At 33.8% G+C, this 57671-nt stretch carries 51 protein-coding genes and 1 tRNA gene (1 of these 52 running past the window's edge); 27 read left to right on the top strand and 25 right to left on the bottom strand.

The genetic code is table 11. From position 1 onward, the window contains the following. A protein-coding gene (locus BM239_RS00265; protein ID WP_092205660.1) for a hydroxymethylglutaryl-CoA reductase, degradative crosses the window boundary here: on the bottom strand, positions 1 to 234 show its start. The gene continues 1083 nt to the left of window position 1, outside the view; only the first 234 of its 1317 coding nucleotides appear in the window; its start codon is at positions 232 to 234; the stop codon falls past the left edge of the window. Positions 235 to 371: 137 nt separating this feature from the next. Between BM239_RS00265 and BM239_RS00260 the strand changes: the two genes are divergently transcribed. From BM239_RS00260 to BM239_RS00245, 4 genes are all read left to right on the top strand, one after another. Beyond that, positions 372 to 2558 carry a S9 family peptidase gene (locus BM239_RS00260; protein ID WP_092205659.1) on the top strand — a complete coding sequence of 729 codons (2187 nt, stop codon included), beginning with the start codon at positions 372 to 374 and terminating at the stop codon, positions 2556 to 2558. Between the two features lie 49 nt (positions 2559 to 2607). Next, positions 2608 to 4146, top strand: coding sequence for a peptide MFS transporter (locus tag BM239_RS00255; protein WP_092205658.1), 1539 nt, complete (start codon positions 2608 to 2610; stop codon positions 4144 to 4146). Between the two features lie 27 nt (positions 4147 to 4173). Beyond that, a complete protein-coding gene (locus BM239_RS00250) occupies positions 4174 to 5958 on the top strand; it encodes a peptide MFS transporter (RefSeq protein WP_092205657.1) in 1785 nt (594 codons plus the stop codon). Positions 5959 to 6046: 88 nt separating this feature from the next. Then, the gene (locus tag BM239_RS00245; protein WP_092205656.1) at positions 6047 to 6595 is read left to right on the top strand and encodes a thioredoxin family protein; all 549 of its coding nucleotides are present in this window, start codon (positions 6047 to 6049) and stop codon (positions 6593 to 6595) included. A 1-nt stretch (position 6596) separates the two neighbouring features. On the opposite strand, the gene BM239_RS00240 is transcribed toward BM239_RS00245, so the two are convergent. After that, positions 6597 to 8597: a ComEC/Rec2 family competence protein gene (locus BM239_RS00240; RefSeq protein WP_092205655.1), complete on the bottom strand. Its 2001-nt coding sequence runs from the start codon at positions 8595 to 8597 to the stop codon at positions 6597 to 6599. A 67-nt stretch (positions 8598 to 8664) separates the two neighbouring features. Then, entirely contained in the window at positions 8665 to 9186 is a 522-nt protein-coding gene (locus BM239_RS00235; RefSeq protein WP_092206724.1) for a C40 family peptidase, read from the bottom strand. On the opposite strand from BM239_RS00235, the gene BM239_RS00230 reads away from it, so the two are divergent. Next, a complete protein-coding gene (locus tag BM239_RS00230) occupies positions 9167 to 10444 on the top strand; it encodes a DNA cytosine methyltransferase (protein ID WP_245758156.1) in 1278 nt (425 codons plus the stop codon). The two genes, BM239_RS00235 and BM239_RS00230, sit on opposite strands and share 20 nt — an antisense overlap. A gap of 4 nt (positions 10445 to 10448) precedes the next feature. Here the strand turns inward: BM239_RS00230 and lpxB are convergent, their stop codons facing one another. Genes lpxB through surE form a run of 3 tightly spaced genes read right to left on the bottom strand, consistent with a single transcriptional unit; the run spans position 10449 to position 12619 of the window. Continuing rightward, positions 10449 to 11564, bottom strand: a complete 1116-nt coding sequence (lpxB, locus tag BM239_RS00225; protein ID WP_092205654.1) for a lipid-A-disaccharide synthase — start codon at positions 11562 to 11564, stop codon at positions 10449 to 10451. 1 nt (position 11565) lies between these two features. Then, complete coding sequence (locus BM239_RS00220) at positions 11566 to 11850, bottom strand: hypothetical protein (protein ID WP_092205653.1); 285 nt, start codon at positions 11848 to 11850, stop codon at positions 11566 to 11568. Next, positions 11843 to 12619 carry a 5'/3'-nucleotidase SurE gene (surE, locus tag BM239_RS00215; protein ID WP_092205652.1) on the bottom strand — a complete coding sequence of 259 codons (777 nt, stop codon included), beginning with the start codon at positions 12617 to 12619 and terminating at the stop codon, positions 11843 to 11845. The genes BM239_RS00220 and surE overlap by 8 nt, the downstream gene beginning before the upstream one ends. A gap of 153 nt (positions 12620 to 12772) precedes the next feature. Between surE and BM239_RS00210 the strand changes: the two genes are divergently transcribed. Together BM239_RS00210 and BM239_RS00205 are read left to right on the top strand one after the other, a co-directional pair. Continuing rightward, positions 12773 to 14929: a carboxy terminal-processing peptidase gene (locus BM239_RS00210; RefSeq protein WP_092205651.1), complete on the top strand. Its 2157-nt coding sequence runs from the start codon at positions 12773 to 12775 to the stop codon at positions 14927 to 14929. Positions 14930 to 14936: 7 nt separating this feature from the next. Then, positions 14937 to 16025 carry an ABC transporter permease gene (locus tag BM239_RS00205; protein ID WP_092205650.1) on the top strand — a complete coding sequence of 363 codons (1089 nt, stop codon included), beginning with the start codon at positions 14937 to 14939 and terminating at the stop codon, positions 16023 to 16025. 13 nt (positions 16026 to 16038) lie between these two features. Here the strand turns inward: BM239_RS00205 and yihA are convergent, their stop codons facing one another. Continuing rightward, positions 16039 to 16641 (bottom strand): ribosome biogenesis GTP-binding protein YihA/YsxC, encoded by a 603-nt coding sequence (yihA, locus tag BM239_RS00200; RefSeq protein ID WP_092205649.1) that lies wholly within the window; start codon positions 16639 to 16641, stop codon positions 16039 to 16041. Between the two features lie 40 nt (positions 16642 to 16681). Next, the gene (locus BM239_RS00195; protein ID WP_092205648.1) at positions 16682 to 17446 is read right to left on the bottom strand and encodes an alpha/beta fold hydrolase; all 765 of its coding nucleotides are present in this window, start codon (positions 17444 to 17446) and stop codon (positions 16682 to 16684) included. Between the two features lie 295 nt (positions 17447 to 17741). On the opposite strand from BM239_RS00195, the gene mraZ reads away from it, so the two are divergent. From mraZ to BM239_RS00095, 20 genes are all read left to right on the top strand, one after another. Beyond that, complete coding sequence (gene mraZ / locus BM239_RS00190) at positions 17742 to 18212, top strand: division/cell wall cluster transcriptional repressor MraZ (protein WP_092205647.1); 471 nt, start codon at positions 17742 to 17744, stop codon at positions 18210 to 18212. Continuing rightward, complete coding sequence (rsmH, locus tag BM239_RS00185) at positions 18199 to 19095, top strand: 16S rRNA (cytosine(1402)-N(4))-methyltransferase RsmH (RefSeq protein ID WP_092205646.1); 897 nt, start codon at positions 18199 to 18201, stop codon at positions 19093 to 19095. Before mraZ ends, rsmH begins: the two co-directional genes overlap by 14 nt. A 16-nt stretch (positions 19096 to 19111) precedes the next feature. Then, entirely contained in the window at positions 19112 to 19429 is a 318-nt protein-coding gene (locus BM239_RS00180) for an FtsL-like putative cell division protein (RefSeq protein ID WP_092205645.1), read from the top strand. A gap of 60 nt (positions 19430 to 19489) precedes the next feature. After that, the gene (locus BM239_RS00175) at positions 19490 to 21442 is read left to right on the top strand and encodes a penicillin-binding protein (protein ID WP_092205644.1); all 1953 of its coding nucleotides are present in this window, start codon (positions 19490 to 19492) and stop codon (positions 21440 to 21442) included. Further along, positions 21439 to 22902, top strand: a complete 1464-nt coding sequence (locus tag BM239_RS00170; protein WP_092205643.1) for a UDP-N-acetylmuramoyl-L-alanyl-D-glutamate--2,6-diaminopimelate ligase — start codon at positions 21439 to 21441, stop codon at positions 22900 to 22902. Before BM239_RS00175 ends, BM239_RS00170 begins: the two co-directional genes overlap by 4 nt. A 1-nt stretch (position 22903) precedes the next feature. After that, a complete protein-coding gene (gene mraY, locus BM239_RS00165) occupies positions 22904 to 24145 on the top strand; it encodes a phospho-N-acetylmuramoyl-pentapeptide-transferase (RefSeq protein WP_092205642.1) in 1242 nt (413 codons plus the stop codon). A 21-nt stretch (positions 24146 to 24166) separates the two neighbouring features. Then, positions 24167 to 25498: a UDP-N-acetylmuramoyl-L-alanine--D-glutamate ligase gene (gene murD / locus BM239_RS00160; RefSeq protein ID WP_092205641.1), complete on the top strand. Its 1332-nt coding sequence runs from the start codon at positions 24167 to 24169 to the stop codon at positions 25496 to 25498. 56 nt (positions 25499 to 25554) lie between these two features. Further along, the gene (locus tag BM239_RS00155; RefSeq protein WP_092205640.1) at positions 25555 to 26748 is read left to right on the top strand and encodes an FtsW/RodA/SpoVE family cell cycle protein; all 1194 of its coding nucleotides are present in this window, start codon (positions 25555 to 25557) and stop codon (positions 26746 to 26748) included. 22 nt (positions 26749 to 26770) lie between these two features. Next, positions 26771 to 27886 carry an undecaprenyldiphospho-muramoylpentapeptide beta-N-acetylglucosaminyltransferase gene (murG, locus tag BM239_RS00150; RefSeq protein ID WP_092205639.1) on the top strand — a complete coding sequence of 372 codons (1116 nt, stop codon included), beginning with the start codon at positions 26771 to 26773 and terminating at the stop codon, positions 27884 to 27886. Further along, complete coding sequence (murC, locus tag BM239_RS00145) at positions 27883 to 29235, top strand: UDP-N-acetylmuramate--L-alanine ligase (protein WP_092205638.1); 1353 nt, start codon at positions 27883 to 27885, stop codon at positions 29233 to 29235. The genes murG and murC overlap by 4 nt, the downstream gene beginning before the upstream one ends. Beyond that, positions 29225 to 29944, top strand: coding sequence for a cell division protein FtsQ/DivIB (locus BM239_RS00140; protein ID WP_092205637.1), 720 nt, complete (start codon positions 29225 to 29227; stop codon positions 29942 to 29944). Before murC ends, BM239_RS00140 begins: the two co-directional genes overlap by 11 nt. A 3-nt stretch (positions 29945 to 29947) precedes the next feature. Beyond that, complete coding sequence (gene ftsA / locus BM239_RS00135) at positions 29948 to 31270, top strand: cell division protein FtsA (RefSeq protein WP_092205636.1); 1323 nt, start codon at positions 29948 to 29950, stop codon at positions 31268 to 31270. Between the two features lie 57 nt (positions 31271 to 31327). Beyond that, positions 31328 to 33295 (top strand): cell division protein FtsZ, encoded by a 1968-nt coding sequence (gene ftsZ / locus BM239_RS00130; protein ID WP_092205635.1) that lies wholly within the window; start codon positions 31328 to 31330, stop codon positions 33293 to 33295. 137 nt (positions 33296 to 33432) lie between these two features. After that, positions 33433 to 33882: a GatB/YqeY domain-containing protein gene (locus BM239_RS00125; RefSeq protein ID WP_092205634.1), complete on the top strand. Its 450-nt coding sequence runs from the start codon at positions 33433 to 33435 to the stop codon at positions 33880 to 33882. A gap of 10 nt (positions 33883 to 33892) precedes the next feature. Further along, positions 33893 to 33966, top strand: a tRNA-Arg gene (locus BM239_RS00120). A 280-nt stretch (positions 33967 to 34246) separates the two neighbouring features. Next, positions 34247 to 35371: a PepSY-associated TM helix domain-containing protein gene (locus tag BM239_RS00115; protein WP_092205633.1), complete on the top strand. Its 1125-nt coding sequence runs from the start codon at positions 34247 to 34249 to the stop codon at positions 35369 to 35371. 118 nt (positions 35372 to 35489) lie between these two features. Continuing rightward, positions 35490 to 37910 carry a TonB-dependent receptor gene (locus tag BM239_RS00110; protein WP_143094861.1) on the top strand — a complete coding sequence of 807 codons (2421 nt, stop codon included), beginning with the start codon at positions 35490 to 35492 and terminating at the stop codon, positions 37908 to 37910. Positions 37911 to 37927: 17 nt separating this feature from the next. After that, positions 37928 to 39175 (top strand): DUF4374 domain-containing protein, encoded by a 1248-nt coding sequence (locus tag BM239_RS00105; RefSeq protein WP_092205631.1) that lies wholly within the window; start codon positions 37928 to 37930, stop codon positions 39173 to 39175. 170 nt (positions 39176 to 39345) lie between these two features. Continuing rightward, the gene (locus tag BM239_RS00100) at positions 39346 to 40188 is read left to right on the top strand and encodes a zinc-dependent peptidase (RefSeq protein ID WP_092205630.1); all 843 of its coding nucleotides are present in this window, start codon (positions 39346 to 39348) and stop codon (positions 40186 to 40188) included. An 80-nt stretch (positions 40189 to 40268) separates the two neighbouring features. Beyond that, a complete protein-coding gene (locus BM239_RS00095) occupies positions 40269 to 40688 on the top strand; it encodes a CBS domain-containing protein (protein ID WP_092205629.1) in 420 nt (139 codons plus the stop codon). 168 nt (positions 40689 to 40856) lie between these two features. On the opposite strand, the gene rpe is transcribed toward BM239_RS00095, so the two are convergent. From rpe to BM239_RS00005, 17 genes are all read right to left on the bottom strand, one after another. Next, a complete protein-coding gene (gene rpe, locus BM239_RS00090) occupies positions 40857 to 41519 on the bottom strand; it encodes a ribulose-phosphate 3-epimerase (protein ID WP_092205628.1) in 663 nt (220 codons plus the stop codon). A 298-nt stretch (positions 41520 to 41817) separates the two neighbouring features. Beyond that, positions 41818 to 42681 (bottom strand): sigma-70 family RNA polymerase sigma factor, encoded by an 864-nt coding sequence (locus tag BM239_RS00085; protein ID WP_092205627.1) that lies wholly within the window; start codon positions 42679 to 42681, stop codon positions 41818 to 41820. A gap of 356 nt (positions 42682 to 43037) precedes the next feature. Continuing rightward, complete coding sequence (locus BM239_RS00080) at positions 43038 to 43493, bottom strand: hypothetical protein (protein ID WP_092205626.1); 456 nt, start codon at positions 43491 to 43493, stop codon at positions 43038 to 43040. A 248-nt stretch (positions 43494 to 43741) separates the two neighbouring features. After that, positions 43742 to 44941, bottom strand: coding sequence for a glutamate-5-semialdehyde dehydrogenase (locus BM239_RS00075; RefSeq protein WP_092205625.1), 1200 nt, complete (start codon positions 44939 to 44941; stop codon positions 43742 to 43744). An 11-nt stretch (positions 44942 to 44952) separates the two neighbouring features. Further along, the gene (gene proB, locus BM239_RS00070) at positions 44953 to 45729 is read right to left on the bottom strand and encodes a glutamate 5-kinase (RefSeq protein ID WP_092205624.1); all 777 of its coding nucleotides are present in this window, start codon (positions 45727 to 45729) and stop codon (positions 44953 to 44955) included. Positions 45730 to 45733: 4 nt separating this feature from the next. Continuing rightward, on the bottom strand, positions 45734 to 46540 hold the full coding sequence (proC, locus tag BM239_RS00065; protein WP_092205623.1) for a pyrroline-5-carboxylate reductase: 807 nt from the start codon (positions 46538 to 46540) through the stop codon (positions 45734 to 45736). Between the two features lie 307 nt (positions 46541 to 46847). Continuing rightward, positions 46848 to 48284, bottom strand: coding sequence for a glycosyltransferase family 2 protein (locus BM239_RS00055; RefSeq protein ID WP_394333908.1), 1437 nt, complete (start codon positions 48282 to 48284; stop codon positions 46848 to 46850). A gap of 316 nt (positions 48285 to 48600) precedes the next feature. After that, on the bottom strand, positions 48601 to 48792 hold the full coding sequence (locus BM239_RS15345) for a hypothetical protein (RefSeq protein ID WP_177208953.1): 192 nt from the start codon (positions 48790 to 48792) through the stop codon (positions 48601 to 48603). 5 nt (positions 48793 to 48797) lie between these two features. Next, positions 48798 to 49889 carry a DUF6920 family protein gene (locus BM239_RS00045; protein WP_092205620.1) on the bottom strand — a complete coding sequence of 364 codons (1092 nt, stop codon included), beginning with the start codon at positions 49887 to 49889 and terminating at the stop codon, positions 48798 to 48800. 154 nt (positions 49890 to 50043) lie between these two features. Continuing rightward, the gene (locus BM239_RS00040) at positions 50044 to 50844 is read right to left on the bottom strand and encodes a hypothetical protein (protein ID WP_092205619.1); all 801 of its coding nucleotides are present in this window, start codon (positions 50842 to 50844) and stop codon (positions 50044 to 50046) included. A gap of 40 nt (positions 50845 to 50884) precedes the next feature. After that, positions 50885 to 51733 carry an IS3 family transposase gene (locus BM239_RS15270; protein WP_262484324.1) on the bottom strand — a complete coding sequence of 283 codons (849 nt, stop codon included), beginning with the start codon at positions 51731 to 51733 and terminating at the stop codon, positions 50885 to 50887. Positions 51734 to 51735: 2 nt separating this feature from the next. Then, the gene (locus BM239_RS00030) at positions 51736 to 52107 is read right to left on the bottom strand and encodes a transposase (protein ID WP_092205617.1); all 372 of its coding nucleotides are present in this window, start codon (positions 52105 to 52107) and stop codon (positions 51736 to 51738) included. A gap of 292 nt (positions 52108 to 52399) precedes the next feature. Then, on the bottom strand, positions 52400 to 53785 hold the full coding sequence (locus BM239_RS00025; RefSeq protein ID WP_092205616.1) for a Sau3AI family type II restriction endonuclease: 1386 nt from the start codon (positions 53783 to 53785) through the stop codon (positions 52400 to 52402). After that, positions 53778 to 55025 (bottom strand): DNA cytosine methyltransferase, encoded by a 1248-nt coding sequence (locus BM239_RS00020; protein WP_092205615.1) that lies wholly within the window; start codon positions 55023 to 55025, stop codon positions 53778 to 53780. The genes BM239_RS00025 and BM239_RS00020 overlap by 8 nt, the downstream gene beginning before the upstream one ends. Next, positions 55015 to 55323 carry a helix-turn-helix domain-containing protein gene (locus BM239_RS00015; protein WP_092205614.1) on the bottom strand — a complete coding sequence of 103 codons (309 nt, stop codon included), beginning with the start codon at positions 55321 to 55323 and terminating at the stop codon, positions 55015 to 55017. Before BM239_RS00015 ends, BM239_RS00020 begins: the two co-directional genes overlap by 11 nt. Positions 55324 to 55650: 327 nt before the next feature. Then, complete coding sequence (locus BM239_RS00010; RefSeq protein ID WP_092205613.1) at positions 55651 to 56445, bottom strand: cation efflux transmembrane domain-containing protein; 795 nt, start codon at positions 56443 to 56445, stop codon at positions 55651 to 55653. Positions 56446 to 56609: 164 nt separating this feature from the next. Next, complete coding sequence (locus BM239_RS00005; protein ID WP_092205612.1) at positions 56610 to 57344, bottom strand: hypothetical protein; 735 nt, start codon at positions 57342 to 57344, stop codon at positions 56610 to 56612. Positions 57345 to 57671 lie beyond the last annotated feature (327 nt).

Genomic DNA, 57671 nt, shown 5'->3' with positions numbered 1-57671 from the left:
GGTGTGTAATTTCCCATTAATAAGGAAATTTGGTGCCACACCTAAAGGTAAATAGTAATTGGTAATGGTGTTTTCTATAAATTCATCATGAAGCTGTTGAAGCTTGTTGTCTGAATTCCAATATTGTGTTAATATTTTTTTAGCCTGTTCTTTGTTGCTAAAATAAGTGTCAACAATCCAGTTGATTTTTTCAGATTTGGATAATTTTGAAAAGCCTGATATAGATGTATTCATTCGGGTTTTATTGAAAATGTAAAGATACTATTATTGTGTGAGTTCTGTAACGAAAGCCTATTTAACTGTTAATAAATACGGTTTTTCGCTTATTTTTTAGTAAACTTGGCATTATTTTATTCATAATATTATTTTTAATGAGATACACAAAACAACTCCTCTTAATCTGCTTCATAACAAGCTTATTTACAACAGCTCAAAGTAATAAAATTTCGCTTGAAGACATCTGGTCAGGTGCTTTTAGAACCGAACGTATGGACGCGTTACATTCCATGAATAATGGTCAGCAATACTCTGTGTTGAATTTTGATCGTTCATCTGGATCTACAACTATTGATGTATACGATTACAAAACTTTGAATAAGGAACGTACCTTGGTAAACTCGGCTAATTTAGATCCTATTAAATACTTTACAGATTATACATTTAGTGATGATGAAAGTCAGATACTTTTAGCAACTGAAGTGGAGTCTATTTTTAGACGATCAACACTTGGTAAATATTATGTTTACAATACAAAAACTAAACAATTAGAATTGGTTGCTGAAGAAAAAATTCAAGAGCCTACTTTTTCTCCCGATGGAACTAAATTAGCCTATGGTTACAATAATAATTTGTTTGTTAAAGATTTAGAAACAGGAAATACGCAACAAATTACATTTGATGGTGAGAAAAATAAGATTATAAATGGTATTACTGATTGGGTTTATGAGGAAGAATTTGGTTTTGTACGTGCTTTTGAGTGGAATTCAGGTAGCAATAAAATAGCCTTTGTTCGTTTTGATGAAACCGATGTTCCAGAATTTTCTATGGACGTCTACGGTCAGGATTTATATCAAACACAACACGTATTTAAATACCCAAAGGCTGGTGAAGCAAATGCCATAGTATCCCTACATATTTTTGATATGAAGGCAGCAACAACGGCAGAAGTGAAAGTAAATAAATCGTATACCGATTTTTATATTCCACGGATAGAATGGACAAATAACCCAGATGTTTTAAGCGCACAATATATGAATAGACATCAGGACGAGTTAGATTTGTGGTTTGTAAATGCAGAATCAAATACGGCAAGTTTGGTGCTTGAAGATCGTGATAAGGCGTATGTGGATGTTACAGATAACCTAACATTTTTAGAAGATGATAGTTTTATTTGGACAAGCGAGAAAGATGGTTTCAATCACATTTATCATTATGATAAAACAGGAAAACTAATTAGCCAAATAACCAAAGGGAATTGGGAAGTAACTAATTACTATGGTTTTGATGCTAAGAATAAAACAATTTTTTATCAATCAACAGAAAATGGTTCAATCAATCGTGATGTGTATTCTATTAAATTAAACGGTCGCGATAAAACACGATTATCCATGAACACTGGAACAAATAGTGCTGCCTTTAGTGCTGATTTTTCGTATTTCATAAACACCTTTTCAAGTGCTACAACAGCACCAGTTTACACGTTGAATAATGCCAAAACAGGTAAGCAAATTAAATTAATAAAAGTTAATACCGAGCTTCAGAATAAGTTGAAAGGATATCTAATGTCTGAAAAGGAATTTTCAACCATTGCTATAAATGGTAACGAATTAAATATGTGGATGATTAAACCAGCCAATTTTGATGCTTCCAAATCCTATCCATTATTCATGTTTCAATATTCAGGTCCAGGTTCACAGAGTGTTTCTAACACTTGGAATAGTGCTAATGATTATTGGTATCAATATTTGGCACAAAAAGGATATATTATTGCCTGTGTAGATGGACGTGGAACAGGTTTTAAAGGTGCCGAATTTAAAAAAGTAACCCAAAAGGAACTGGGTAAATATGAAGTCGAAGATCAAATAGCAGCTGCTAAAAAACTAGGAACCGAACCATATATTGATGCATCACGTATTGGAATTTGGGGCTGGAGTTACGGTGGTTTTATGAGTAGTAATGCGCTATTTAAAGGAAATGATGTCTTTAAAATGGCCATAGCCGTTGCACCTGTAACAAGTTGGCGTTTTTACGATTCTATCTACACCGAACGCTACATGACAACTCCACAGGAAAACCCAAGTGGTTATGATGAAAACTCGCCAATAAATCACGTTGATAAGTTAAAAGGTGATTTCTTATTAATTCACGGAACCGGTGATGATAACGTGCATGTACAGAATACCATGCGTATGGTAGAAGCGTTAATCCAAGCTGATAAACAGTTCGAGTGGATGATTTACCCAGATAAAAATCACGGAATATACGGTGGAAATACACGTTTACATTTATATAAGAAAATGACAAATTTTATTGATAAAACCTTGGGTGATAAGCTCTAAAATAAGTCTATTTATTATTAATAATCTAACTAACTAATAAACTATAAATATGTCAAAATCAATTTTAACAGAATCAGGAGAGCCAGAGATGTTTGGGCACCCTAAAGGATTGTTTTATTTATTCTTTGCTGAACTCTGGGAGCGTTTTAGTTTTTATGGAATGCGTGCGCTTTTAATGCTCTACATGGTTAATGAAATATTTGTAGCATTAGTAGAAAAAGATGTTGCAGCAGCAGCCGTTTATGCATCTTATGGTTCATTAGTTTACGCTTCAACGGTAGTTGGTGGGCGTATTTCTGATAAAATTCTTGGAATGCGAAGCTCTATTTTCCTTGGAGGTATTTTAATGTCTCTTGGGCATTTTGTGCTAGCTATAGAAAATGATATTGCTTTCTTTTTAGCGCTAGCTTTTATCGTTGTTGGTAATGGGTTTTTTAAACCTAATATTTCAACTTTTGTAGGTTCGCTATATAAAGATGGAGATCGTAGAAAAGATTCGGGTTTTACCATTTTTTATATGGGAATAAATATAGGTGGTTTTATTGCACCATTACTTTGTGGCTGGTTAGCAGCAGAATATGGCTGGCATTATGGGTTTGGTCTTGCAGGTGTTGGTATGTTAACCGGTTTGATTTTCTTTTGGAGCGGCATTAAAAATAATGTTTTTGGAGACCGTGGTTTACCACCAAATCCAGAAATTTATGAAAAGAAAATTTTAGGTATTCCACAAAAAACATTTATACCAATAATATCCTTTTTATGTGCGCCTTTAATTGCTTACATTTTAGCGTCTTATAAAGCCATTGCTGGTGGTGATTCTTTTTTAGGGGATCAGAATTATGTAAACCTTCTCTTTAAGTTTATTGGTGTTGCTATTTTAGTCTATATGGCGGTTATTTTATACAACGCAACATCTGATGAGCGAAAAAAATTAATAATGGCTCTTTTAATAACGTTCTTTATGACTTTATTCTGGGGTTTTCATGAATTATCGGGAAGTGTTATTACCTTATTTGCAGATAGAAATGTAGATTTAGATGGTATAATGAATGCAAGTCAAACAAATTCTCTAAACTCGTTAGTTATTATTGTACTGTCAATACCTGTGTCATTGTTATGGGCATATTTATCGAAACGAAATTTGAACCCACGAACGCCTTATAAATTTGGATTAGGTTTAATTTTAGCAGGAGCCAGTTTTTATATTCTATCTTTAAGTGGTGCTAGTGCTGATGAGAATGGAATGGTTCCTTTTGCATATTTATTTATCATGTATTTTGTTATTTCAGTTGGTGAATTATTTATGTCGCCAGTAGGTTTATCTAAAATTACTGATTTATCGCCAAAGCGAATTGTAGCATTTATGATGGGTATTTGGTTTTTATCATCTGCGTATGCTTTCCAAATTGTAGGCTTTATTTCTAAACAATTGGCTGTTGAAAGTACTGATGTTAATGTAGGTGGTTTACAAACATTAGAAATATATACCAATGGATTCGATTTAATTTCAAAATATGCTTTGGGTGCTGGATTAATAGTATTACTCTTTTCGCCTTTGATGAAGAAATTAATGGGTAACGTACACTAAAGATTCTTATTTTAAACTAACTATATTATGAATACTGATATTGAAAATTTATTTAAAGACAAAGTAATTGGTCATCCAGCAGGATTGTTTGTAATCTTTTTTACCGAAATGTGGGAGCGATTTTCATTTTATGGAATGCGAATTCTTTTGGTTTTATTTTTAACAGCTCCAATAATTAGTGATAATCCAGGTTGGGAATGGCCTAGAGAACATGCCTTATCCTTAATTGGAACTTATGGTTCGCTTTTGTACTTAACACCAATTCTAGGAGGTTGGCTTGCAGATAAATATACAGGTTATAAATGGGCTGTTATTATTGGTTGCTTTCTTATGATGCTAGGCCATGCGTCAATGGTTTTTGAAACACCTTTTTCTCTGTATTTAGGTTTAGGATTTTTAATTGTTGGAACGGGTTTTTTTAAGCCTAATATGACTTCTATGATTTCTGAAATGTATAAAGGTAAAGAGTCTAAAAAAGATGGCGCCTACACCATTTACTATATGGGAGTTAATGCTGGTGCCTTTTTTGGTATGATGCTATGTGGTTATTTAGCCGAGAATATAGGTTGGAGTTACGGATTTGGTTTAGCCGGAATTTTTATGCTTTTAGGATTAATTCAATTTTGGTTAGCAAAAGATTTATTTGGCCAAATTGGAGAACGCCCTTCAAGAGTTCATGAAGTAGAATTACCTCAAAATATTAATGAAGAAAGTCCGAAAGAACACGATACGAGTGAGGCTTCAGAAAAGTTAAATCCTTTTACTACACTCGATAAAGTTCTAATTTTGTTATCTTCTTTAGGTGGAATTCTTTATTTGTTTAACGACCCAATGTCTAAAATTGGTGATGTTAATATTTTAGATTTTAATATCGGTGGATTGGATGGTTCAAATGTTACTGTTTTAACAGCTTTAGTTCTGTTCTTATATTTGATAATTACTAGGATTTCACGTTATTCTAGAGTTATTAGAGACCGCATTATTGCCGTTTCTGTTTTCGGGATATTTACGGTATTCTTTTTTGCGGCTTTCGAGCAATCATTAGGTTCTATGACCCTGTTTGCTAGAGATTATACTGAAAGAGCTTTAACAGGAAGTTCGGCAATGGTCTTCAAAATTATAGATTTAATATTAACAGTTGGTCCATTAGCTATTATTACTTGGGTTTTATACTTATTGTTTAAGAAAACATACTCTAAAATACCCTATTCTAATGTGATATTGGCTATCTCATTTGCATTCCTATGGTATATAGTATTTTATAAAATTAATAATGAATTTAGTAAAGACGCTACTGAAGTTCCAGCTACATGGTTTGGTATCTTAAATTCATTCTTTATTATTACTCTAGCTCCTTTGTTTTCTAAATGGTGGGAAAGTAAATATAACCCAAGTGCTGCCATGAAATATGGAATCGGATTGGTACTTTTAGGTTTAGGATTTGGTATTCTAGTTCTTGGAACCATGGGAGTGGCACAAGGTGCACAAACAGCATCTGTAAGTATGATATTTTTAATATTAGCCTATTTACTTCATACCATGGGCGAATTATGTATTTCGCCAGTAGGCTTATCTTATTTAAGTAAATTAGTGCCAGGCCGAATGATTGGATTTATGTTTGGTATTTGGTATTTAGCTATCGCCATCGGGCAAAAAGCAGCTGGAACAATGGGTGGTATGATTGATAAAATAACAGCCGAATATTCTTTAAGTACCTTCTTTTTAATTTTTACAATTGTACCAGCCGCTATTGGTCTGGTGTCAATGGTATTAAATCCAATACTTAAAAAGTTAATGCATGGCGTTCGTTAATCGAAAAAAAATTGTTAAAATTAATTCAAAACACGCCTTTTTGGCGTGTTTTTTGTAAGTTCGAAAGGTATATCACAACAAATACAACATGAGAAATTTATTTTACACTTTATTAGTAGTCATCGGTTTTACAACTGTAGGCGTGGCGCAAGAAATTAACTGGATTACCTTGGAAGAAGCCGTGAAGCTTCAAAAGAAAAATCCTAAAAAAATTATGATGGATATGTACACCAATTGGTGTGGTCCTTGTAAAATGTTAGATAAAAATACCTTTCAAAATAAAGACGTGGCAGATTATGTTAATAAACATTTTTATGCCGTAAAATTTAATGCCGAGGGAAACGAAACCGTCACCTTTAAAGGAAAGACTTACACCAATCCAGGTTATGATCCTGCAAAGGCTAATAAACGTAATTCCGGCCATGAACTAGCGCGTTATTTTAGTATCCGATCGTATCCAACTATTGTATATTTGGATGAAGACGCTAATTTATTAGCACCTATTATTGGTTATCAAACACCACAGCAATTGGAGTTGTATTTAAAAGTGTTTAAAAATAATGAGCACACCAATTTTAAAACACAGCAAGATTTTCAAGCGTTTGCTCAAGCTTTTAAACCAGAGTTTACAAACTAATTTAGTCTTCTTTCAATATAAAAGCGCCTTTTTCACCTGTATAGTGAAAAAGGCGTTTTCGCTTTCTACAGGTTTCTGTCCATCGCTTTACATAGGATTTGAAGTTGCTACCATCAGCAATAATAACCTTGGGATTTAATGAGTCTATAAGTCGATTTAAATTAATTTTTGGCGATTGACTCAAAATAATATATTCCGGATGAAATGATATATTTTGATAAATGCCCAAACTGTCGATTATTAAAAATTGTTTTTGGTTGAACCGATATACATTTTGAATAGCTTGGTAGTCTATTTGCTTAATAAAACTCCCAACACGGTAATTTGGTATGTTATAATCTAAATTCAATTTTAGGCTATCCAAATCGTGAAATACCTGCAAGTTTAATCCAGATTTTTTACTCATCATGCTGTGTCTGCTTTTATGGAATACAACTAATTCATTCCTGCTACTATACCAATACTGATTAAAAAACAGACCTATTTGAAACATACAGGTTACTACCAAAGCACATACAAGTCTGCTGAATGATTTGGATATAAAATACCTCGTGAAAAGCAGAATTATTAGATATAATCCAATAACGAGAAACCAATTCATGGGAATATCTTTAAAAATAAAAGCTTCCTGATGCGCAATCCATTTAAAAAAGTGATTCATTAGGCTAATAATATCGCCAAAAATATCTGTGAGCAAACTTTTAGGTACACCGATTAAAGCCATCCCGAAAATTAACAATCCGTAGCCTAAAATAAATCCTAAAAATGGAATCACAACCACATTCGTTAATAAAAATAATCCTGGAAATTGATGAAAATAAAAAAGACTTAAAGGGAAAATTCCTAATTGTGCGGCCAATGAAACCGTTATTAATGTGATTATTTTATTTGGAAACCAAAATGGTGTTTTTAATTGTTTAAATAGCAAAGGATGGATAGCAACAATGCCAATAACAGCTAAATAGCTTAATTGAAACCCAATTTCAAATAGTATCATTGGGTTAAATATGAGTAATATAAAAGCTGAAATGGCCAGTGTGTTATAAATGTTATAAGGTCGTTTTAAATACATGCCTATTGTAATTACACTAAACATGGTTACGGCTCGTAAAATGGAAGGTGATAATCCAGCAATAACAGCATAACTCCATAGTATAAAAAGTATAATGATGGCTGTTAAGTAGCGACCATATTTAATGCGTATAAACGGTTTAAACAACCACTTTAAAATAAACAGGATAATGCCTATGTGTAACCCAGAAATCGCTAAAATATGAATAGCGCCAGCATTTACATAATCAGAGTATAATTCCTTGTCAATATCTTGACGCTGCCCTAAAAGTAGTGCATTTATGACCGCCAATTCAGATGTGCTATAATTGTATTTCTGGAGACTTTTATTAATGCGTTGCCTTACAAAATCAGCCAAACCATAAATGCTGTGTTTTTTAGTTGATAGAACAGAAATAAATTTAGCTTGGCTATAAATTTGAGCATAAATTTGATGGTTTTCTAAATACCTTTTGTAATCAAATTGATGCGGATTTAAAGGTTTGTAAAGTTCTTGTAAACTGCCGTTGATTTCAATTTTATCATCTACTTGAAAATTCAATAAACTGCTGTCCTTACTAATATTTAGTAAAATATTTCCAAAAACAGGACTCCCATTTATGGTTTTTATTTCAGCAACGTAGCGTTGGTTGAATGAATTAGGTTTTAAAACTTCTAAAATCTGTAATTGGAATTGTGAAAATTTGCTTTCAGAAATTTTATATTCATAGGTGTAATGATGCTTGTAGTTTAAATGATTATGGACCTTCATACTTAAATTTCCCAAGCTTAAAATCATGGTATAGCAGGTTAATCCAAACCAAATGGATTGTTTAAATTGGTTTCGGTTTATAAAATAAGTGATGGTAAGTGTAAATAGAAGTAGGAGTGTTATAATCACAGACAGTTTCAGCGATAATGCCAACTGCAAACTCACTAAAATGCCTAACATAAAAAAACATGTTAGTTTAACTATTGGAAAATCAAGAAGTTTCACAATAGTAAGTTACGAAAATAACTTACAAGATTCGTCTGGCTTGAACGAAAGCAAAGTACCAATACTTTTCAGAAAGCTCTGAAATCATAACACCACGACTTGTGGACGCATGAATAAATTCAACAAAACCAGTGCGAGACTCTGTTACAATTCCAACATGATTAACGTTTCGGCTATTTTTATTGGTAGCAAAAAATAACAAATCGCCTTTTTTTACTTCTTTTACATCAACCCAATCACCTGTTACAGCTAATTGAGACGTGGTTCGTGGCAATTGAATGGCTTCTTTTTTAAATGATGTAACAACAAGACCAGAACAGTCCATTCCCTTTTTAGTGGTTCCACCATACTTATACTTTACACCATCAAAAGTTTTAGCATAATCAATAATCGATTCTGCAGTAGTTTCATAAGTGCTGCTGGTATTCGTGCTTCGAGTAGGTGCTGATTTATAGGTGCGTTTGGATGGTTTAGACGCATTTTTTGTCGACTTACAAGCCGAAAAACAGAATAAACATAGTAAAATGAGTAAGCTTTTTTGCATGTTTCCAAAAATACACATTTTTGTTATAAAAAATAATAACAACTTAAAAAGTTGGTTGGTCAACACGTATAAAACGGTTACTTTTAAACTTTCAAAGGAATTTTACAATATGAATGTAGTGGATTTGTTTTCGGGTTGTGGAGGGTTAGCACTTGGTTTTAAATGGGCTGGATTTCAAACGTTATTAGCTAGTGATGTTGACGAAAATTGTGAAAAAACTTATACTTACAACTTTCCAGATGTGCCGTTTATTAAAAACGATCTACGAGACATTTCAACAAATGAATTAAAAAAACACCTTTTAAAAACGGTAGATGTGGTTGTTGGTGGTCCGCCTTGTCAAGGGTTTTCATTAGCCAATAAAAATAGAAATAAAGCAAAGTCAGACCCTAGAAACGAATTGTTTTATGAGTTTGTACGCGTGGTTACCGATTTACAACCCAAAGCTTTTGTAATGGAAAATGTGCGTGGCTTGTTATCCATGCAAAAAGGGCAGGTTATTAAACTTATGCAAAAAGAGTTTGAAAATGCTGGAATAGGATATCAGGTAGACTATCAAGTGCTTACAGCGTCAGACTACGGTGTGCCACAAAATAGACAACGGGTTATTATGATTGGCATCCGAAAGGATTTAAATAAACAGCCTGTTTTTCCAAAGAAAACTTACAAAAAACCAGTTACCGTTTGGGACGCTATTTCCGATTTGCCACAAATAAACGCATCGGAAGGAACCGAAAAAATGACGTATAAAACGAAAGCATCAAATGCCTACCAAGAATTTATTAGGAAACAAAGCACGTTGGTTTATAATCACATAGCTATGCGTCATACCCAACGATTAATTAGTCGGTTTCAGGTAATTAAGGCAGGCGAATCATTGGCTCATGTATCGCAAGAGCATGCGGCTGTAAAGCGCGGAAACCCGAAAGAGAAGTCGAAAATAGTTTTTTCGCAAAATAATCAACGCTTACATGCCGATAAGCCTGCGCCAACTATTGCAGCTTCATTTCAAAGTAATTTTATTCATCCGTTTTTACATCGAAATTTTACGGCTCGTGAAGGTGCGCGATTGCAATCTTTTCCTGATACCTTTATTTTTCAAGGTATGCGTACCAAAATGAGTTGGGAAAAGGGTTTGAGTCAATATCAGCAAATTGGGAATGCGGTTCCTCCATTATTGGGGTATGCCATTGCTAAATCCTTGCAAGAAACGCTTACAGGTATTGATATTTCAAACAAAAAATTATTTGAAAATTAACCTACTATGTAATAAGCGACTTGTATATGAGTTGAGCCGTTTTAGCGCTTGCACCTTTACCACCTAATTTTTTTTCAAGTTCGTAATAATCCAAAAAGAGTTTGTTTCTAGTTGATTGATCAAGAATTTTATCGAGTTCGATTTTGAGATTTTTTCGGGTAAAATCATCTTGAATTAATTCAGTTACAACTTCTTTGTCCATAATTAAGTTTACTAACGATATGTACTTAATATGTTTTACCAAACGTTTGCCAATTTGGTAGGACAGCCAACTGCCCTTATAGCAAACCACTTCTGGAACTTTAAATAAAGCAGCTTCTAGTGTTGCTGTTCCTGATGTTACCAATGCTGCAGAGGCAACACTTAATAAGTCGTAGGTTTTATTTGAAATAAAATGGACATTAGAGTTTTTAATAAACTGCTTATAGAAATCATAATCCTGACTTGGAGCACCTGCAATTACAAATTGATGGTTTGGATAATCAGGTGTCAAACTTAACATTACTGACAACATTTTAGAAATCTCTTGTTTTCTACTGCCAGGTAATAGTGCAATTATTGGTTTTTCGCTTAATTCGTTCTCGGCTCTAAATGCCGTTTCGCTTATTTGTTCACGACCAGATATAGCATCAATAAGTGGGTGGCCAACAAATGTTACAGGATAATTATGGGTTTTATAAAATGTTTCAACAAACGGTAAAATGACATACATGGCATCAATATCCCGTTTAATATCTTTTACACGACCTGCTCTAGAAGCCCAAACCTGTGGTGAAATATAATAATTGGTTTTAAAGCCTTGTTTTTTAGCCCATTTAGCAATTCGCAGGTTAAAACCAGAATTGTCTATGAAAACAATAGCATCTGGTTGGTATTCGGAAATATCGGTTTTACATAAATCGAAATCTTTAAAAATTGCCGATATGTTCATAATTACTTCAGCAAAACCCATAAAAGAACGTTCTTTATAATGTTTTACTAAAGTGCCACCAACAGCTTCCATTAAGTCGCCTCCCCAAAAACGGAATTCAGCTTTTGGGTCCTCTTTTTTTAGGGCTTTCATCAAGTTGGAACCATGTAAATCCCCTGATGCTTCGCCAGCAATTATATAATATTTCATACTATATAAATTTAAACAAAAACGTTGAAACTGCAATGATAACGGTTGCTAAAAGGACACCCCTTGCTCGATAATCTTGTTTTTTCTTAATAAAAATAAAAAAGGTTATCAAATTTAAAATAGCACCTAAACTAACTAGTTTTCCTAAAAAACCTTCCGCCGAAGCATTTTTTAGTGCTAATATAATATCTTGGTGATTCCCTAAAGCCATGGCAGCTAAATAAACACCTATAGCATTGGCAATTAAACCAACTAGTAGACCTATAAAAACTTCTTTTTTAATCATTAAAATTCCATGTATTTAATTGCTGCACGTAATGGTGAGCGGTTAAATCAAATTGAACAGGAACAACAGAAACATAACCGTTTTCTAATGCCCATTCATCAGTGTCTTCTCCTTTATCTAAATTAACAAATTTTCCTGTTAACCAATAGTAATCTTTGCCTTGTGGAGTTTGTCGCTTATCAAACTCTTCTTGCCAATTAGCTTTTGCCTGTCGGCAAACTTTAATGCCTTTAATAGCGTCATTCTTAATGTTAGGAATGTTTACATTTAGAACAACATCCTTGGGTAAGCCATTTTTTAAAACCTCTTGGGTAACTTTTTTAGCAACTATTTTAGCAGCTGAAAAATCAGCGTTATAATTGTAATCCAAAAGTGAAAAACCAATAGCGGGAATACCTTCAATTCCAGCCTCTAAAGCGGCACTCATGGTTCCTGAATAAATTACATTAATTGATGAGTTTGAACCATGGTTTATGCCTGAAACACAAAGGTCTGGACGTCTGTCAAGAATTTCATTAACCGCTAACTTTACACAGTCAGCTGGTGTGCCAGAGCAACTAAATTCAGTGCGCCCAGATTCATCAATTTTTACACGCTCTAAATGGAGTGTAGAATTTATGGTAATAGCATGTCCCATAGCGCTTTGCGGACTGTCTGGTGCTACTACAACAATATCGCCCAAATCTTGAACAGCTTCTATTAATGCGCGAACGCCAGGTGCAGTTATTCCATCGTCATTTGTGACTAGAATCAGTGGTCTTTTTGTCATTTTTTTACCGTATATTAAGGGTGCTAAAATACATAAAATCGTGCGTAATGCCTGAATTTATATGGTTTAACAAAAAATTAATAGCAATTGGTTAAATTGGCATGGTTTTTTCGTTAATTTAGTGAAAAATAATCTATGCTTTTTTTGAGACTTATGAAAAGGAATTATAACATATTAGTGCTCTTGCTCCTTCTAGCATTTGCATCCTGTAGTTTTACTACCAAAACATTTGATGATCCAGATAAGGATAAACTGCTTATTCAAGTAATAACTTACGTTTTAGAGCGTGGTCATTTTGATCCTAAAGCTATGGACGATACATTTTCGGAAGCAGTTTACACTGACTATTTGGATCAAATTGATCCGTTGAAACAATACTTTTATAAATCGGATATTGAAGAATTTTCGAAGTATAAAAAAGAATTAGACAACCAGTTAAAAGCTTACGACATTTCATTCTTTAACTTAACTCATGAGCGTTTAATTAAGCGTATCGAGGAAGCTAAAGTAATTTATAAGGATATTTTAGCAAAGCCTTTCGACTATTCTAAAAACGAAACCTATGATGCAGATTATGATAATATAGGTTACGTAAAAAATAAGAAAGAGTTAATTGACCGTTGGAGACAACGTTTAAAGTACAGTAATTTATCAAATTATGATGAGTTAATGTACGAACAAAAAAATTTAGAGAAAACGAATGCGCAAGCAGATTCTTTAAAGATTGATCGTGTTGCTAAAAAATCAGTAGCAGAAATTGAAAAAGAATCGCGCGAAGCTACTTTGAAAACAATAGACGTTTACTACAACGATTATATTGATGATATGGATCGTGATGACTGGTTTGTTATGTATATCAATGCTATTGCTCAAGAATTTGATCCTCATACAACCTATTTTGCGCCACAAGATAAAGAAGCTTTTAACCAAGACATGGCTGGAAAGTTAGAAGGTATTGGTGCTCGCTTACAAAAGCGAAATGATAATACTAAAATTGTTGAATTAATTTCTGGAGGACCTGCTTGGAGAGGTAAAGAATTAGAAGTTGGCGATATAATAGTGAAAGTGCGTCAAGAATACGAAAAAGAGCCTGTTACAATAACAGGAATGCGTATTGATGATGCTATTAAACTCATAAAAGGCCCTAAAGGAACAAACGTGTTTTTAACTGTTAAAAAGGTGGATGGTACATCTAAAGTTATTAAAATTACACGTGATATTGTTGAAATAGAAGAAACTCATGCAAAATCAGCTTTTGTTGAAAAAGATGGTAAGAAGTTTGGCGTTATTAATTTACCAAAATTTTATGCTGATTTTGAAGATTATCAAAAGTTAAATGCCGCTACAGATGTTAAGAACGAAATTATTCGACTTAAAAAGCAAGGCATGGAAGGTCTAGTATTGGATTTACGGAATAATGGTGGAGGCTCACTACAAGCTGTTGTTGAAATGGCAGGTTTGTTTATTGAAGATGGTCCAATAGTTCAAGTACGTTCAACACAAAATCCTAAAGAAGTATTAAATGATACCGATAAATCTATTGTTTGGGATGGTCCATTAGTCATCCTAGTCAATGAGTTTTCAGCATCAGCATCCGAAATTATGGCAGCTGCTATGCAAGATTATAAACGCGCTATTATAATTGGAAGCAAACAAACCTACGGAAAAGGAACTGTTCAATCATTTTACGATTTAAATGATATGGTTAGGAATAATAAAGAAGGCGATTTGGGTGCTTTAAAAGTAACTAGACAAAAATACTATAGAATAAATGGAGGATCGGTACAATTGGAAGGTGTAAAAAGTGATGTAATAGTTCCAGACCGTTTCAGTTTTATTGATATTGGTGAAAAGGATCAGAAAAATCCGCTTTCTTGGGATGAAATAGATGCTGCCGATTATAAATTATGGGAAGGATATTTTGATTACGATACAACCATTAAAATGAGTAATGAGCGTATGAAGAATAATGAACAATTAAAGTTAATTGCTGATAATGCACAATGGGTTCGTGCTAGAATGGATGAAAAAACCTATCCATTAAATTATGAAGAATACAAAGCACAATTGGACGCTAATGAAACAGAGTCCAAAACATTTGATAAAATCGGCGAGTATAAAACGAATTTAACTTATGAATCTTTACCCTATGAACAGCAGCTATTTGAACAGGATACGGTTTTAAGGGATAAGCGTCAGCGCTGGCATGAAAGTTTAAGTAAGGACGTTTATGTGGAAGAGGCATTGCATGTTTTAGAAGATTTAAAAACATCATATAATATTAAAAAAATAGCGACAGTTAAGGATTAAAGAATTCATGAGTCAACAATCAAACTCATTAAGTCAATTAGCGCTCCAGAAATTTAAGAAAGATTTCTGGGGCGTTTTTAGTTTGGGATTTATTGTTTTTATTGGGCTCATTTCCATATTTGCATATGTAATAGCGCCTGATAATTCGCAGTATGCGAATCAGATGCATTTATCTATTCATTCAAAAAAACCCGGGTTTGCGGTTCAAATGCTGACCATTCCGCAACAATCAGAAATTGAACAATCGTTCCTGTCAAATGTGTTTTTTGGAAAAAAAATTCAAGATACTGAAATCCCAATAACGGCTTATTCTATCCAAAATAATACATTATCCTATACAGAATATGCGTCTGATGGTTTAGAGGGTTTGACTAAATCAATAGGAATGAACGGCCTTTCTGAACATGAATTAATTTCAAATAAAACCTTTCTTTTTGGTACTGATAAATATGGTCGAGATCTATTAAGTAGGATACTTGTTGGTGCTAGAATATCTTTTTTTATAGGTTTTATAGCTGTTTTTATCTCTTTGGTAATTGGCATTTTTATGGGTAGTGTGGCTGGCTATTTTGGTGGTCGCGTGGATGCTATTATTATGTGGTTTATAAATGTGTCTTGGTCTATACCAACCTTGCTTTTAGTAATTGCCATTACGTTAGCTTTAGGAAAAGGTTTTTGGCAAGTATTTATCGCTGTAGGATTAACCATGTGGGTAGAAGTGGCTCGTGTTGTGCGTGGTCAAGTAATGGGTGTAAAAGAAATGCAGTATGTTACTGCGGCTCGTGCGCTAGGATTTAATGATTTTAGAATAATTACCAAGCATATTTTACCAAACATTATGGCACCAGTTATTGTTATTTCGGCAGCTAATTTTGCAGCCGCTATTCTAATTGAAAGTGGTTTGAGCTTTTTGGGTATTGGAGCACAACCACCTATGGCAAGTTGGGGAGCTATGATAAAAGATCATTATAACTATATCATACTTGGCAAGCCGTATTTGGCATTAATTCCAGGGTTTTGTATTATGAGCTTGGTTATGGCATTTATGCTCATGGGTAATGCGCTTCGGGATGCTTTAGATGTGAAGTCGTCATAATAATTAACAGCACTCACTCCATCATGTTTTCATTCAGCTCATGAATGTAATTCAAGACATCCTCTTTACCAATACTTTTTGAGGAAGATGTAATAAAGTAATTGGGCATATCGACCCATGTTTCTAGCATAATAGCACTGTAATCGGCTACATGGTTTAAAATGGCTTGCGGTTTGAGCTTATCAGCTTTGGTGAAAATTATGGAAAAAGGAATGCCGTTTTCACCCATCCATGCCATAAACTCTAAATCTATTGGCTGCGGTTTGTGTCTAATATCCACTAAAACAAAAGCGGATACCAATTGCTCGCGTTGTGTAAAGTAATCAGTTATAAATTTCTGAAACGTTTTCTTTGAGCTTTTAGAAACACGTGCATACCCATATCCTGGTAAATCTACCAAATACCAATTTTTATTAATTAAAAAATGGTTTATGAGTTGTGTTTTTCCTGGTCTTCCTGATGTTTTAGCTAAACTCTTTCTGCTGGTAAGCATGTTGATTAATGAGGATTTCCCAACATTACTTCGGCCAATAAAGGCATATTCAGGAACCAAGTTTTTGGGACATTTTGCAACATCAGAATTGCTCATTACAAATTCTGCCGATTTAATTTCCATAGCTTTTTCCCAGAATTTTGGGTTTTTAAGAGTTACTGTTTTATAGTCCGCGTTTTGTTAACCAACCATCTAGAATGGTGTTAAATTCATCGGGATGTTCCATCATGGCTGCGTGGCCACATTTATCAATCCAAAATAATTCTGAATCTGGTAATAGTTCATCAAATTCAACTGCCACTTCTGGAGGTGTAACCGTATCGTTTTTTCCCCAAATAATACAAGTTGGTGTCTTCATATTTGGCAAATCTTTTGCCATGTTATGACGGATAGCGCTTTTAGCAATAGCCAAGGTTTTTATTAGTTTGTGTCTGTCGTTTACAGTTTCATAAACTTCATCAACAATGGCTTTTGTAGCTACTTCAGGATCGTAAAAAACATCTTGAGCTTTTTTCTTAATTACCTCATAATCACTACGCTTTGTATAACCGCCTCCCATAGCGCTTTCGTAAAGTCCAGAGCTTCCTGTTATAATTAAGCCTTTTACTTTTTCAGGATATAATTTAGTGTGGTACAATCCAATATGACCACCCAAGGAGTTTCCCAATAAGATTACATCTTCAAGCTCTTTAAATTCTATAAAGTCATGTAGGTATTTGGCAAAACTTTTAACGTTTGTCTTTAAAAGCGACATGGAGTAAATTGGTAATTCGGGAATAATTACCCGATATCCTTTTTGACTGAAATAGTTGGTTACAGAGTCAAAATTACTCAATCCACCCATTAAACCATGTAAAACAATTATGGGTTTACCTTCACCTACCTCTATGTAACTATAGCTTTTTTCTTTTTTTAATCTGTGCGCCATTAATTGGTTAGTCTTTTCTTTAAAACAAATATAGGTAAATCATTGATAATATATCCATATTTCTTGAAACCTCCAAGGTTGAAATCTATTCAAGATATTAACAATTGAATTATGTTAAAATTTAGTATGGTTTAAATACTTGATAGGTAATAGATAAGGTGCTTGTTTGGGTGTTTATGAGCCCATTTAACAACAGATAATCGAAAAATTATCAACAAAGTGGTAGAAAGTGGTAAAAGGTGGTAAAATTTTCAATATATTTGAAACTTAAACCCGAGAATCGACAAAAACCGCTTTGAGCTCATTAATAGGAACATACGAATGTAAAGTAGACGCAAAAGGACGTTTGATGTTGCCTGCTGCGCTGAAAAAACAATTAGCGCCAGCTCTTCAAAATGGTTTTGTTCTGAAGCGAGCAGTTTTTCAACCGTGTTTGGAATTGTATCCAATGGCAGAATGGGAGGCGCTTATGCAGAAAGTTAATAAGCTTAATCGGTTCAAGAAAAAGAACAATGATTTTATCCGTCGTTTTACGGCTGGTGTAAAGATTGTTGAAGTTGATGCTACAGGGCGTTTGCTTATTCCAAAGGATTTGGTGGTTTTTGCAGATATTTCAAAAGAAATTGTGATGTCTAGTGCAATAAACATAGTTGAGATTTGGGATAAAGATAAATACGAACAGGTTATTGATGATGCCACAGGCGATTTTGCCGATTTGGCTGAAGAGGTAATGGGACAAGACGATGACGACTATGGAATATCATAATCCAGTTTTACTCAAAGAAACCGTTGATGGTTTAAATATCAAAGAAGACGGTGTTTATGTGGATGTTACCTTTGGAGGTGGTGGGCATAGCAGGGAAATATTAAAGCGTTTAGGGGTGAATGGGAAGCTTTATGCTTTTGATCAAGATCCAGATGCACTTGAGAACACAATTGATGACGAGCGCTTTACGCTAATTCATGAAAATTTTCAGTTTATGAAGCGTTTTTTGCGATTCTACGGTGTGAAAGCGGTAGATGGTATTTTAGCTGATTTTGGCGTGTCGTCTCATCAGTTTGATGTGGCAGAACGTGGTTTTTCTACCCGATTTGAGGCAAATTTAGATATGCGAATGAATCAGAAAAGTGAGTTGTCTGCATATCATGTTGTCAATGATTATGAAGAAGCGCAAATAAGTCAAGTGCTTTGGCAATACGGTGAATTACGGCAGGCAAATGCTATGGCTCGCGCCATTTTAGAATATCGAAAAACAGAACCAATAAAAACTAGCGATCAATTGAAATTGGCTTTAAAGCCATTTCTTCAACATAAAAAGGAGAATAAAGTATTAGCACAAATATATCAAGCTATTCGTATTGAAGTAAATCAGGAGATAGAAGTGTTAAAAGCGTTCTTGTTACAAGCGCCAGAAATTTTGGTTCCAGGTGGGCGTTTAAGTGTTATCTCTTATCACTCTTTGGAAGATAGGCTGGTAAAACGATTTATACGAAATGGGCTTTTTGAAGGTGAACCAGAGCGTGATGTCTATGGTAATTTTGAAGTGCCATTAAAAAAAGTTGGTAGTTTAATTGTACCGTCGAAAGAGGAGGTTAAGGCAAATAATCGAGCAAGAAGTGCTAAACTTAGAATAGCTAAAAAAATATAATTCTATTAAATATACAATGAAAAAAGGGTTTAATAACATACTAAAAGGAACGTTTTTAATAAACGAAGATGCGCCTAAAAGCTGGCGGATGATTTTGTTTGTTTCTGTTTTAGCAATTGTTATGATAGCCAGCTCACACAGTGCAGACAAAAAAGTGCATCACATTGCCCGATTAAATAATGAAGCTAAAGAGTTGCGGTCGGCTTTTGTTGATGGTAGGACGCGCTTAATGGAGCTGAAAAAAGAAACCGTTGTAGAATTGAAAATGGAAAAAAAAGGATTGGCAATTTCTGAAATTCCACCAACCAAGATTAAAGTTAAATCTCAAAAGTAGTTCAGCTTGGCAACAAACGAGAAGAACATATTAAACCGATTGTATTTTGTAGCAGGATGTATGTTCATCTTCGCTCTAGCAGTTGTGTTTAAACTTTTAAGCATCCAAATGCTACATGGTGAAAAATACCGAAGCATGGCCGAAGAGCGCATTATAGATAATGTAGTAATTCCTGCCAACCGAGGTAATGTTTACTCGGCTAATGGTAATTTATTGGCTACCTCTATTCCAAAATACGATATTCGTATAGATGCATTAACGCCAACCTCTACTCGGTTTGAATCACTGTTAAAACCATTATGCGATTCACTATCTAAATTTTCAGGAAAGCCATCGTCTTACTATCAAAAAGAAATTAGAAAAGCACGTGCTAATAAAAACAGATATTATTTGCTAGCTCGCGATATTGGGTATTCAGATTATGTGCGTATTCGTAATTTTCCATTATTGAGTTTGGGTGCTTTTAAAGGTGGTTTAATTGTTGAGCAAACAACGAAACGGGAGCATCCTTTAGGTGGAATTGCACAAAGATCCATTGGGTATGAGCGTTTTGATGAAAATGGCAACGCAACTCGAGCTGGAATTGATGGTGCATTTGGGGTTAAATATTTACGTGGTACAGATGGTAGGCGTTTAAAACAAAAAATTGGAAAAGGGCAATGGAAACCTATTGCAGATTTTAATCAAATAGAACCACAAGATGGTTATGATGTTTACACGACCTTAAGTGTTAATATTCAAGATATAGCACATCATGCTTTATTGCAGCAGTTGGAGTTTTATCAAGCAGAGCACGGTTGTGTTGTTGTAATGGAGGTGGCTACAGGCGAAATTCGTGCAATTTCTAATCTAGGAAAAACGAAAAGCGGTGGATATTATGAAAAATTAAATTATGCTGTAGGTGAATCTCATGAGCCTGGCTCTACGTTTAAAGTAATGGCTTTAATGGCAGCTTTGGAAGATAAGGTTATTGATACATCAACAATTGTCGATACCAAAAAAGGTCGGAAAATGTTTTATGGTCGTGCAATTACAGATTCCAAGCATGGTGGTTACGGGAAAATTTCGGCAGCTCGTGCATTAGAGGTTTCTTCCAATATTGGGTTGGCTTCTATAATAGACGAGCATTACTCTAAAAGCCCTGAAAAATTTATCAATCGTATAAAGAGTTGGTCGTTACACAAGCCTTTAGGACTGCCTATTCTGGGTGAAGGTAAACCGGTAATACCTAGTCCAGGTGATGATATTTGGAGTAAGAATGCTTTGCCTTCCATGGCCTACGGTTACAATATGGAATTAACACCGTTGCAAACTCTTACATTTTATAATGCTATTGCTAATAATGGTGTTATGGTGAAACCGCGTTTTATTAAATCAGTAAAAGAGCTCGATAAAAATATAGAAACGTTCGAAAAGTATATCATCAATAAGAAAATAGCATCGGATAAAACCATCAAGGAAATGCAGGAAATTTTGAAGAATGTGGTTGTTCGTGGCACAGGAAATTCGTTGTACTCACCTTATTTTTCTATGGCTGGCAAAACTGGAACTGCTAAAGCAGAGTATTGGAAAGAAGACTGGAATGAAAATAAACGGTATGTATCTTCATTTGCAGGTTATTTTCCAGCTGAAAACCCTAAATATTCATGTATTGTGGTTATTCATAAACCAAGTGTCAAGAAAGGCTTTTATGGAGCTGATGTTTCAGGTCCAGTTTTTAAACGGATTGCTCAAAAAATCTTCACCGATACACCAATAATAGATGAGGTTGAGACTTTGGAAGTAAATGATATTGCGGTGAACGCTGAATATAACGCCTATTTTAAAACAGCACAAACCTATAGAACTATCATGCCAAATGTTATTGGCTTGCCAGCTATGGATGCCATAGCTCTATTGGAAAACATGGGGTTAAAGGTGAAAGTGGAAGGTGTTGGTCCAGTAAAAGGTCAGTCTATTTCTAAAGGCCAAAAAATAAAGAAAAACCAAATAGTAACTATTCAAGCGTCATGATGATATTAAAAGACATACTCTATAAAGTACCCTTACTTGCTGTTGCAGGAAGTACAACTGTGTCTGTTAATAATCTAGTTTTCGATTCTAGAAAGGTAACTACAAAGGATGTGTTTATTGCTATAAAAGGCACGGTTTCAGATGGTCATGATTATATTCAAACAGCCATTAAACAAGGCTGTGTGGCTGTTATTTGTGAGCACATGCCAGATACTTTAGCTGATAATGTAGTTTATGTTGAAGTAAGAAATACATCGAGTGCTTTGGCTATTATGGCTTCAAATTTTTATGGTATGCCTTCGGCTAATTTAAAGCTAGTTGGTGTTACAGGTACTAATGGTAAAACAACAATTGCCACCTTGTTGTACCAATTGTTTAAAAGTGCTGGTTACAAAGTTGGATTATTGTCTACCGTTAAAATTATGGTAAACGATATGGAATTCAAGGCCACACATACTACACCAGATTCTATAACTATTAATAGCTATTTAAAGCAAATGAATGATGCTGGAGTCGAGTTTTGTTTTATGGAAGTTAGCTCGCATGGTATTCACCAGAAACGGACTGAAGGTTTGCACTTTAAAGGTGGGATTTTCACCAATTTAACACACGACCATTTAGATTATCATAGCAGTTTTGCAGAATATCGCGATGTTAAAAAGGCATTTTTCGATGGGCTTTCTAAAGATGCATTTGCACTTGTAAATGTAGATGATAAAAATGGTTTAGTGATGTTGCAGAATTCCGCAGCTAAAAAATATACCTACGCCTTAAAAAGTTATGCAGATTATAAAGCGCAAATTTTAGAAAATCAGTTTACAGGATTATTGTTAAAAATTAATGATAACGAAGTTTGGACACGTTTAATTGGGAGTTTCAATGCTTATAACGTGTTGGCTATTTACGCAACCGCTGAATTATTAGGGTTAGAAAAAGTTGAAATTTTACGGTTGGTAAGCGATTTAAAAAGTGTTTCAGGTCGTTTTCAGTATCTAATTTCAGAATCAAAAATCACTGCTATTGTAGATTATGCACACACACCTGATGCTTTGAAAAATGTATTGGAAACCATTAATAGCATCCGAACAAAAAACGAAGAACTTATAACGGTTGTTGGTTGTGGTGGTGATCGCGATAAAACCAAGCGACCAAAAATGGGGCATATTGCTTCCGCTTTGAGTACTCAAGTTGTTTTTACCAGTGATAATCCACGAACAGAAAATCCAGAAACGATTTTAAATGAGGTAGAAGCAGGTGTTGAGCCTCAAAATTTTAAAAAGACCGTTTCAATAATTAATAGAAAACAAGCCATTAAAACAGCTTGTCAAATGGCAAAACCCAATGATATTATTCTTATTGCTGGGAAAGGGCATGAAACCTATCAAGAAATACATGGTGAACGTTTTGATTTCGATGATTTTAAAATTGTTCAAGAATTATTAAAACAATTAGAAAAATAATATGCTGTATTACCTATTTGAATATTTAGACAAGTATTATGATTTTCCAGGCTCTGCTTTATTTGGTTTCTTAACCTTTAGAGCGGCTGTGACTATCATATTGTCCTTGTTGATATCTACAATTTTTGGGAGACGAATTATTCGTTTTCTTCAAAAACAACAAGTAGGTGAAACCATTCGCGATTTAGGTCTAGACGGTCAAGTAGAGAAAGCTGGAACGCCAACTATGGGTGGAATTATTATTATTCTAGCAACCTTAATTCCTGTGTTGTTATTTGCGAAATTAGGAAACATTTACATCATTCTATTAGTTATTACCACGCTTTGGATGGGAACTATTGGGTTTATTGATGATTATATCAAGAAATTTAAAAATGACAAAGAAGGTTTAAAAGGCCGATTTAAAGTGCTTGGTCAAGTTGGTTTAGGGATTATAGTCGGTGCTACTTTATATTTTCATCCAGATGTTACATTAAAAGAAAAATTACCACAAGAGCAACAGCAAGAAATACTAGCAGCAAACCCAGATGTTGAATCATCAAAGTTGTTTCAAATGGAAGAAAAATCTACGAAAACAACCATTCCATTTGTGAAAGAAAATGAATTCGACTATGCAGACTTAATCACATGGATAAGTCCAGATCTGGAAAAGTATGCTTGGATTATTTTTATTCTAGCTGCTATTTTCATCATTACTGCCGTTTCCAATGGTGCCAATCTTACGGATGGAATTGATGGCCTGGCAGCAGGAACTTCAGCCATTATTGTCTTAACGCTGGGCATTTTTGCATGGGTATCTGGTAATATCGTTTTTTCAGATTATTTAAATATCATGTATATACCGCGTGTTGAGGAAATTACTATTTATATAGCGGCTTTTGTAGGTGCGCTCATAGGTTTCCTGTGGTACAATACCTATCCTGCTCAAGTTTTTATGGGAGATACAGGTAGCTTAACCATAGGCGGAATTATAGCCGTAATTGCCATAGCTGTAAGAAAAGAGTGGTTAATTCCTGTGTTATGTGGGATTTTCTTGGCAGAAAACCTATCTGTCGTCATGCAGGTAAGTTGGTTTAAATATACCCGAAAGAAATACGGTGAAGGACGGCGGATATTTAAAATGTCCCCTTTACACCATCACTATCAAAAATCAGGTTATCATGAAAGTAAAATAGTGACACGGTTTTGGATTATTGGCATTTTACTCGCCATTATTTCCATTGTAACCTTGAAAATTAGATAGTAATAAAAGCCTTGATTTAAAATGAAACGATTAATCGTACTAGGTGGAGGAGAAAGTGGTGTAGGAGCCGCTCTTTTAGGAAAGGCTAAAGGGTTTAAAGTTTTTGTTTCCGATAAAGGGAAAATTAAAGAGAAATATATAAACGTTCTTAAACATAATGAGATTGAATGGGAGTCTGAACAGCATACAGAATCACAAATTTTAAATGCAGATTTGGTTGTAAAAAGCCCTGGAATTCCAGATACGGTTTCAATTGTCAAGCAATTAAAGGCAAAAGATATTTCAGTGATTTCTGAAATTGAATTTGCAACAAGATACACAAAAGCAACCCTTGTGGGTATTACTGGTAGCAACGGAAAAACGACAACTGCTTCATTAACGCATCACGTGTTAAAACAGGAACTAGAAGTGGGATTGGCAGGGAATATAGGTGACAGTTTTGCAAAGCAAGTTTTGGAAAATAATTTTCCAAATTATGTGCTAGAAATAAGCAGTTTTCAATTGGATAACTGCATGTATTTTAAACCACATATAGCGGTTTTGTTGAATATAACACCAGATCATTTGGATCGGTATGATTATGAGTTTGATAAGTATATCGCCTCAAAATTTAGAATTGCAATGAATCAAACATCAGAAGATTATTTGATTTATGATGCTGATGACGCCGTAATCACCAATTGGCTTGAGAAACATCCAGTTCAATCAACATTATTACCATTTTCATTAACGAAAATTATTGGAAATGGTGCGTATTTAGAAAATGAGACATTAAAAATAACAATAGATAATAACCAAATAATTATGCCAACAAAGGATATAGCATTACAAGGAAAACACAATATTAAGAATGCCATGGCAGCGTCTACCGTTGCACACTTATTAAAAATAAGAAAACAAACTATTCGTGAAAGTTTAGAAAATTTTCATGGTGTAGAACACCGGTTGGAACAAGTATTGAAAATTAATAAGGTGAATTATATTAACGATTCTAAAGCCACAAACGTTAATGCCACCTATTACGCTTTAGAAAGCATGAATGCACCAACCATTTGGATTGTTGGAGGGCAAGATAAAGGCAACGATTATCAAGAGTTATTTCCATTTATTAATGAAAAAGTAAAGGCCATTATCTGTTTAGGAATTGATAATAAAAAACTATTTGAAAATTTTGAGTCTATGGTAGATATCATGGTTGAAACACAATACATGAGTGAAGCTGTAAAAATAGCTTATAAAATTGCCGAGTCTGGTGATAATGTCCTGCTGTCTCCTGCGTGCGCAAGTTTTGACTTGTTCGAAAACTATGAGGATCGCGGACGTCAATTTAAAGAAGCAGTAAGAAATTTATAAAAAAAAGAAATTAGGGTAAGGAATTAAAAGTGAATAAAAAATAATATAGATATTAAGTGCATCCAATATTTAAAAACATAAAAGGCGATAGATTAATTTGGGCAATAGTTGCGTTGTTGGCTATATTTTCTTTTTTACCCGTTTATAGTGCTGCTAGTAATTTAGCATATAATGGAGTGGGTAGGGGAACGTTTTCAATATTTTTTGGACATATAATGCATTTGGTTTTAGGATTTCTAATTGTATTTATAGTTCATAAAATGCCATATCGGTATTTCAGGGCTATTTCTATTTTGTTATTACCTGTGGTTCTAATGTTGTTGGTTTTAACACTAATGCAAGGATCGTCCAGTTCTGGTACCAATACCAGCCGTTGGATACAAATTCCTGTGGTAGGAATGTCCTTTCAAACATCCACTTTTGCTTTTGTAGTGCTTATGGTTTATGTGGCTCATTATATGTCTAAAATAAAAGATAAGGTCATTACTTTTAAAGAGTCTATTTTGCCCTTATGGATGCCAGTGTTTTTTGTATTGGCACTAATTTTACCAGCTAACTTTTCAACAGCTGCCATTATGTTTTGTATGGTGGTGCTTTTAGTTTTTATTGGCGGCTATCCTGTTCGCTATCTGGCTGTAATTATTGGCTTAGGTATTGTTGCTTTAACACTTTTTATTTTAACAGCTAAAGCTTTTCCGGATGCTATGCCAAATCGTGTGGATACTTGGATGAGTCGTGTGGAAAGTTTTTCTGATGATGCTGTAACTGAAGAGGATTACCAAATAGAAAAAGCTAAAATAGCCATAGCTACTGGAGGTGTTAAAGGGGTTGGTCCTGGTAAGAGCTATCAGAAAAATTTTTTACCACAATCATCATCAGATTTCATTTTTGCTATTATCGTTGAGGAATACGGTTTAATAGGTGGTTTTTCAGTCTTGTTTTTGTATTTGGCATTACTTTTCCGTATTGTAATTGTTTCTCAAAAATCAGATACCATATTCGGAAAATTAGTGGTTTTAGGTGTGGGTTTACCTATAGTTTTTCAAGCTTTGATAAATATGGCTGTAGCAGTACAATTATTTCCGGTTACTGGACAAACGCTGCCTTTAATAAGTAGTGGAGGAACTTCTATTTGGATGACGTGTTTGGCACTTGGAATTATATTAAGTGTTAGCGCAAAACGAGAAGAGATTGTAAATAATGAGCAACGCGAAGAGAGCCCTTTAGATATTTTAACGGAAACAATTTAATAAGTAGAAATTATACATTTTTGTGACAACAAATAATAAAACATATAAAATAATTCTTTCAGGAGGTGGAACAGGTGGTCACATTTATCCAGCGGTAGCTATTGCTAACGAATTAAAGTCGCGTTTTCCAAACGCTGAATTTTTATTTGTTGGAGCAAAAAACCGTATGGAAATGGATAAAGTACCGCAGGCTGGCTATAAAATTATTGGCTTGTGGATTTCTGGAATTCAACGAGAATTAACGCTTAAAAATTTAAGCTTTCCATTTAAATTGATGAGCAGTTTATGGAAGTCACGAAAAATTATTGCCAATTTTAAGCCCGATGTTGTAATAGGTACTGGTGGTTTTGCAAGTGGTCCGTTGTTGCAGGTTGCTACTTCTCAAGGGATTCCTAGTTTAATTCAAGAGCAAAATTCGTATCCAGGAATTACTAATAAATTGTTAGCTAAAAAAGCACACAAAATTTGTGTTGCTTATGATGGCCTAGAACGGTTTTTTCCAAAAGATAAAATCATAAAAACGGGTAATCCTGTTAGAGAGGATTTGTTGCATATTACTAAAAAACGGGATGAAGCTTTTGAGAAATTTTCAATTGAAAAAGATAAAAAAACCATTCTTGTTCTTGGTGGAAGTTTAGGAGCAAGACGTATTAATGAATTGATTGAAAAAGAGCTGGATTTTCTACTAACACATAATATTCAAGTTATTTGGCAATGTGGTAAGTTGTATTATGATAAATATAAAATTTACAATCACACTAAAAATATTCAAGTACATGCATTTATAAATAATATGGCTTGTGTGTATGCGGCTGCCGATATTATTATATCAAGAGCTGGAGCAATTTCTGTTTCAGAATTATGTATCGTAGGGAAACCTGTTATTTTTATTCCTTCGCCTAATGTAGCAGAAGACCATCAGGCAAAAAATGCGCAAGCAATTGTTGATGAAGACGCTGCAATTTTAATAACAGAAAATGATTTGGAAGTAGATTTTCAAAATAAATTCACCCAATTAATTATTTCACCAGAGAAACAACAATTTCTTGGTGAAAATATCAAAAAGTTAGCCATGGTCGATGCCACTTCGCATATTGCTGATGTAGTAGAATTACTATTAAATAAATCAAATAAATGAATCTAGACTCAATACATAACGTTTATTTTATTGGTATTGGAGGTATCGGTATGAGTGCGCTTGCTCGATATTTTCATGCGAATGGTAAACGCGTATCTGGATATGATAAAACACCAACCGACATTACGGAAGGTTTAATTGATTTAGGAATTCCAGTTCATTTTGAAGATTCTGTAGCAAATCTAGATGATTATTTATTAAATAGTACCAATACATTGGTGGTTTATACGCCAGCTGTTCCAAAAGACCATAAGGAATTGGTGTATTTTAATAATAGTGGTTATCGGGTTTTAAAACGTTCACAAATACTAGGCTTAATTACTGAAAACACCTTTTGCCTGGCAGTTGCTGGAACGCATGGTAAAACAACAACAACAAGTATTTTAGGGCATATCATGCGTGTCTGTGATGTTCCTGTAACAGCTTTTTTAGGCGGAATTAGCGAAAATTATAATAGCAACCTGATTTTAAATGGAACAGATGTTACTGTAGTAGAAGCGGATGAATTTGATAGGTCTTTTTTAACGCTGTCTCCTAATATAGCATGTATTACTTCCATGGATGCAGATCATTTGGATATTTATGGCGATGCATCAGAATTGGAGAAATCATTCCACGATTTTGCACATAAATTAAAGGAGGAAGGTAAGCTATTTGTAAAAAAAGGCCTGCCAATTAAAGGCCTAACCTATGGTATTGAAGAGGATTCAGATTATAGTATCCATAATATTAAAATTGAAAATGGCACTTATATTTTTGATGTAAAGACGCCAAAAATAATACTTGAAAATTTAGAATTTAACCTACCTGGTAGACATAATTTGTCTAATGCACTAATAGCCTTGGCGATGGCTGTGGAATATGGTTGCCCTCACCAACAGATCGCCAAAGCATTAGCGTCTTATCAAGGCGTAAAACGCAGATTTTCATACCATATTAAGCGTGATGATTTAGTCTATATTGATGATTATGCACATCATCCTCAAGAAATAAATGCCGTGCATCAAGCAGTTCGCGAAATGTATCCTGGGAAGCAAGTTTTAGCTGTTTTTCAACCACATTTATTTAGTAGAACACGTGACTTTGCTGATGATTTTGCTGCAAGTTTATCACAATTTGATGAGGTTGTGTTATTGGATATTTATCCAGCACGTGAATTGCCAATTGAGGGAGTCACATCCACATGGTTATTAGAAAAGATTGGCAACAAAAACAAAGTACTTATTTCAAAATCAGAATTGATTAATAAAGTAAAAGCAAGCCAGGCAGATGTTATTTTAACCATTGGTGCTGGTGATATTGGTGAACAAGTTAAAAACATAAAACACGCTTTAAGCCATGAAGATTAATTGGAATTACATAAAAATGGTTTTTCTACTTGTGTTAGTAGTTGGTCTATTTGCGTTTTCATCCAAGAAAAATGACAAACGGATTGTAAGTTCTCCTGAAATTAATTTTAATGGTGAAGAAAATCTGTTTATAACACATGAAACTGTTAGTAAATTGTTAATAGTAAATCAAGGAGGTGTTAAAAATGTGCCTAAAGAAACCATAGATTTGAATTTATTGGAATCTGCCCTGAATTCTAATCCAATGATTAAGTCAGCCCAAGTGTATGTGCATGTTAACGGACATTTGGTAGCTGAAGTAGAACAAAAAAAACCGATAGCCCGAGTTGAAAATTCGGTGTCTTTTTATATTGATGAGGATGGCAATTTTATGCCGTTATCAACAAATTATACAGCCAGAGTACCGCTAGTAACAGGAAATGTGTCAAAAACAAACCTTGAAAATGTGTATAAAATGGCAATGAAAGTTAAAAACGATGCGTTTTTAAGTAAGCACGTTACAAGTATTCATCAGTATAAAGACATGAGTATATCACTGCGGTTAAGACAATGCCCTTTTGAGGTATATGTTGGTGGTTTAGCAAAATTAGATAAGAAAATAAATAATTTAAAAGTCTTTTATAAAAAGGCATTTAAAGAAAAAATATTGAGTAATTACAGTAAGGTGAATCTGCAGTTTGATAGCCAAGTAGTGTGCACTAAATCTTAAATCATGGAAGGAACTATTGCAATAGGATTAGATATCGGAACCACAAAGATTGTGGCTATGATTGGTCGTAAAAATGAATATGGAAAAGTAGAGATTTTAGGTATTGGAAAATCCAAGAGTTTAGGTGTGCATCGTGGTGTAGTGAATAACATCACACAAACTATTCAATCCATACAGTTGGCAGTTCAAGAAGCTGAAGCAGCCTCCGATGTTAAAATTGAAAACGTAACCGTAGGAATTGCTGGTCAGCATATTCGCAGTTTACAGCACAGTGATTATATAACACGTGCCAATTCCGAATTGGTTATAAACGATGAGGATATAGAAAAGCTCATTAACCAAGTACATAAGTTAGTCATGCTTCCTGGTGAAGAAATAATTCATGTGTTACCACAAGAATATAAGGTAGATGGTCAGGCTGAAATTAAAGAGCCAGTTGGTATGTATGGCGGTAGGTTGGAAGCTAATTTTCATGTGGTTGTTGGGCAAGTATCATCTATCCGAAATGTGGGTCGTTGTATTAAAAGTGCTGGTCTAAATTTGGATGGTATTACACTAGAACCCTTGGCTTCGGCAAATGCGGTTTTAAGTCAAGAAGAAAAAGAAGCAGGTGTTGCTCTGATTGATATTGGTGGAGGAACAACAGATTTAGCTATTTTTAGAGATGGTATTATTCGTCATACGGCTGTTATTCCTTTTGGTGGAAACGTAATAACCGAAGATATTAAAGAAGGATGCTCTATTATTGAAAAGCAAGCCGAATTACTTAAAATAAAATTTGGTTCCGCATGGCCAGGCGAAAATAAAGAAAATGAAATTGTGTCCATTCCTGGTTTAAGAGGACGTGAGCCTAAAGAAATTACCTTAAAAAATTTATCTAAAATTATTCATGCACGTGTTGTTGAAATTATTGAGCAGGTGTACGTAGAGATAAAAAATTACGGTCATGAGGAGCAAAAGAAAAAATTAATTGCAGGAATTGTTTTAACAGGTGGTGGCTCACAATTAAAGCATTTAAAGCAATTGGTAGAATATATAACCGGAATGGATACTAGAATTGGTTATCCAAACGAGCATTTAGCAGGAAATAGCGATGATGAAGTAACTAGTCCGCTTTTTGCAACTGCTGTGGGTCTGGTAATGGATGGTTTAAAACGACAAGAACGTAAAAAAATGGAAGTCGCTTACGAAGAATCTATAAGTGAACCAGAAACTCCGGAAGCGGAAGAACAAGAAACAATTGAAGAACAACCTAAACCACCAAAACGGTCTTTTTTAGACAAGTTTTCAGAGCGTATAAAAGATTTTTTAGATAATGCCGAATAAGGCAAATTTAAAGCATAACAAATAAGATAATAATTAAGTACATATAAAACGAAATTCATGAGCAGCAACAAAGAATTCGAAACAAACATTTCTTTTGATTTACCTAAAAATCAGTCAAATGTTATTAAAGTAATAGGTGTCGGAGGCGGCGGAAGTAATGCCATTAATCACATGTTTCAACAAGGGATTAAAGGTGTAGACTTTGTAATTTGTAATACCGATGCACAAGCCCTTCAAAATAGTGGAGTTCCAAACAAAATCCAGTTAGGTTTAAATTTAACTGAAGGTTTAGGAGCAGGTGCAAATCCAGATATTGGTGAAAAATCTGCTGTTGAAAGTTTTGAGGACCTTCAGCGTATGCTGGATACCAATACCAAAATGATATTTATTACAGCTGGAATGGGTGGTGGAACTGGAACAGGAGCCGCACCAATAATAGCTAAAATGGCTAAAGACCTTGATATTTTAACTGTTGGAATAGTTACCATGCCATTCCAGTTTGAAGGTAAAATGAGAAATGAACAAGCCCAAATAGGTATTGAAAAATTACGAGGTGTTGTGGACTCGTTAGTGGTTATCAATAACAATAAACTGCGCGAAGTTTATGGGAATTTAGGCTTTAAAGCTGGTTTCTCTAAAGCAGACGAAGTTTTATCAACAGCTGCTAGAGGTATTGCAGAGGTTATTACGCACCATTACACACAAAACATTGATTTACGTGATGCTAAAACCGTATTGAGCAGTAGTGGTACTGCTATTATGGGATCTTCTAAATCAGCAGGTCAAGATCGTGCAAAAGAAGCTATTAGGAAAGCTTTGGATTCTCCGCTATTAAACGATAACAAAATTACAGGTGCTAAAAATGTATTGCTGCTAATAGTATCTGGAACACAGGAAATTACTATTGATGAAATAGGTGAGATTAACGATCATATACAAGATGAAGCCGGACATGGCGCCAATATTATTATGGGTGTCGGTGAAGATGAAACGCTTGGAGAATCTATTGCTGTTACCATTATTGCAACGGGTTTCGATATCGAACAGCAAGATGAAATATCTAATACGGAGATAAAAAAAGTGATTCATGCTTTGGAAGACGAACAGTCTATGGAGCAAGATTTAACGCGTAAGGAACGTGAGCCAGCTATTATCATGCCGAGCATAGATTTTGAAGAGAAAACAGAACCAAAAGTTGTTAAACACACTTTGGACTTGGAAGACCTTGAGGATTTAAAATCGCCTGAACCAAATACAGATGAAGGAACCGGATTGATAAAAACAACAGAATCTATCCGTAATATGGATGTGATTGATGAGGAAGTTTTAACAGAAGTGAATTCAGATGAATTTGTAATAACCAATGCACCTTCAGCTACCAATGTAAATTCGGAAACTATATTTGAAGAACCAGAAGACGAGCAGCAAATAACACTAACTTTTGATATGCCATTTAGTAATTCAGATATAGAAAATAAAGCTGATGATATGGTTGTTCATGAATTGGAAGAAAATATTAAGAAGATAGATGTTACGGATCATGTAGAAATAATTCCAGTAACAGAATCTAATAAAAATGGAGAAGTTCGTTATGCTTTAGATGATTATATTGAAGCTGAATCTCGAATGAATGCCAAAACGCAAATAGAGGTCAAGCCCAAAAAAGAGCTTGAAATTGAAGATTCTGAAGTGGTTTTTGAAAAGAAAACCTTACAAGCTGAACAACCAACTAAAGAAGCTGTAAAAGGTGAAGAAATTGATCCTATTCATACACCAATTTCAGAAATGCTTAAAGAACGTGCTGCTGAACGTAGACTTAAAATGAAAGATTTTAATTATAAGTTTAACAACGCAAAAATAGATGATATTGAACGTGTGCCAGCTTATAAACGTCAAGGCGTAAATTTAGAAGAATCTAGACATTCATCAGATTCTAATATTTCTAATACCAGTATTAGTTTAGATGATAATGACGATATGCAAATACGAAATAACAATTCGTTTTTACATGATAACGTAGATTAAGTTTAGTGTTTGAACTTCATGAAGACCCGAAATTACAAGTTTTGTAATTTCGGGTTTTTTTTTGAAATTTTTATCATTCCTACCACTGTCAAAATCTATTTTTCTTGTTATCTTCGCTTCGTAATTAATTTTCTATTATGAGCTTACAACAGGATATTATGACGGCTATGAAAACGGCCATGAAAGCAAAAGACCAAACAGCATTAACGGCTTTACGTGCGGTTAAATCTGCTATTCTTTTAGCACAAACTGAATCAGGAGCTCAAACAGAATTAACAAAAGAGGAGGAATTAAAATTATTGCAAAAACTGGTCAAACAGCGTAAGGATAGTGCTGCTATTTACTTGGAGCAAGGCCGAAAAGATTTGGCTTTACCTGAGATTGATGAGGCTGAAGTAATTGGTCAGTTTTTACCTGAAGCTTTATCTGATGAAGAAATTGAAGCTGTGGTTATAGCAACCATAGATAGCATTGGGGCAGAAGGAATGAAGGATATGGGTAAAGTTATGGGTCTTGTTAGTCAAGAGTTAGCAGGTCAAGCAGACGGTAAAACTATTTCTACTATTGTTAAGGCTAAATTGTCTTAAAATTTATAATGGCTGCGTAGTTCAACTGGATAGAATATCAGATTTCGGCTCTGAGGGTTGGGGGTTCGAATCCCTTCGCGGTCACTATTATAAAACCACACTTTAAATCAAGTTTACTTGAAATTATGAGTGTGGTTTTTTGTTTTCAAAAGTATAGTATTAGGGGTTCTAGATTACTTTTAAAAGAATATTTGCAAGGTAGCCTTGAATGATGTAGTTCGGTTTCTTAATTGAAATGAGGATTTTAACGAGACTAAATACAAAGACTTTTTTAAAGTAATAAAATTATCTTATTGATAGTTATTTAAAATCAGTTTAAATAATATCTTTGCAACCTAAAATTTTAGTAGGAAACTCCTTTTATATGTCAATTTTAAAAAGCTTTAAGAAAAAACAGAAAAATAAATGGAAACGTTATGCAGGAATACTTCATTTATGGCTTGGTTTATGTTCTGGTTTAATTGTTTTTGTCATTGCTATAACGGGATGTATTTTTGTTTTTCATGATGAAATTAAGGATGTAGTTTATGATTGGAGGTTTGTGCCAGAACAGAATCGGCCATTTGTAAAACCATCAATAATTATCAATAATCTTCAAGATATATACCCAGGAATAACAGCAGATATGGTTGTTTATAATACACCAAATAGACCAGCTACTGTTCATATTTTTCTTAATGAAATTCCTCATGATGTTTACTTTAATCCCTATTCAGGAGATTTAATCCATATTCAAAATCTCAACAAAGATTTTTTCATGATTGTTGAAACGCTTCATAGGTTTTTATTATTGCCAGAAGAAATTGGTAAACAAGTAACAGGAATAGCCACAATCATTTTTCTTTTTATGCTGATTTCAGGAATTGTTCTTTGGTGGCCAAAAAAATGGAAGAAGGTTAGTCATAATCTCACCGTAAAGTGGTCTGCTAGATGGCGACGAAAAAATTATGACTGGCATCGGGCTTCCGGTTTCTACATGATTCTTCCTGCCATGTTTTTGGCAATTACAGGTTTAGCTTTTTCCTATGAATGGGTTAATAATAGCTTTTATACTTTAGGAAACCTAAATAGTCATGTAGAAGCCTTTAATGAACCTAAAGCATTTCCTGACGTTTTTGAGTCTGAACCTGAAGCCATTGATATGGCATTTTTTACCACAATAGCCAAGCTGCCAAATAGTGAGATGTATTTTGTATGGGATCAAGGTCAAGGTTTACCTATTATAACAGGTGCTTACCCCAAAGCACTTGCTTTTGATCATCAATCAAATTTTTATTTTCATCCGCAAACGGGTCATTTGTTAACGACTCAATTCTATAATGCTAAAAGTGGTGGTGTTCAATTACAAGAAATGACCTATGGCTTACATACGGGTCAGTATTTAGGTGTTTTCGGAAAGATTATGGCGTTTATTGGAAGTTTATTTATAGCATCTTTACCTGTTACAGGCTTTATCATTTGGTACGGAAGACGAAAGAAAAATTCTTAAAATATTTTAGCAATAATTGTTTTTTTTAGGAACGATAACTGCTATATTTGCACCTTATTTAAAATTAGTCTTAATAAGTATAAGTAATTATCAGACTCTTAAACATCACTTCAAAAGCTTGAAATCTACTTTTATAAAATATAGCATTCTTCAATTATTTCTTTTGGTAGCGTTAACCTCATTTGGACAGAATGAGGAATCCATATTACGTGGTAAAATTGTAGACGAAAATGGTATGGCTATTCATGGTGCGACTGTCTTTATTTCGGAACTAAATAAAGGTACGGTTACAGATATATCAGGTTTTTATAAATTAACTGGCCGTTTTGATAAGAATTACACAGTTAGCTATTCTTTTTTAGGTTATGAAACTGAAATTAGAGAAGTAAATTTCTCCGTCGAAAAAAACCAAACCATTCCTATCACTCTAAAAGAATCTACTACATCATTGTCATCAGTAAGTATCATTGCTAAAAGTAAAGTTAGAAAAGCTCGTGAGCAAGCCTATGCAGTTAATGTTATAAAAGCAGAAGAACTTTACAATACTGGTGCAGACATGAATCAGGTTTTAAATAATACTTCAGGAGTTCGAGTTCGTGAAAATGGCGGTTTAGGTTCGGATTTTTCATTTTCATTAAATGGATTTTCTGGCAATCAAGTTAAATTCTTCTTGGATGGTATTCCTATTGATAATTTTGGGTCATCACTTACGTTAAATAATTTTCCGGTTAGTTTAGCTGAAACGGTTGAAGTTTACAAAGGAGTTCTTCCTATTACTTTAGGTTCTGATGCTCTTGGTGGAGCCGTAAATATTGTGACACGCTCTGCACCAAACTATCTTGATGTATCCTATGGATATGGTTCTTTTAATACCCACAAAGCCAATGTGAATTTTGCATATACAGCTCCTGAAAGCGGTTTTACCACGCGTATCACAGCATTCTATAATTATTCTGATAATAACTATAAAGTAGATGTGCAACCCATAGATTTAATAACCAATCAGCGGTTGCCTGAACAAGAAGTAGAGCGTTTTCATGATACCTATCAATCAGCAACAATACATGCTGAAGTAGGTCTTGTTAATAAGCCTTATGCTGATAAGCTACTCATTGGGTTAATTGCCTCTGGTAATGATAAAGATATACAAACAGGCGTCACGATGGATCAGGTTTTTGGAGCAAGGACAGCACAGTCTTCGGTCGTTATTCCAACTGTTAAGTATTACAAAACAGATTTATTTAAAAAAGGTTTAGACTTTAAATTATATGCTGCCTATAATATGGCTAAAAATAAATTTATAGACACCACACGCGTTCGATACAATTGGCTTCAGGAAACCGTTCCTACAACTAGTGCTGAATTTAGAAGAACGCAATTGGAGAATAAGGATAAAGAAGGCTTATTAACATCCAATTTGTCTTATGCCATTAACAAAGCACATAGTGTGTCATTAAATTACCAATTAACAGATTTTGATAGAACATCATCTGATGTTGAAAACCCAGATAACGTTACATTTCAATTTCCACAACATCTTACCAAACAAACACTAGGATTGGCTTATCAAATAGGTTATTCCCGTTTTAATGGTACTATATTTTCAAAATATTATATACTAAATGCTCAATCGTTTAGCAATACAAGCGTAGGAGGTTCAGATCCAATTCGTAAGGAAACTAATTTAGATAATTTTGGGTATGGAGCCGCTGCAACTTATTTTGTGTTACCTAAATTACAAGCTAAAGCATCACTGGAACAAACATATCGCCTGCCTGAATCTGTAGAGCTTTTAGGAGATGGTCTGTTTACAAGACGAAATCCAGATTTAAAACCCGAGCGTAGTCTAAATTTCAACTTTGGTGGAAAATATGAGTTTGCTATAAAATCTGATCATGTAGTTAGCATTGAAGCCAATTACTTGTGGCGTAAATCTGAAGATTTTATTCGTTTAGATCAGGCGCAATCACAGCCCGTAGATCGTCAATATGTAAATATTGGAAATGTAGATACCAATGGTTTTGAAGCCGATTTGCGCTATCAATGGTCTAATAAATTAAGAGCTGGAGCAAATATTACGTACCAACGTATAATTGATAAACAAGAGTTTTTAACCAGTACAAACTTATCTGGAACCATTACCACACCCAATCTAAATTACAATTATAAAGTGCCAAATATTCCATACCTGTTTGGGAATTTTAATGCAGATTATACGGTTTTTTCAAATTCTTATACTACTGATATTGGTGAAACTGAACGAGTAAAAAACAGAATTAATATTGGCTATTCCTTAAATTATGTACATGAGTATTTTTTTACTCCTAATCAGTTAGGTGCCAATAATCAAGATAATATTCCAACACAATTATCTCATAATGCATTGGCAACCTATGAAATAGACAACGGAAAATTTAATATTTCATTTGAAGTTAGAAATATTACTAATGAAGACCTTTTTGATAATTATCTCCTACAAAATCCAGGACGATCCTATTTTATAAACTTAAGATATTTTTTAGATAAACCTTTATTTTAATTTAAATTTCAAACAATATGACCATAGTTAAAAGCGCTTATAGCTTCTTATTTATTTTTTTATTAGCCACTGTAGTTGGCTGTAGTTCAGATGATGACTTGCCAATTAATACGAGTGTTGGTGATACGGTGTTTACATTAGGCCTAGGTGTTACCACGTCTACCGAAACAACAAATTTTGTTTTGGGAACTGACAATTTAATGTCTGGTACTTTAACACTTCAAGGTCAGGGAACCTTGCAAGATGGTTACCGAGATTATGCCTTTGGAGGCAATACGTTTTATAGTATTGGTGGTTTAGGTGTTACAGATGTCAATGCCATTACAGCAACAGCAAGTAATACATTAAATTTTCAATCAGGATTAACATTTCCTTTCCAATTAGACGGTTTTATTGAGGTAAACAGTACAACCATGCTTGGTATCTCCTTACCACAAAGTGCAGCAACAAGTGAAAATATTACCTTTTATACGGTTGATATACCATCAAACACTATTACAAATACCAATACAATTCCTGTTCGGGATGTTTATAATGATACAGATGATTGGATTTTTACAACAGGTATGACTGTGCGTGGTAATAAATTATTTCATACGTTTTATCCTGTAAGTAGTGCCACTTTTGTAACGGCAAATACCGATACGCAATATGTAGCAATTTATAATTATCCTGAATTAACATTGGATACTGTTATCACAGATTCTCGTTTCGGTCCAGCTGGAGCATTTAATACTAGAAGTGGTATTTTTAGTACCGAATCTGGTGATATTTACACTGTTTCTAATAGTAATTTTGGATTTACGCAAGCTACCAAACCAGCAGGTATTCTTAAAATTGCTTCAGGAACTGAAACATTTGATGCTAATTACACGTTTAATACTGAAACAGCAGCTAACGGAGGAAAAATTATTCATGCTATTTATGTAGGAGATAATAAACTTTTTGCAGCAGTTTCCACTAAAGTTTTAGAAGGACCAAACGGCACAAATGGTTTTGGCAATGTGTACACAGATTCAAATTTGCACCTGGCAATTGTTGATTTAGAAGCGGAAACAATTACGCGGGTTGCAGGTGCACCAGAGTATACTGGTAATGGAGGGCGTAGTTTTGCTGCATTTCAAGATGGAGATGTTGTATATTCGTCAATTACAGATGCTAATGGTACTTTAAATATTTATCAAACCAATATTAATACAGCAACGGCAATCAAAGGCGCTGAAATTGAAGCTACTTTTGTTGGTGGAATTGCACGATTAGATTAGTTTTTAAAATTCTTTAAAAAAAACCGCGTTGTCTTTAGGATATACGCGGTTTTTTTATTTTTAAAAAGCGGCTCATTTTTATATGAGCTGATTTAAAGATTTAATATATGAATGATATTATTTGTATATTGAATTACCTAAATTTTAACCCTACAAACCCGTAGTCACTTATGTTCAAGCCAGACGAAATCCCACTGTTCTATGTCATAATGGCTATTTTCTTAACGGTTGTACTGTCATCATTTGTGATTTATGCGCTTATAAATATGATTGATACGGGTTATGTTTTAATTAAGCGAAAACCATTATACCGCTATTTAATACCTCCTTATAAAAAGTTGTCTTCTAGCCAACAACAACTATTGGAATCTCAATTTAGATTCTATCAGCGTTTATCAAAAAGGGAGAAACGTGTTTTTCATCACCGATTGGTTTGCTTTATAAAATCAAAACAATTTGTAGGTCGTGATAACCTAGGCATAACAGACGAAATGATTGTCATGACATCTGCAACGGCCATTATGCTTACGTTTGGTTTCCGTGATTATAGCTTGAAAATGATTAAGCGAATAATAATTTATCCTTCTGCCTTTTATTCAGAAACCAATGAAACACATCATAAAGGAGAATATAATCCAAGACTGCAAGCACTCGTGTTATCTTGGGAACATTTTGTTGAAGGTTATTCTGTTTCAAATGATAATTTAAACCTCGGAATCCATGAGTTTGCACATGCTATTCATTTTAATAGTTTGAGGAATCGTGATGTGAGTTCAACTATTTTCGCCGATACCTTTAAAGAGTTATCAGCATTTTTATCTGAAGAAACCCAATTGAGGCAAAAATTATTAGCTTCAGGATATCTTCGTGATTATGCCTACACAAATGCGTTTGAATTTGTAGCAGTTGTAATAGAAACCTTTATTGAAACTCCAGCGGAATTCCGTAGTCAATTTCCTAAAGTATATGCCAAAACTAAACAAATGCTGAATTTCCATTTTGAAGGCTATTAAATTTTTTTAAGCTGATTTTTATCATACTTTTTGTCAAGATGCTTCCGTAATTTTAGTAAACAATTTAAAACGAAGAATCCATGAAAAAGCGCACACCAATTTCAGAAATTATGACTAAAACAGTCATCACCTTAAATCATACAGATGAGTTAGAAACGGCTGAAAGACTCTTTAAAACAAAAAAAATACGTCATATTCCCGTAGTAAGTGGTGATGAAATTAAAGGTATGTTAAGTTATACCGATTTATTGCGAATCAGTTTTGCAGATGCGGTAGACGAAGATGATGATTCAGTAGATACTGTAGTTTATAATATGTTTACTATAGAGCAGGTTATGGCAAAGAATTTAGTCAGTGTTCCATCAACCACAACCATAAAAGAAGTGGCTGAAATTTTAGCAACTAAAGAGTTTCATGCCTTACCTGTTGTAGATGCTAATAAATTAGTTGGTATTGTTACTACAACCGACTTAATCAACTATTTAATAGAACAGTTCTAACCTAACTAACTATTAAAAACGAAGAGGTTGTTTGAAAAGTAAATCGTATCTTAAAGGTCATATTGAACCCAGTCAAAATGTTTTTATTATAGAACATTAAAACTTCAATTGCGTTCAATTAGATGTTATGCATTCACTTTTCAAACAGCCTCTTTTATAATGTGTTTACTATACGTTTGCAAGTGCTTTTAGTTCCTTAATTGTTTCCGTTGGATTGTCACTTTTAAATACATGACTTCCGGCAACGAATGCGTCAGCGCCAGCTGCAACCAATTGCTTAATATTTTTGTCTGTCACACCACCATCTATTTCAATACGCGTATTTAAACCTTGCTCGTCTATCATTTTACGTAATTTTTTAATCCTATTGTAGGTAATATCTTCAAACTTCTGACCTCCAAAACCTGGATTTATAGACATTAACAATACCATATAACATTTTGGCAATATGTCTTCCAGTACATTTATTGGTGTTGTTAAATTTAAAACCACACCAGCCTTACAGCCAGCATCTTCAATTTGGGTTAATGTTCTATGTAAATGTACGGTAGACTCATAATGTACTGTAATAATATCTGCACCAACTTTAGCAAATTCTTCTATGTAGCGTTCTGGTTTTTCAATCATTAAGTGTACATCCAAAGGTTTGGTTGCGTGTTTTTTTATGACCTCAATAATGGGAAAACCGTAAGAAATGTTTGGTACAAAATGGCCGTCCATAACGTCTATATGAAACCAATCGGCATCACTATTATTAACCATTTCAGTATCACGCTGTAGGTTACCGAAATCGGCAGCAAGCATGGAAGGTGCTATTAATTTTGAATTCATTGTGTGTTGTTTTGTTGTTTTGGTAAAGGTAATAAAGTCTTTTAAAAGTCTTTCCTTTTCAAATAGTATTTAGGGATAGACTCAAAATTTTTCCTTTTGGGAAATGGAAATATGGTATAAAAAAATGAACCCAGAGTAATCAGCTCTGGGTTCTTTCATCAATCAAAAAACGAACAGTTATGTTGTAACTGTTTGTTGCTGTAAAATTCCAATATGTAAAAATCCAAAACCCAATTTCTCGGTTTACATCTGTCTAAAACTAGTTAGGGATTCTGTTTCACATATTGGAATTTGAAACTTATCCTAGATAAGTTTTCAATATTTTACTTCTAGAGGTATGTTTTAATCTACGAATAGCTTTTTCTTTAATTTGTCTAACACGCTCGCGTGTTAAGTCGAAGGTTTCACCAATTTCTTCTAAAGTCATTGGATGTTGGTTTCCTAAACCAAAGTATAAACGAATTACGTCCGCTTCACGAGGTGTTAAGGTTTCCAAAGCACGTTCAATTTCTGTACGTAAGGATTCGTGTAATAAATCGCGGTCTGGATTTGGCGATTCACCAGAATTTAATACATCATATAAGTTACTGTCTTCACCTTCAACTAAAGGTGCATCCATACTTACGTGACGTCCTGAATTTTTCATAGACTCCTTAACATCGTTAATCGTCATGTCTAATTCTTTGGCAATTTCCTCGGCACTTGGTGGACGCTCATGTGCTTGTTCTAAGAAAGCAAAGGTTTTATTAATCTTGTTAATAGATCCAATTTTGTTTAACGGTAAACGCACAATACGTGATTGTTCCGCTAAAGCTTGTAAGATAGATTGACGAATCCACCAAACAGCATACGAAATAAATTTAAAACCACGCGTTTCATCAAAACGTTGCGCCGCTTTAATAAGGCCTAAATTCCCTTCATTAATTAAATCTGGTAAGGTTAAACCTTGGTTTTGGTATTGCTTCGCTACCGAAACAACGAAACGTAAATTAGCTTTGGTTAACTTTTCTAAAGCCACCTGATCACCCGCTTTTATGCGCTGTGCTAATTCTACTTCCTCGTCTGCGGTAATTAAGTCAACTTTTCCTATTTCTTGAAGATATTTGTCTAACGAAGCAGTTTCTCTATTGGTAACCTGCTTGGTAATTTTAAGTTGTCTCATGTACGTTCTTTCTCTAATTAAATTGTGCGAACAACGTGTTCTATATAGTTATACGTAAGCAAAGCAGTTTTTGTTACAAAAAAGTGCTATTATTTTTTTTGGCGTTCCTTTTTACGCTAAAAAATGCCGTTTCCAACATTAAATTAGGGATTTGGCGTAAAAAGTCAGGCTGTCCATTATATCTCTTTTTACGTTTAGACGTAAAAAAAGGATGCCATTGCCATCCTTAACGCATGAGCCCGGAACCTCGGAAAGTTCTTTTCATTTGAAAAGAAAAATAGGAATATTATGTATTCTAAAAATTAATGGGTTAAGTGTTTTTAATTTGGTTTATACGGATGTTGTGCATAGTGTTTTTATTCGGTTAATGTCATATCAATTATTCCAGGGATTTGAACTTTTATACTATCTAAATCAAATTCCGCTAGAAGTTCAAAGGATTTGTCGTTTTCATTTTTAGGGATAAAATTAAATTCAAATCGAGATTCTTTATAATTTTCATATAGCAATTCTCTAACTTCTTCATTTCCGTTTTTGGTTATTCGGTAAACATTATATTCAGGGAATTTTTGAATGGTAGGAAGCAAGAAAATGAATTTATTCGGTTGGTTTGGAACCAGATTAGTATTGTCAGGTATTCCGATTAATTCAGATGAGATAACTTTTAGATAATCATATCGATTTAGAGAATCAGTCAGTTCAGTATTCAGGTCTTCTAATTCAGTTATTTGGTTATTTAATTCCGCAATTTTTTGGTTTTGACAGGATGTTCCTAAAATCAAAATAATTACAATTAAAGTTATGTTTTTCATAGGTTGGTCAAATTGCGTACAACTCGTTATATAGTAACCTTTATTACTTATATCCCGTAAATATGTCAGGATATAGTAAGTTTTGAGTTACCGTTATCCTGTAAAGATAATTTTTTTACGGCTGCAACCAAAGGTTTCTTGTTTCCTTGCCTTTTGAGGTTACAAGGATATAAACCCTTAAATCTAGCATAACAAAAACGGCATCAGTTTTAAAACCAATGCCGTTTGTAACATGTTTAAATTATTGTTTAAACGCGTACATGGCCATCGCCAAATACATAATATTTATTAGTTACCAATTGTTTTAAACCTAATGGTCCGCGGTGATGCAGTTTGTCCGTGCTTATGGCTAATTCGGCGCCAACACCCATTTGTCCTCCATCGGTAAATCGAGTAGAAGCATTGTGGTAAACCGCAGCGCTGTCTATTTCTTGCATGAAAGAGGCTGCTTCGTTTTTGTTTTCTGTCATTATGGTGGATGAATGTCCTCCAGAGTATTTATTAATGGTTTCTATAGCTTCATCTAATCCATCCACTTCGGCTACTAATAATTTCATGGCTAGGAATTCTTCGTACCAGGTATCTTCGTTTGGTATTTGGGTTTCCTTGGTTAGAATTTGTCCAATTTTTTTATCCACAACTAAGGATACACCAACATGCTCTAATGTTTTTTGGAGTTCTCTTACTTTCGCTTCGTAATTAGAAATATTTTTATCAATTAATACTTTATCTAATGCATTGCATCCTGAAATTTTATCAGTTTTTGCATTTATAATCACTTTTACGGCTTTTTCCCAATCCGCATCTTTAGAAACATATAAAAAGTTGTTGCCACGTCCTGAAATTAAAACGGCACAGGTAGCGTGGTCTTTTACAAACTTAATTAAGCGTTCACCACCACGAGGTACAATTAAATCTATTTTCTCCGTTGGATTTCTTAAAAATTCCTGTGTTTCTTCACGCTTTAAATGTAATAGTTTAATCCAATCTTTAGGTAAACCATTTTCTTCTAACGCTTCATGCCAGCATTTTTCTAAAATCAGATTACTATTAATGGCTTCTTTTCCGCCTTTTAGTAAAATTTTATTGTTGGCTTTAAACGCTAAAACAGCTGCTTCAATGGTAACATCTGGTCTGGATTCATAAATAATCATAATCGTTCCAAATGGCGCTGTTTTATTGGTAATTTGTAACCCTGTATCCAAAGTCATATCTGAAATAGTAGCACCAACAGGGTCGTCTTGTTCGCGTACTTCTTTAATAGCCTGAATCATGCCATCCACTTTAGCGTTGTTAACCACTAGTCGGTCGTATAAGGCTTGATCGTCTTTATTAAAGGCTTCTAAATCTTGTTTATTAGCTTTAATGATGTTATCCCGTTCTCTATCAATAATGGTAATCATTGAATTTAAAACGTTATTTTTTGTATCTGTATGTAATAATTCCATCTGTGTTGTTTTTAATGAATAAATTTGGTTCCTACTTCTTTGTTGTCAAGGATGTCAACAATTACATTTTCTCGTTTGCCATTGGCAATGTATGTTGGGATGTCCTTTTTAGCGGTGCCTTTAGCAATTCGTAATTTGGATGCCATACCACCACGACCTTCGCCTTCTTTTTTACCAGATGCTTTTACGTATTGTTCCACATTCTGATCTACCGTTACTTCTTTTATTTTTTTTGAATCTTCATCATCAGGATGGCCTGTGTATAATCCGTCTGTATCTGATAATATTATTAGTCTGTCGGCATCAATTAATTCGGCTACTAAACTCGCTAATTCATCATTATCAGAAAACATGGACATGGTAACGGAAACGGCATCATCTTCATTTGCAATAGGTATGATACCTTCAGAAAGGAGACCTTCGTAGCAATTAATCATATTATCACGATGTTTACCAGGATCGAAATCGCGTTTTGTTGCTAAAACTTGAGCGCAACGCATGCCATAATCATGAAAAATACTATAGTAATGACGCATCATTCGTGGTTGGCCTACTGCCGAATAGACTTGACGTCTTACCGATTTGTCTGTGATATCCGTATCTCCTAAAACTTCTTTTCCTGCCATGGCTGATCCTGAAGAAACCAACACCACCATTACATTTCGTTCATATAAAACAGCTATTTGGCGAACTAACTCTCTTAATACAGGTCCTAATATGCGGTTGTCTTTATTGGTTAATACGTTTGTTCCTACTTTTACTACTACACGTTTTATATCGTCGTCCATTATTTTATTTTTCTTTTCCTAATTCTATTGCTCTATCAAAAGCGGCATAAGCGGCATCTTGAATGAGCTGTTTTACATTATTATCGTCCATAGAGTCAATGGCGGCTTGTGTGGTTCCACCCTTACTTGCTACACGGCTTATCCATGTTTCAGGTGAAATATCAGATTGATTAAATAGTTCTATAGCACCTTCAAAGGTATTACTAACTAATACTTTTGAATCGTAAGCGGAGAAGCCCATTTTTAGAGCTGCATCCAGCATAGATTGCATAAAATAGAACACATAAGCAGGGCCACTTCCAGAAATACCTGTTGAGGCATCAATAAAATTCTCGGTATCTACATGAATAGAGGTCCCTGTGGTATCTAATAAATTGCGAACCATGATGAGCTCTACTTTAGAAACTTCAGCAGATTCAGTATAGGAGGTAACCCCTTTGCCAACTTTAGCAGGTAAATTAGGCATGGCTCGCACAACTTTTGTAGCACCTAATTGCGTTTTAATAGTATCTATTGTAACTCCTGCCATTAAGGATACAAATAATTGTTGGTCGTTTATTTGGGATGCCATACTTTTAAATAAACTATCAATATGGTATGGTTTAACAGCCAAAAAAACAATGTCTGCTTTAGGTAAACAATCGTCTAGATTATCGTAAACATCAAAATGTGGTTCTTTACTTAATGTGGTAATTTTTTTAGGATCTGTATCATATATCTTCAGATTATGTTTTCCTAAAAGCGGAGACTTTGCCATACCTTCGGAATATGTTAATCCCATGTTTCCTGCTCCTATTACTAGTACTTTCATTTTTTTGTAAGGTGTTGATTATCACTATTTATTTCCCTATAATGTACAAGGACTATACGGAACAACCCAAAATAAAAGTTAATTTCAAAAAATCCCATAAACCAAACTATAGCGGGTGTTGTTTGAGAAATTATCAAAAATATGCAGTATTTATTGCGAAATATGCAATGTTTGTTTTGTCAATAACTGACAAAAAGGTGACAGGCTGTCGGGAATTCCTAAAGTGTAAAACCTAAATTAATAAGATTATACAAAAAGAAAAGCCCTACAATTTCTTGTAAGGCTCGCTTTTAAAGCAGTTCTACTGTTATTTTTTTTCAGCTAATCCACGTGTTAGCCAACCACGTCTACTTGCGGTAGCAATAGCATATGGTGCTATCCAAAATAATCCAAACGTATACAGAATACTATAGGTGTATGCCCAAAAAGATTCTTTTATTTCATAACGGTGTGCATAAAATAGTACAGAAAATGTTGAGGTTACCAAAATACTTAATAGCGTAGATCCTAAAAATAGTAATGGGTGCATGAGTACAAAAAATAACATGAAAAGGACAAATGGATACGTCATAATAATTCGAGAGAACTGACTAATAAACAATAGACGTGTTCCAAATTTGCTTTCATTTTTAAAATTGGTAAAAACGTATTTAGACATGGCTAAATTCTCACGCACATTGCTGCGTCCCCATCTAATAAACATTTTATATAATCCTGGATATTCTTCAGGAACATTAGTGTAGGCAACTGCATTACGCTGAAATAATACATGTTTCCCTTGTTTTAGAATCATGTTTGTCATGGCACGATCTTCGCCAATGTCTGATGGCTGCCCCATAAAGGTTTGGTTTATCCATTCTGGCAAACAATTAAAAACAGCGGTACTTTTGTAAGCAGCTAAGGCTCCAGGTGTACATAACACCGAATTTAATTGACTTTCTGCTGAACGTACAAATTCAAAACTCATTACAAAACTAACATCCAGCATTTTAGGAAGCATGGCTTTCTTGTTATTTAAAACACGAATGTTGCCTGCCACAGCGCCGCAGTTTTCATCGGTAATGAAAGGGCTTACTAAATTGCGTAAAGTGTTCCTATTAACAACGGAATCGCTATCAACAGTTATAAACACTTCGCCTGTTCCTAAATTGAATCCACGATATAATGCATGCCGTTTTCCTTTATTTTCTGGTTGCTGAAGAATTTCTAATCGGTTCCCAAGTCGTTTTTTAGCATCTACCATCCAGCTCCAAGTATCGTCTAAACTGCCATCATCTATAGCTAATAATTGCATTTTTTTTGTTGGATAATCACTTTTTGATAAGCTCATTAATGTATCCCAAACTTGTTTTCCTTCATTGTAGGCAGGAACGATAATGGTAATTGTTGGCAAGTCTGCATCCGAAACAGATTCAATAGCTTTATATTTGAAATATTTGAAAGCCATAAACAGGACATAAAATATTTTAAATAAAAATAAGACTCCTGCCGTAATCATAAATGTTAATCCAATTACCGAACTTCTACGATCTGCATTAAAATGTTCAAAATCATTGTGGAAAACTGTAAATAGATAAACACCCATAGCTATAAAAACCAGAGTGCTAAATATGGTAATTTTATTGTAAGCGTTTTGGGTTTTACCGTCACCACTTAACATATAACTGATATTTTTTTTTAATTTTTGAATATGTGATTTATTTTTTGGTTGTACCGTTTCTAGTTGCGTATTTTTTGGAGCCATATATTGTTAACTGTTTTTAATTAATGGGTTGTATAGTATGTACGGAACGCGATATATTTTAGATGCTTTTTAATCTTTTTTTAAGAAAAATGGCTGTTTTTAATGACTTTTACTGTCATTCTAAAGTATTAACAGTGCAAAAAAAAATGTCTTATAGGCTATAACAAGCTGGACAGTAGGCGCTTATTAGTGTGATGGTTTCTTACAATTGGTTGTTTTGTTATTACGGTTGTTTTATCAGGCAATTCAGTTTATTTGTCCTAACGTTCTATTCTATAATCCAGTATTTGAGTGTTGCAGTTTCCTTTGCTGGTATTTAAACTTTGTAAGGCATGAATAAGGTCCTAAAACGCGCTACAGGTGGGATTGATTTTTTTGCTGAAAAATGATATACCATTTTGGATGCTTTGGACTGAAACTCTCCAACAAAAAAGCTAGCTTTGGAAAAACCATAAGGTTTGCCAAGTGTTGATTGTCTATACCATGACTTAAATTCAATGTTAGTCACAGGCATTATTTCACGTTGTATTCAATATTTGTTATGATTAATTTTAACCAAGTCCAATTACCATTCTCCAATTGCCATTCGGCTTCCAATTCCACGGGTATTATTATGCCATTCCGTTCTTCGGTTTTAATTGCTGTTACAGTCCATTTAGTAGGCTCTGCATCATTTACATCTTTATAACGCATGGCTACGAATTTTTTAAAATGGCCGTTTTCGTCAAAGTGGAACACGCCTGAACCTTTAGTTCTATTATATTCCATTGTTGCTTTAGCTGAATGTTTATCAATACTTTCCCAAGTAATATAAGGACTAATAGCAGCCGAAGGAAACCAGACTATTTCGGCCAAATATCTTTGCAATGTTGCTTGGTTAACCTTTTCATTATTTTGTGCATTTACAATTGAAAAAAGAGATAACATTTTTATTGTCATTTCTCCCTGGCCATTTTCAAATTTGTCCCTACCAACCATATCTAAAAAAGGGTTCATTTTTAGGTTTACGGACCAATTAAATGCGGGTGGTTTGGTGGTAAAGTATTGTTTGGCTTTTGCATTTTTCCAATCTTTCTGCTCTGGAGTCATCAACATCTGTAAATCTTGTTCTAAATAAACATTATGTATGACTTCTTTTCCAATTGCTCTGCTATTTAGCAACCATTTGTTTACAACTGTTGGCAAGTCAGAAACCATTGGCTCCAACAAAACTTTTTTATTGGTAGTATCAGCACTTTCAAGCATTTTGGTAGTTTCATCTTTAATTTTATTATTAAAACTAAAAGTTGAATAGGCAATAAGTGTCGAAATGAGAATTATCAAATTTAAAATGGTTCCAAATTTTGCATCACTCCAATTGTTTAGGATTAAATACTGCGAAATAATAACACCTGTAAATCCGGTTATCCACCAATAATCTGACCGTACAATTAGTAAAATTGTGGAAGATGTAAATAAAATAAAGGTCAATAACCATATTAATCCGAGTGGTTTAGAAATTGGTAGGGAAATGGAATTGAATTCTGATAGACCAAATGCTTTTAGGAATCCGAGCAAATGTATAATTCCATGAATTCCAATTACTAATGTTAAAGCTATTCTCATTGTTTCTTTGCTTGTGGCTAAAATTGTATAAAATAGTTAGGTGTTTTAAGCACTTAATTTTGCAAACTTGCTTGCAGGCAGGCAAGGTATAAATTCTAGGTGATTTTTATTAAGTAAGTAGGTAATTGAAAGCACACTGTTATGAGTGGTGTTACTAACAGTTATTTATACTTGTTTTCAAAAAATCTTTTCCATCTCTTAAAATTGGGCCATTAATTATTTTAAAAAGATTTAAATCAATTTTGATTCCGTTAAATAAGGTGTAATCTAATTTTATAAATCCATATTTTTCAGAGAAGTAAGCTTTTAATTTGGATTTGCCTATAATTGAATTTGCTACCGCATTAACTATGATGCAATCTAGTATCCCAAATTCTGAATCAACTTGTTCCTTTCCAACAATTTCATAATCATAATTTAATATCAACCGACCCTCCCATAAGCCCCATTTTTTATTTGACCAGTGATTTCCAATACTCATGCTGTCACTCCATTTATATCCAATGGGTTTGTCTAATTTTATATAAGGGAATGGGCAAGTTTCTAATGATTTAAAGAATCCACTTCTTGGTGGATGAATCCAGATGTTTTCATTATTTTCTACAAGTCCAGTTGAGAATGTTGATGTTGGATTAGGTTCATAGCTATAGTAGACTTCTGTTTGCTTTTTGTTTGTCCTTTGAAACATTTTTGGTTTAATAACGGTCAAATGAATTTCAGAGATTTTAAGAGAATCAATTTCATAGGAAAGTTTAAAATTGTCTGAATTATTTTCTTGTAGAAAAAAGATAGAATCGTTTTCGGTAATCTTAATGTTAAAAACAAATTCTTTCCCTAAAGTGTAGATGCTATTATTTTTGTCAATCTTACTTTTTTCAATACACAATCCATCATACTGCTGTCCCAAAACTAAATTTGAAATTAATAATATTATAATTAAGAATCTGTTTTTCATAATGTCTAGTCCTGAAATATGGCTACAGGTTAAAATTGAATTAAGCTGATAATTTATATACCATATTAGGTGTTTTATAGTCTAAAGATAAATGTAATCTTACTTCGTTGTATAAATTAATTGCATTTTTTGCAGCTCTTTTGGCATGTGCCACGTTATCAAAGGTCTGATCGGGATAAAACTCATCTTTTAGGATGCCGTTTACACGTTCAGCCATGGCATTCTCGTAACAATGATTTTCTTCAGTCATACTAATATCTATCTTTTTTCTTTTGAGTATTTGTGTGTATACATTGCTACAATACTGTATTCCTCTGTCTGAATGATGAATAAGTTGTTTAATGCTTTTAGCTTGATAAATTGCCTTATTAAGCGCTCTCACACATCCTTTTAATTCCAAGCTATCACTAATATCATAACCAACTATTTTCCTGGAGTGCATGTCTGTTATTAAAGCCAGATAACAAAAGCCTTTTAGGGTTCTAATATAAGTTATGTCACTAACCCAAACTTGGTTAACTCTATTGATTTCTACGTCTTTTATGATGTTGTTATATTTATAAAAACGATGATAAGAGTTCGTAGTTCTAGCACTGGTTTTCTTTCTAAGTGTCAGCATTTGGTGTTTTCTAAGCACATTGAAAAGAGTGTCTCTACCGATTTTAATATTGGCTTTAGTAAAATCTACATTTAAAGATTTAATAAGTTTACGAACACCTTCTCTAGGAAGGGATTTGCGTCTTTTTCTAACGATGTTTAGAATCTGTTGTTCTAGTCTTAAACGGTTATCAGCTCTAGCTTTGTATTTATAATATGCATTACGTTTAAGCCCAAAACAATGGGTTATAGTAGTTAAAGAAGCAGATCCCGTAGATGTCTCTTTAGCTATAATCAGCGCTCTGTTCTTAACTTTTTTTTTAATTCTGTGACAGATTTATAGCCAAGGTCTTGTGCTGCTACTTCTAAATATGAATCTAGTACCATAGCATCTAAATCCTTTTTTAGCAAGAGTTTTTTAAGCTGTTCAATCTCTTTTTGAAGTGCTTTAATTCTTGATATTTCGTCTTTTGTTTCCACTTTTACTCTGGTGTTCATTAAGTCTTTACGATTGTACTCTTTAATCCACACATTCACTGTTGTAGGTGCAATAGAGTAGAGCTTACAAAGTTCGCTCTTTGTGTGTTTTCCGATGGTAAGCTCGGCTAAAATTTTTAATTTAAAAGGTTCACTGTAACGTCTAATTACTTTGTCATTTCTATACATAATGTTTAAAATTATGTAGCCTTATTTCAGGACGGGTCAGTATTAATGGCAACGGTCTAGTATAAGAATAGTAGCGGATTTACACGCAATAACTTTTCGATTAAACACAGACCTTTTTTATATTTATTTACTTTCGTTTTAGCGATTAAACCGCTATTATTTTTATACATTGTTGTGTTTTCGTACTTTTTTCCGAAAACTTGCTAGCGTTGGCAAAGACATACTCTTTTGCAATTTTTGGCTGTGCAGTAGCTGTAGCGAATTGCAAATGTGTATGGCTTTTAGCGTTGGCTTATTTCAGATATATTTCGTCTTTCACATAACTTGCGTTTAACCAAAAACAATGCTTTGTATATTCAGTCAATCCTGTTAATTTATCTGCGACAGGTAATTCATAAGTATCTGCTGCATTTCTTGCGTGTGGTCTAACGTGACTTATCCTGTTTTCAGTTTTCTTTGGAAAATAAGTTTTTCTTACACCTTTTTCAGTTACTTCTTTTACGATTTCTCCACTTGCAACTGTCTTTACCATTTCTTGCCAAACATTTTTGGCTTCAGCAATATCAGAGTAGGGCATATTCCAAAATTTCACTTTTCTTAATATCAAATTTTCTCCCTCAAATTGATAAAACACAAAGAAAAATTTGCTTTCCAAAATGTTCTTAAAATCTGAATCTTCCCAATCTGTTTCTAAAAGTTCTTGATATTCAAATGTTGGAAACGAAATGTCTTCTTTTGGTAAATCATTTTCTTTAAGTCGGATAGTTTTTACTTGAATATCGGCTTTTTCAAATTCCTCAATTTTTTGACCGAGTTGAAGTCCAAGAATTGCATTTGTAAGATTTGCAAAATAGCTTTTGGCATTTTGATTTAATTCTAAACCCAATTCTTTCTCTATTTGTTCTGCTGATTTGCCATAAAATGGATGAAATTTTAAAATTACTATTTCCTCAATAGATCGTACTTTGTCTAAAATTTCAGGTCGTTCAATTATTTTTCCATAAACAGCAGTTTCTTCTTGAGCAATGTTTGCAATTATGTGATTTACATATCCTTGTTTTAAAGAATATGCTCTTTGTTTTGCTTGTTCTTTATTAAATGGTTGATCTCTGAACGATTTTAGAGCAGTTGAACCTTTTGTACAAGCTCCAAGATAGAATGTGTCTCCTTCTGATAATTCGTGAGCTTTTCCATCTTTAATTTTTTGATTTATTAATTCCCAATCTTGTTTAATGATTTTTAAATCTTCATTGGGATATTGCCAACCGTCAACTAATTTTATTAAGTAATCAAGTAAATCTAAATCTCTATCGTGAAGATAAAATACCAAAAGTAAATGTGCATTTTTCTTGCAAAACGAACTTGTTTCAAATTCTTCTTTATGAACTTCTAAATAGTTGATTATGTTTAAGACGAGCCTTTCTTTTGAACGATATTCTCCGTTTTTGAGAGTCTTTAAAGGGCTTGTTTTTAATTCAAGACCTGCTTCCAAAAAATCAGGTTCTGCATCAGAATTTGGTTCGTAGCCAAAATAGAATTTCTCTAATATTTGACCAAAATTTCCTTTTCCTTTGTAACCGTGTTTTTCTATTTCTGAACCGCAGGCTTGTCTTAAAGTTTGGTTTTTAAGTTGTTTTGCAAATTCAATAATTGAATCAGCTGAAGTTATATCAAGCATATTCAAATTGGTTTATCTGTTTGTAAAGTTCTTCTCCAATTTTTTCAATTACGCCAACAACTAAAGCGTTTCCCATAAAGAACGCTCGCTTTGTGTCTGTAATTCCTTCCAATTTGGTATGATTATCTGGAAACATATTTAGTCTTTCTAACTCAATTGGTGTCAATCTTCTTAAACCTCTATCAGAAACAATTACGTGTTTAAATCTTGAAGGTGATTTTCCACCTTCTCCTGTTATAATAGTTCTTGAAGCATTGTCTAAAGCATCTGGGTAAATCATTCCACCTTCTGAATATTTGTAAACAAAACCATCTGGTGATTTTCTTTCAATTGTTTTTGCACCTTTCAAATATTCCCATTTGTCTTTATCTTTTTCGTCAATGAAAAATTCAGATGTAACTTCTCCATTTTGTAAAACATCTGCTAAAACAGTTTTCTTTCCATCATAATTTGGTTCTGTTTTAGTTGTGTACACTTTACCTTTTACGAGCAAACCTGTATTTTGAAAAGGCGATAGTTTTCCGTTTTTATTGAAATTATTGGTTATTTCTACCAAATCTCCTTTTAGTTCTACTTTTTGTAATGAATTCGTTTTTGCTACTGGAAAAGCACTTGCAATCGTTCCTTCTTCTGTGAGCCAATCAATTTTATTTGACTTTTGAAGTCTTTTGTAAACGTCTGTTGATTTATGATAGCCAATAAAGAAAACTCTACGTCTTCTTTGTGGCATTCCATATTCAGCTGCATTTATAACTCGCCATTCTACTGCGTATCCCAAGTCGTTTAAACTTTGTAACATAACTGCAAAATCACGACCTCTTTGTTTTGCTGGCGATTTTAAAAGTCGATCAACGTTTTCTAAAAACAGATATTTTGGTTTGTTCTTTTTGTTCTCTAAAATTTTATGAATTGACCACCAAAGAACACCTTTTTTACCTTTTAAGCCTTTTGAATTATGTAATGTAGTTGCAACAGAATAATCTTGACAAGGAAAACCACCAACCAATAAATCGTGATCTGGAATTTCCTCAACATTTCTCGTTACTACTTCATTTATATCTTCATTGGAATGGTTTTCTTTTCCAAATCGAGCTTCGTAAACCATTGATGCGTGTTGCATTTTGGTTGACGGTTCCCATTGGTTACTCCAAACAACTTCGTAATTGCTTTTTTCAAGTCCAAGACGAAATCCTCCAACTCCTGCAAATAATTCTGCAACTTTCATTTTCTTATTTTCCATTTTCTTGAGCTTTATAATAGTTAATTTTTTCTTCTGCTACTTTTAATATTTCGGAAGTCGATTCCGTGTATTTTAGTTCGTCAGCAATTTTTTCCGAATACCAATTTATGATAAGTTCATTTTCGGGAAGTCCGTAAAACTTTGCAAGTCTTACGATTTGTTCCATTGTCGGTTTTCTTTCGTTTTTCTCAAATTTGCTAATGAGAGATTGGTCAATATCTACTTCAGCCGCAACTTTTCGCAGTATCAATTCTTTTTCCTCTCTGGCACATTTTAAAGTGTCGCCTAATGTTTTCATTGGTCAAAATTGTTTTAGACAAATATTGTCCAAATTTATAAAAACATTTTGGATTTCCAACTTTTAATTCGGATTATTTCGAGCGTTGGGAAATTTTAGCTCTTTTGGTTTTTAGAGCGTTGGAAATTAGCGTTGGCAAAAACCAAAAGTGCTAAAATATGCGGCTGGTAGTATGAAACACAACGTGTTCGTGTTATGGCTAGTTGCGTTGGCGAGAACTAAGTTAGCAAAAAAGAAACTAACCATTAGGAAAATCCGCAGGATTTTCCGAGTACACACAGAACAAGCAATTAGTTATACACGTTGTTGTAAGTAGTGCTTTTTCGCTTACTTGCTCAATTTCAGTATTCGGAATGCACCTTGAATTACCAACGCAAAAACGATTGTTCCAATAATCAAATCAGGTTTACTCGAACTCAACCAATTTACTAAAATTCCAGCAATTATTACTCCTAAATTGAAAATCACGTCATTCGAAGTGAGAATCATACTTGCTTTCATATGTGCCTCGTCTTTACTCTTTGACTTTTGCAAAATGTAGAGACAAATTCCGTTAGCTATAAGTGCAAAAATCGAGACGATAATCATTGTTGAAAAGTCGGGAAGTTTCTCGTCTCCGAAAAATCTCCTTAAAACTTCTACAAATCCAATAATCGCAAGTGTTATTTGAAAATATCCAGCAAGTTTGGCAATCCGTTTTTTCTTTATTAATGTTCCACCAACCGCAAGCAAACTAATTCCGTAAACAAAACTGTCTGCAAGCATATCCAAACTATCAGCAACAAGTCCCATAGATTTTGAGATAATTCCTGTTGTCATTTCAATTATGAAAAAAGCAAAATTGATTGCAAGTACAGACCAAAGTAGCTTTTTCTGATTTTCATTTTCTTTAAATTCCGTTTGGTCGGTTTGTTCCGTTGAGATTTTCTTTCCGCCTAAATTCAGTTCTATAACTGACTTTTCGATTTGGTCAATTTCTCCGCTGTGAAAAACGGTCAATTTTCGATTCGGAATGTCAAAGTCCAAATTGGCAATACTTGAAATTCCGTCCAATTTCATTCGGATTAGATTTTCCTCTGAAGGACAATCCATTTTGGTAATTTCAAATATCGTTTTGTTCATTCAAATTCGTGGGTTTTCGGCATTACTTACAACGGTTTTGTGTATGATTTGTGGCGTGTTTCAGCAACTAATTTAGCAAATAAAAACCTAATAGAAAATCCGCGAGGATTTTCGTAAGTAGGCGAGAACTAGCCATTAATTATACACGTTGTTGGCATTAGTTTTTATTCTTTTTGTCCAAACCAATTTAAATTATTTTCATAATCGGTTTGTTTATTTTTATAAGTTCTGAAAATCCGTTCAATTGAAGTTCTTTTAAGTTGGTCTTTAATTGAGTCCATTTGAGATTTAGTTATGCTTTTGTCAGCAATTAAGTTAAATCTTAAGAATGGTTTTAATTCTTCTCGTGAGTTTTCTTTAAAATCGGTTACTTCTTTTTTCAAGTTTTTTAAGTCAGATGAAAAGTCGGTTTTTACAATTAAACTGTTATCCGAAAACCCTGCATAAATATTAAAAGTCAAATTGTCAGGGAAACCTATTTGAGTTAATTCATTTTCTTTTGTCGGTAAATCAATTACAATACCGACATTTTTTTGGAAAAAGTCATAAGTGTTTTTAGCTTTAATTAGTTTAGGGAGTTGTATTATAGTGTCACCTAAAATTTTAAGTTTAAGAATTCCGTTTGATTTATCTAATTCATAAGAATAAGTCAATTGCTTTTTATTAGTGAATCCGTTTATGTCTGTTAGTTGAATTTTGTCTTTACTAACTTCCCATTCTGCGAAACTTTTCCCAAGTTTATCAAAACTAATAAGCGAGTCATTATAAAATTGGAATTCTATAAAACCATAGTTGTCATCACTATTTGAATACCAATTTCCAATTAGTTTTTCTTTCTGTTTTGTAGAAGAACAACTAAATATGAAAATTAATAAAATGTATGTTAAAATGTTCTTCATTTAAAATTAATGCCAACGTCCGGCGGCTATGGAAAGTAGCGCACTAAAGGACACTTATGTTTCGGTTTAAAGTTTCAGATTAAAAGTAGTAAAAAAAATGGTAAAGCAAGATAAAAGCTATTTTTTATAGCCGAGGTTATACTGCGTATATACCTGCCCAATACCATTCGGGACAGGCCTTTGTAAAAGTGGTTTTTTTCCACGTATCCATTGCGTCTTGCTTATTACTCATTGCGTCCAGATTGGTCAAAAAACCACTTTTGCAACCTTCGGTTAATCAGATGTTTTAGCAAATAATCACTAGCCATATGTAAAGTTGCCTAAATA

This window comes from Algorimicrobium echini, from assembly GCF_900115185.1.
GTDB classification, from domain to species: Bacteria; Bacteroidota; Bacteroidia; order Flavobacteriales; family Flavobacteriaceae; genus Algorimicrobium; species Algorimicrobium echini.
This window is presented reverse-complemented; position numbering and strand designations above follow the sequence as displayed.

What these genes read in the sequence shown, in the direction of transcription:
- BM239_RS00260 (WP_092205659.1), top strand. Translation starts at nt 372, where the DNA reads ATGAGATACACAAAACAACTCCTCTTAATCTGCTTCATAACAAGCTTA.
- BM239_RS00255 (WP_092205658.1), top strand. Translation starts at nt 2,608, where the DNA reads ATGTCAAAATCAATTTTAACAGAATCAGGAGAGCCAGAGATGTTTGGG.
- BM239_RS00250 (WP_092205657.1), top strand. Translation starts at nt 4,174, where the DNA reads ATGAATACTGATATTGAAAATTTATTTAAAGACAAAGTAATTGGTCAT.
- BM239_RS00245 (WP_092205656.1), top strand. Translation starts at nt 6,047, where the DNA reads ATGAGAAATTTATTTTACACTTTATTAGTAGTCATCGGTTTTACAACT.
- BM239_RS00240 (WP_092205655.1), bottom strand. Translation starts at nt 8,597, where the DNA reads ATGTTAGGCATTTTAGTGAGTTTGCAGTTGGCATTATCGCTGAAACTG.
- BM239_RS00230 (WP_245758156.1), top strand. Translation starts at nt 9,167, where the DNA reads ATGAGTAAGCTTTTTTGCATGTTTCCAAAAATACACATTTTTGTTATA.
- BM239_RS00235 (WP_092206724.1), bottom strand. Translation starts at nt 9,186, where the DNA reads ATGCAAAAAAGCTTACTCATTTTACTATGTTTATTCTGTTTTTCGGCT.
- lpxB (WP_092205654.1), bottom strand. Translation starts at nt 11,564, where the DNA reads ATGAAATATTATATAATTGCTGGCGAAGCATCAGGGGATTTACATGGT.
- BM239_RS00220 (WP_092205653.1), bottom strand. Translation starts at nt 11,850, where the DNA reads ATGATTAAAAAAGAAGTTTTTATAGGTCTACTAGTTGGTTTAATTGCC.
- surE (WP_092205652.1), bottom strand. Translation starts at nt 12,619, where the DNA reads ATGACAAAAAGACCACTGATTCTAGTCACAAATGACGATGGAATAACT.
- BM239_RS00210 (WP_092205651.1), top strand. Translation starts at nt 12,773, where the DNA reads ATGAAAAGGAATTATAACATATTAGTGCTCTTGCTCCTTCTAGCATTT.
- BM239_RS00205 (WP_092205650.1), top strand. Translation starts at nt 14,937, where the DNA reads ATGAGTCAACAATCAAACTCATTAAGTCAATTAGCGCTCCAGAAATTT.
- yihA (WP_092205649.1), bottom strand. Translation starts at nt 16,641, where the DNA reads ATGGAAATTAAATCGGCAGAATTTGTAATGAGCAATTCTGATGTTGCA.
- BM239_RS00195 (WP_092205648.1), bottom strand. Translation starts at nt 17,446, where the DNA reads ATGGCGCACAGATTAAAAAAAGAAAAAAGCTATAGTTACATAGAGGTA.
- rsmH (WP_092205646.1), top strand. Translation starts at nt 18,199, where the DNA reads ATGGAATATCATAATCCAGTTTTACTCAAAGAAACCGTTGATGGTTTA.
- BM239_RS00180 (WP_092205645.1), top strand. Translation starts at nt 19,112, where the DNA reads ATGAAAAAAGGGTTTAATAACATACTAAAAGGAACGTTTTTAATAAAC.
- BM239_RS00175 (WP_092205644.1), top strand. Translation starts at nt 19,490, where the DNA reads ATGTTCATCTTCGCTCTAGCAGTTGTGTTTAAACTTTTAAGCATCCAA.
- BM239_RS00170 (WP_092205643.1), top strand. Translation starts at nt 21,439, where the DNA reads ATGATGATATTAAAAGACATACTCTATAAAGTACCCTTACTTGCTGTT.
- mraY (WP_092205642.1), top strand. Translation starts at nt 22,904, where the DNA reads ATGCTGTATTACCTATTTGAATATTTAGACAAGTATTATGATTTTCCA.
- murD (WP_092205641.1), top strand. Translation starts at nt 24,167, where the DNA reads ATGAAACGATTAATCGTACTAGGTGGAGGAGAAAGTGGTGTAGGAGCC.
- murC (WP_092205638.1), top strand. Translation starts at nt 27,883, where the DNA reads ATGAATCTAGACTCAATACATAACGTTTATTTTATTGGTATTGGAGGT.
- BM239_RS00140 (WP_092205637.1), top strand. Translation starts at nt 29,225, where the DNA reads ATGAAGATTAATTGGAATTACATAAAAATGGTTTTTCTACTTGTGTTA.
- ftsA (WP_092205636.1), top strand. Translation starts at nt 29,948, where the DNA reads ATGGAAGGAACTATTGCAATAGGATTAGATATCGGAACCACAAAGATT.
- ftsZ (WP_092205635.1), top strand. Translation starts at nt 31,328, where the DNA reads ATGAGCAGCAACAAAGAATTCGAAACAAACATTTCTTTTGATTTACCT.
- BM239_RS00125 (WP_092205634.1), top strand. Translation starts at nt 33,433, where the DNA reads ATGAGCTTACAACAGGATATTATGACGGCTATGAAAACGGCCATGAAA.
- BM239_RS00115 (WP_092205633.1), top strand. Translation starts at nt 34,247, where the DNA reads ATGTCAATTTTAAAAAGCTTTAAGAAAAAACAGAAAAATAAATGGAAA.
- BM239_RS00105 (WP_092205631.1), top strand. Translation starts at nt 37,928, where the DNA reads ATGACCATAGTTAAAAGCGCTTATAGCTTCTTATTTATTTTTTTATTA.
- BM239_RS00100 (WP_092205630.1), top strand. Translation starts at nt 39,346, where the DNA reads ATGTTCAAGCCAGACGAAATCCCACTGTTCTATGTCATAATGGCTATT.
- BM239_RS00095 (WP_092205629.1), top strand. Translation starts at nt 40,269, where the DNA reads ATGAAAAAGCGCACACCAATTTCAGAAATTATGACTAAAACAGTCATC.
- rpe (WP_092205628.1), bottom strand. Translation starts at nt 41,519, where the DNA reads ATGAATTCAAAATTAATAGCACCTTCCATGCTTGCTGCCGATTTCGGT.
- BM239_RS00085 (WP_092205627.1), bottom strand. Translation starts at nt 42,681, where the DNA reads ATGAGACAACTTAAAATTACCAAGCAGGTTACCAATAGAGAAACTGCT.
- BM239_RS00080 (WP_092205626.1), bottom strand. Translation starts at nt 43,493, where the DNA reads ATGAAAAACATAACTTTAATTGTAATTATTTTGATTTTAGGAACATCC.
- BM239_RS00075 (WP_092205625.1), bottom strand. Translation starts at nt 44,941, where the DNA reads ATGGAATTATTACATACAGATACAAAAAATAACGTTTTAAATTCAATG.
- proB (WP_092205624.1), bottom strand. Translation starts at nt 45,729, where the DNA reads ATGGACGACGATATAAAACGTGTAGTAGTAAAAGTAGGAACAAACGTA.
- proC (WP_092205623.1), bottom strand. Translation starts at nt 46,540, where the DNA reads ATGAAAGTACTAGTAATAGGAGCAGGAAACATGGGATTAACATATTCC.
- BM239_RS00055 (WP_394333908.1), bottom strand. Translation starts at nt 48,284, where the DNA reads ATGGCTCCAAAAAATACGCAACTAGAAACGGTACAACCAAAAAATAAA.
- BM239_RS00045 (WP_092205620.1), bottom strand. Translation starts at nt 49,889, where the DNA reads ATGAGAATAGCTTTAACATTAGTAATTGGAATTCATGGAATTATACAT.
- BM239_RS00040 (WP_092205619.1), bottom strand. Translation starts at nt 50,844, where the DNA reads ATGAAAAACAGATTCTTAATTATAATATTATTAATTTCAAATTTAGTT.
- BM239_RS00030 (WP_092205617.1), bottom strand. Translation starts at nt 52,107, where the DNA reads ATGTATAGAAATGACAAAGTAATTAGACGTTACAGTGAACCTTTTAAA.
- BM239_RS00025 (WP_092205616.1), bottom strand. Translation starts at nt 53,785, where the DNA reads ATGCTTGATATAACTTCAGCTGATTCAATTATTGAATTTGCAAAACAA.
- BM239_RS00020 (WP_092205615.1), bottom strand. Translation starts at nt 55,025, where the DNA reads ATGGAAAATAAGAAAATGAAAGTTGCAGAATTATTTGCAGGAGTTGGA.
- BM239_RS00015 (WP_092205614.1), bottom strand. Translation starts at nt 55,323, where the DNA reads ATGAAAACATTAGGCGACACTTTAAAATGTGCCAGAGAGGAAAAAGAA.
- BM239_RS00010 (WP_092205613.1), bottom strand. Translation starts at nt 56,445, where the DNA reads ATGAACAAAACGATATTTGAAATTACCAAAATGGATTGTCCTTCAGAG.
- BM239_RS00005 (WP_092205612.1), bottom strand. Translation starts at nt 57,344, where the DNA reads ATGAAGAACATTTTAACATACATTTTATTAATTTTCATATTTAGTTGT.